Consider the following 55513-nt stretch of genomic DNA (forward strand, 5'->3'; position numbering starts at 1 on the left):
TCGATCTGCTCCTCGCTGTAGGGGTCGCCGAGGAAGCGCAGCACGCGCATGCGCTGGGCGATGTCCTCGCCGTCGAGCTCGGCTTCGGCCAGCCAGGGATAGGCCGGCATATTCGAGTCCGGCACCAGCGACTGCGGGTCGAGCAGATGCTGGCGCTGCCATGCATCGGTGTACTTGCCGCCGACGCGGGCGAGATCGGGGCCCGTGCGCTTGCTGCCCCACTGGAAGGGGCGGTCGTAGACGGACTCGCCGGCCTCGGAGAAGGGACCGTAGCGCTGCACCTCGGCGCGCAGGCGCCGGATCTGCTGGGAATGGCAGGCGTAGCAGCCTTCGCGCACGTAGATGTCGCGGCCGGCAAGCTCCAGCGGCTCGTAGGGCTCGACGCCGGGCGAGGGCTCGACCGTGCTCGCCTGGTAGAACAGCGGCACGATCTCGGCCAGCCCGCCCAGCGTCAGCGCCACGGCCATGAGCACGCCAAAGAGGCCGAGATGCTTCTCGATCTTCTCGAAATACTGATACGGCCGGGACATCAGCGCACCTCCCCGATCGGCTGCGGCACCGGCTCGGGAATCGGTACCGGTATCGGTGAAATCAAGCGGGCGCGAGCGGCGGCGGCGGTGTGCCACAGGTTCCAGGCCATGACGATCATGCCGCCCATGACCAGCAACCCACCGACGAAGCGCAGGAAGTACATCGGGTAGATCGCCCGTAGCGTGTCCATGAAGCTGTAGAGCAGCGTGCCGTCCTCAGCGGTGGCGAACCACTTCAGGCCGGTACCGATGCCCGCCACCCACATCGCCGCGATGTAGATCAGCAGGCCGATGACGTGCATCCAGAAGTGCAGATTCATGGCGGCCACTGAGTGCATCGGCCGGCCGAGGGCGCGCGGCGCCATGGCGTAGATCGAGCCGATGGTGATCATCGCCACCCAGCCGATGGCCCCGGAGTGCACGTGGGCGACGGTCCAGTCGGTGTAGTGGCTGAGGGCATTGGCGCTGCGAATCGCCAGCATCGAGCCCTCGAAGGTGGAGGCGGCGTAGAAGACCAGCGACACCACCATGAACTTCACCGCCGGATCGGTGCGCAGCTTGTCCCAGACGCCATTGAAGGTCAGCAGGCCATTGGCTGCCGAGCCCCAACTGGGGATCAGCAGGATCAGCGAAAAGACCATGCCCACCGTCTGCACCCAGTCCGGCAACGAGGTGTAGATGAGGTGATGCGAACCGGCCCACATATAGACCGAGATCAGCGCCCAGAAATTGACGATGGAGAAGCGGTAGCTCCACAGCGGCTGCCCCGCCGCGCGCGGGACGAAGTAGTACATCATCCCGAGGAAGCCGGCGGTCAGGAAGAAGGCCACGGCGTTGTGGCCGTACCACCACTGCACCATGGCGTCGACCGCGCCGGAGTACACCGGATAGGACTTGGTCAGCGATACCGGAATGGCGAGGTTGTTGACGACGTGCAGCAACGCCACGGCGACGATGAAGGCCGCGTAGTACCAGTTCGCCACATAGATGTGGCGGATGCGACGGCGCGCCAGCGTGCCGAAGAAGACGGCCCCGAAGGAGATCCAGACCACCGCGATGAGGATGTCGATGGGCCATTCCGGCTCGGCGTACTCCTTGCTCTGAGTAATGCCGAAGGGGATGGTCGCCAGCGCCAGAAACACCGCCAACTGCCAGCCCCAGAAGGTGAAGTGCGCCAGACGTTCGAAGGCCAGGCGCGCATGGCAGGTGCGCTGCACGACGTAGTAGCAGGTACCCATCAAGGCCGAACCGCCGAAGGCGAAGATGATGGCGAAGGTGTGATTGGGCCGGATGCGGCTGAAGGTGAGCCAGGCCGTATCGAAGTTCAGCACCGGCCAGACCATCTGTGCGGCCGCCAGCACGCCGAGCGCAGTGCCGACGATGGCCCAGACCGCGGCTGCCAGCAGGAACAACCGCACGACCTGATCGTTGTAGGTCTCGCCCGTCGACATGCTGGAACTCCCCTTTAACAGCCCGGCCCGCGAAGCCCCGCAGCTTACAGAGGGGCGGCCCGGCATTTATTGATTGAGATCAAGTCTGCCGCCATGAAATCCCCCTGTCGATAGCGATGGTTCCTGAAACCGCAGGCACCACGCTCGCCGCAGTTGCAGCCCGAGCGGCTAAGATCGGCATTCGCCCCGCGCCCTTGTCCCGCCATGCCGCAGCTCACTCACACCATCCTTCGCCTGTGTGTCACCGCCCTTGTGACAACGCTCGCCGCATGCGGATCCGACGATACTGCGCGCGGGCCCGCGTTGATGGTTCACGATGTCGCTGCCCCGGAAGGCGCAGCTGGCGAGCAGCGCAGCCTGCGCTTCGTGGCCAGCCTGTCCGAGGCAGCCGAAACACCGGTGCGCATCCGCTGGTCGACCGCTGACGGTGACGCGGTGGCCGGCGAGCACTTCATCGCCGACAGCGGCAAAGCGGTCATCGCCGCCGGCGAGCGCCATACCGAGATCCCCGTCACCCTGATCGGCAACGATGCCGAAGAAGCGGCGCGGCGCTTCAGGCTTAGGCTCGACGCAGTCGAAGGCGCACGCGCCTTCCGCTCGGAGGCCGTCGGTACTATCGCCAACGACGACACCAACTGCCTTGGCGAAGTGCCTACCGGCGACAACCCCTGGCTGGCGCGCAGCCCGATCAGCTTCGCGCACCGCGGCGGCGTCCGCGAGTTCCCGGAGAACACCCTCTACGCCTACCACCAGGCCGCCGCAGCGGGCTCCGATGTGCTGGAGATGGACGTCTACCAGACCGCCGACGACGAGCTGGTGGTCCTGCACGACCTGACCGTGGATCGGACCACCGACGGCAGCGGCGATGTCGGCGACTTCACGCTGGCCGAGCTCAAGGCGATGGACGCCGCTTACTGGTTCGTCCCCGGCGAGGGCACCACGCGCGACGCGGATGCGGCCGACTACGTCTACCGCGGCATCGCCACAGGCGACAAGCCACCGCCGCCCGGCTTCACGGCCAACGATTTCCGCATCCCGACGCTGGACGAGGCGCTAGCGCGCTTCCCCGACGAGTTGATCAACGTCGAACTCAAGCCGGACACCGACGACACCGGCAGCTACGAGGGCAATGTCGCCCGGCTACTGCGCGACTTCGGGCGCTTCGACGACGTCATGGTCGCCTCCTTCGTCGACACCGCCGCGGCGCTCTTCAAGCTGCAGGGCGCCTGCATTTCCACCTCGGTGCCACTGGTGGAAGCCGCCGCCGTCACGCTGGCCTCGAAGGGTCCGCTGCCGATGGCACCGGTGCCCGGGCACCAGGCCTTTCAGGTGCCGATGGACACCAGCAGCGTCAGCCAGATTCCCGATGCGCTGCAAATCGAAGTCGTCACCCAGGATTTCATCGACGACGCGCACGCCGTCGGCCTGGCCGTGCATGTCTGGACCATCGACGACTGCCCGACGATGGTCGAGCTACTGGAGATGGGGGTGGACGGCATCATGACCGACCGCCCCTTGCGCCTGCAGCAGGTGCTCGACCAGCCCGAGGGCGAATGGTCCTGCGACGGCGTGGAATGACACCGTAACGACGGCGGCTTTCTACGGCGGCCGTTCAGCCGGCCGGTGTTAGCGTGCGTCATCTGCTCACCAAGAGGTTCCCGATATGCGCTACACCGCCATTGCCTCCATCGCCGCCGGCCTGCTATTGCTCGGCGCCTGCTCTTCCGACGAGCAGCCGCAGAGCAGCGGGCAGCAGTCCTCGGGCTCCGACAACAAGACCAGCCTCAGCGTCGATACCGACAGCGGCTCGGTGTCCTACAAGGATTCCGACGGCGGTTCCAGCACCTCGATCTCCGTGGGCGACGGCGACAAGGACAAGAAGGACTGATTCTCGCCGCGCTTAGGCACTTCAGCCCGGCAGCAACAGGCTGGCGCCGGTCGTACGCCGCGCTTCCAGATCGCGATGTGCCTGCGCAGCTTCGCGCAGTGGATAACGCTGCCCGATCTCCGGCGCAAGCACTCCCGCCATAACAGCCTCGAACACGGCGACAGCGCCGGCTTCCAGGCTGCTCCGGTCTGCGATGTAATCCATCACGCTCGGTCGCGTAAAGAACAGTGAGCCGCGCGTGGCAAGCTCCGAAGGCGCGAAGGGCGGCACCGCCCCAGAAGCGTTGCCGAAGCTGACCATCATGCCCAGCGGCGCCAGGCTGTCCAGCGAGGTCTCGAAGGTGGCGGCGCCGACGCCGTCGTAGACCACGTCCGCACCGCGGCCCTCCGTGAGCGACCGCATCGCCTCGGCCACCGGCTCTTCGTCATAGCGAATCACCGCCTCGCAGCCCGCAGCCCGCGCGTGCTCTGCCTTGGCGGCAGAGCCGACCGTTCCGATGACGCGCGCGCCCAAGTGCCGCGCCCAAGCGCAAAGCAAGCTGCCGACCCCACCGGCCGCGGCGTGCACCAGCACGATATGGCCGGCGCGCACGGGAAAGGTGCGGAAGAGCAGCGCATGCGCGGTCAGTCCCTTGAGCATGAGCGCGGCCGCTGCCTCGTCGTCGACGCCGTCCGGCAGCCGCAGCACCCGATCCGCCGGCATGACGCGCTCCTCGGCATAGGCACCGATGGGGGCGCTGGCGTAGGCCACGCGGTCTCCCTGCGCCAGGCCGGTCACATCGGGTCCGACGGCCGTCACCATGCCGGCGGCCTCCAGGCCAAGGCCACTGGGCAGCGGCAGCGGATACAGGCCGGAGCGATGATAGACATCGATGTAATTCAGCCCGACCGCGGTATGCCGGATACCGACTTCGCCGGCGCCTGGCTCGGCCGACGACTCGTCGACCCAGTCGATCACCTCCGGCCCGCCCGTGCTCTCGATACGGCAGCGCAACGCCATCGTCATGTCTCCTCGCCGAATTCCGGGTATCAGGCTAACCGCATCGCTGCGACAAGCGCGCCGAGACGCAGCTGCGAGCGGCTGAAGCGCACCCGAGAAGCCGTTAGGCTGTGACGAGTTTTTCGGCCTGCACCCCGAGGAGGACATCCATGCCCGCGAATCACGAGTTCACCCGCCCTGACGGCAAGACGGCACCCGCCTACTATGTGGCACCGGAACCCGGCGCGAGCGCGCCCGGCGTCGTGGTCATCCAGGAATGGTGGGGCATCAACGACCAGATCGAGCGCGTGGCCAATCGCCTTGCCGAGGCCGGCTACCGTGCGCTTGTCCCCGATCTCTATCGCGGCGCCAAGGCGCTGGATGCCGCCGAGGCCGAGCACAAGATGACCGGCCTGGACTTCGGCGACGCGGCAACGCAGGACGTACGCGGCGCCGTGCAGCATCTGAAGCGGAACGGTGGAAAGGTCGCGACCATGGGCTTCTGCATGGGCGGAGTACTGTCGCTGCTCGGCGCGATGCACGCCCCGGAGCTGGATGCTGCCATCGCCTGGTACGGCCTGCCCCCGGACGAAGCCGGAGACCCCGGAGAGATCAAAGTTCCGGTTCAGGGCCACTACGGCAATCAGGACCAGATGTTCCCGCCCGAAACCGTCAATGATTTCGAGGGCAAGCTGAAGGCTGCAAACGTTCGCTACGAGCTCTACCGCTACGATGCACCGCACGCCTTCAGCAACGAAGATTGGGATTACTACGACGCCGAGGCCGCGAAGCTGGCCTGGCAGCGCAGCCTGGATTTCCTCGACAAGCACCTGCGTTAGCCCAACGGGGCGGCCGGCACCGCCGCCGGCCGCCCAGCGCGCGGGCTGTTCAGAGCACCGCGCGCGCGATGATCTCCTTCATGATCTCGGAAGTACCGCCGTAGATCCGCTGCACGCGCGCGTCAACGTAGTGGCGCGACACTGGGTACTCGCGCATATAGCCGTAACCGCCGAAGAGCTGCAGGCAGCCATCAGCCACGCGGCACTGCATCTCGGTAGTAGCGTACTTGGCCATGGCGGCAGTAGGCACGTCGAAGCTGCCTGCGTCGAAGCTGCGCTTGCACTGCTCGGAGAAGGCCTTGGTCACGTCGAGATCGGTCTTCATGCGCGCGATTTCGAAGCGCGTGTTCTGCTGTGCAGACAACGGCTTGCCGAAGGCCTTGCGCTCCTGGACATAGTTGATGGTCAGATCCAGGCAACCCTCGGCGGCCGCAACCGCGCCCACGGCCAGGATCAGGCGCTCGCGCGGCAGCTCGTCCATGAGGTGGCCGAAGCCGCCGCCGACACGACCGAGAACGGCCGAGGCCGGTACGCGCACATCCTGGTAGAAGAGTTCGGAGGTATCCCCGGCGTGCTGGCCGATCTTCTCCAGGTTGCGACCGCGCGCGAAGCCCTCGGCATCACCGTCGACCAGGAAGAGCGTCGTGCCCTTGGCGCCGGCATTGGGGTCGGTCTTGGTGAAGGTGACGATGACGTCGGCGTGCTGGCCATTGGTGATGAAGGTCTTCTGGCCGCTGATGCGATAGCCGTCGCCATCGGCCTCGGCGCGCGTGCGCGCACCCTGCAGGTCCGAGCCGGCGCCGGGCTCGGTCATGGCGATGGCGCCGACGCATTCGCCCGCAGCCATCTTCGGCAGGTAGTGCTGCTTCTGTTCCTCGCTGCCCAGGTGCAGGATGTAGGGTGCGACGATGTCGGAATGCACGGAGAGGTTGCCGGCGATGGCCGTGAAGCCGGCGCGCGAGGCCTCCTCGACAACCGCACAGGAAAAGGAGAAAGGTGCCCCGGCGCCGCCGTACTCCTCCGGCATATCGACGCAGAGCAGGCCGTTTTCGCCCATCTTGCGCCAGATCTCGCGCGGCAGAATCTCGTCGCGCTCCCACTGATCGTAGTGCGGCGCGACCTCCGCCTCCAGGAAGCGCTTGACGTTGTCGCGAAAGAGTTCCAGCTCGTTATCCATGATGCTTGTGCTCCATCTTGCGCCAGCGGCGCTGTTTTTCCGGCCGCGGAAGATAGCAGGCGACGCCTCGGCGCGCGCTACGCTCTGGTAGGGTGCCTCTTTCGGTTCTCGGAAGGGACTCCACCGTGTGGGACGAAATCGCCCTCGCTGGCGCGGGAACTTACGCGCTGGCGGCCATGACCTATGTCTTCGCTTTACGCGGCGAAGTGCAGTACGACTCGCTGAAGCAGTATCTGCGCAAGGGCTGGCCCATCATCGCGCCGATGAACTGCCTGCTCTATGCCGTCTCGCAGCGCCGGGCGCGCGGCGCCATCCTCGACGTCGCCGACTTCCCCGAGCTGGCCCCATTGCGCGACAACTGGGAGACCATCCGCGAGGAGGCCCTGGCCCTGCATCGCGCCGAGCACCTGGAAGCCACCAGCCGGCCGGACTCCGCCGCCTATTACGACATCGGTTTTCGCACCTTCTACAAGTACGGCTGGCGCAAGTTCTACCTCAACTGGTACGGCCGCACGCAGCCTTCCGCCGAGCGCCTCTGCCCGAAGACCGTGGCGCTTATCAGGGAGTTGCCCAGCGTCAACGGTGCGATGTTCTCCATGCTGCCCGTGGGCGGCCAGCTCACGCGCCACTCCGACCCGGCTGCGTGTTCTCTGCGCTATCACCTCGGGCTCAGTACCCCGAATAACGACGCCTGCTTCATCAATATCGACGGCCGCGATTACAGCTGGCGCGACGGCCAGGCGCTGATCTTCGACGAGACCCATCTGCACTTCGCACGCAACGATGCCGGCAGCGACCGACTCATCCTGATGTGCGACATCGACCGTCCGGTCTCCTTGATCGGCTGGCCGATCAACGCCTTCTATCGCTGGCTCATGGGCGCCACGCTGGTGCCGAACATGGCCGGCGACCGGCGCGGCATGGCCAATCGCATCTTCGCGGGTATCGCGCCGCAGCTGCAGCGCGCCAAGGCGCTCAAGCGGACGAATCGCAGCGCTTATCGTCTGCTCAAGTACACGATCAACGGCACGCTTCTGCTGCTGGTGGCGCTGATCGCCTGGGGCCTGCTGCAGCTGTTCAGCGGCGTACTCGGCCTGGGCTGAGCGACGCCGCTAAAGCGATTCGTCCTGCATGCCGTCGTAGACCACGCCCGATGGCGCGCTCTCGATCGGCGCGCTCCAACCCTGGCCGCCGCCATTCGCCTTGAGCGCATCGGCCGACACGACCGGCGCCTCGCGCAGATTGCGGGGGGCCTCGGCCACCGCCGACTCCGGCTGCTGGCGACGCTGCAGATCGTTACGCATGGTGGCGGTCGCGATCTGCTGCAAGCGCTGGCTGTCCACCGATTCGGCGGACAACGCGTACATGCGGCCATCCTCGCGCCAGTAGACGATCTCGCGGCCACCGCGCTGCATCCGATGCAGCTCGGGTCGGCCGGCGTCCGCCTGCTCGGCCACGAAAAGGCGCACGGTCTGCCCGCGCTGGTCCTCGTAGCGCGCCTCGGTGGCCGTGTGCCCACCGGCGCGCACGGTGCGACGCTCGGTCAGCGCGAATCCGGCCAGATTGAGGCTGGGCAGGCGTCCCGACGGGCTATCGACAGCAGCGCCCACCGCGACCGCCCCACCGGCGGCGGCGGGCAAGGCGTCAGCGGAGAGTTGCGAAATCTCGCTCGCGAAGCGGTCCAGATCGGCGTCGTCGGAGCCACCGGGGGCAACCGCTACACTCAGCGCAGTAGCCACCGCCAGCCCCGCAACCGAAGCCGCCACCGCGAAGCGGCGCCGGCCGAGTTGCTTACGCGCGCGCCGCTCGCGCAGCGCCTGCGGATGCAGATGCGGCGGCACCGACTCGGCCAGCGCCGGCGCGTAGCGCGCCCGGATGGCTTCGTTCTGCCGCTGCCAGGCCGCGACACGTGCGGCATCGACCGGATGCGCGGCAAGATGCGCGCGCAACGCGGCAGCGCGCTCGCTGTCGGCGGCGATGCGACCATCGGCAAACGCCATCAGGTCGCGCTCATCGACGGGAGGGCCGTGCTCTGTATCGGGGGTATGGTTGTGATGACTCATTTCACTCTCCTGAGCGGAGGCTGCTCGGCCTCGGCTTCGGGGGACGGCGCATCCTGCAACTGGCGAAGCTGCTCGCGGCCGCGAGCCAGCCGAGAACGCAGCGTGCCGACGGGAACGCGCAGCACCCACGCAGCCTCTTCGTAGCTGAGATCCTCGACCGCCATCAGGACGATGGCCTCGCGCTGCGCGGCGGGCAGGGTCTGCAGGCCGCGCATGGTGTCGCGGATCTCCAGCTGCGACGGGCCAACATTGCCGCGGTCCGGCGGCTCGGCGACGGCCTCCAGCGGCACCGCGGCGTCGTGATGGCGGTTGTCACGGCGACCGTTCAGGTACTGCCGGTACAACATGCGGAAGAGCCAGCTGCGCAGCCGTGCCTTCCCGCGCCAGAGCCGCCACTTGCGCATGGCGCGCTCGAGGCAGTCCTGCACGAGGTCGTCGGCCTCCGCCGGGTGCCCCGCCAACGTGCGCGCATAGCGTCGCAGGTGCGGAATCTCCGCTGCCAGCATCCAGTCGAATTCGTCGCGTGCGGCCAAGTGCCTGTCCTTGCCGGAAATTGTGCATCTACTGGAACAAACACGAGAAAGAATCTCCAGTTCCATGGAACCGGGTACCAGGCGGCCGTGTGTTTCCAGCGTGGTCACCAATACCACGGACACTCAAAGCGTCAAGGAGTCGTAACCATGAAGCAGATCAACGCCAGCCGTTTCCTCGCCCCGGTCGCACTTGCCATCGCACTCGGTGCTTCCGGCACCGCTGTCGCGCAGAACCAGGGCGGCAGTGCCCAGGGCGGCATGCAGCAGCAGGCCCCGGATATCGACGTCAGCGACGAGCAGGTCGAATCCTTCGCCGAAGCGCAGAGCCGCGTCGCGGAGATCGGCGAGAAGTGGACGCCGCGCATGCAGGAAGCCGAGTCTTCCGAGGATGTGCAGAAGGCGCGCGAGCAGGCGCAGCAGGAGATGGTGATCGCCGTCGAGAACGCCGGTCTCTCCGTACAGGAGTACAACCAGATCGCTCGTGCCGCCCAGGCCGACGAGGAGCTGCGCGAGAAGATCCAGGAGGCGCAATAAGCGCTCTGGCCGACGAGCGGGGCTTGCTCCCCGCTCCGTCGTGAAAAGCGCGCGTACCCGCCGGGTGCGCGCGCTTTTTCATGGGCGGCGCCCTGCCCTCAGCGCGCCTCGCCGACAGCGCGCAGCATGGCGCGCGCCTTGTTCATCGTCTCGACCCACTCGGCATTCGGATCGGAGTCAGCCACCACGCCGGCGCCGGACTGCACGTGCACCTGACCGCCGGCGATGACGGCCGTGCGGATGGCGATGGCCATGTCGAGATTGCCGCTGCCGCCGATGTAGCCGACCGCGCCGCCGTAGACGCCCCGGCGCACCGGCTCCAGCTCCTCGATGATCTCCATGGCGCGCACCTTGGGCGCACCGGACAGGGTCCCGGTCGGGAAGGCGGCCATCAGCGCGTCCAGCGCATGGGTGCCCGGTGGCAGCCGGCCGACGACATTCGAGACGATGTGCATGACGTGGCTGTAGCGCTCGATGCGCATGCGCTCGGTCAGCTTGACACTGCCGGTCTCGCAGACGCGGCCGACGTCGTTGCGGCCGAGGTCGATCAGCATCAGATGCTCGGCAACTTCCTTGGGATCGGCGAGCAGCTCCTCGGCCAGACGGATGTCCTCCTCCTCGGTAGCGCCGCGCGGCCGCGTGCCGGCCAAGGGGCGCACGTGCATCTCGCTGTCCTCGACGCGCACCAGGATCTCCGGGCTGCTGCCGACGACGTGGTGATCGTCGAGATTCAGGCAGTAGAGATAGGGCGAGGGGTTCAGGCGACGGATGGCACGGTACAGCGCCAGCGGCTCGGCCGTGAAGGGTGCCGACAGCCGTTGCGAGGGCACCACCTGCATGACGTCGCCAGCGCGGATGTATTCGCGGATGCGCTCGACCACGTCGCAGAAGGCCTCGCGCGACATGCCGGAGACGAAGTCGGGCTCGGGCGCCTCCGGATCGGGCATCTGGTAGTCGGCGGCTGCCGGCTTCGCCAGTTCGGTCTGCCAGCCGTCCAGCCGTGTCTCGGCTTCGGCACGCGCAGCCGCGTCGCCGGCTGGGCAATGCGTGACCAGATACATCAACCCACGCAGATTGTCGAAGATCACCAGATCCTCGCTCTTCATCAGCAGAGCCTCGGGCAGCTCCAGTGGGTCCTCGTTGGCACAGGCCACGCGCGGCTCGATGTAGCGCACCGCGTCGTATCCGATGTAGCCGACCCAGCCGCCGTCGAAGCGCGGCAGGCGCGGATCCGGGGTCACGGAATCGTCCGCCACGGCGTCGCGCAGCCAGGCCATGGGGGCCTCCGGGTGCAGCTCCTCGACCAGTTCGCCGTCGATATGGCGCGTGATGCGCCCCTCGCGCAGGCGTAGGATCTCGCGCGCCGGCAGGCCGATGAAGGAGTAGCGGCCCCAGCGCTCGCCGCCCTGCATCGACTCGAAAAGATAGCTGAAGGCAGTGTTGGCCAGGCGCCGGTAGACGCCCACCGGCGTATCCAGGTCGGCCGGCAGCGTGCGCACCACACTCTCGCGCCGCGCCGCCATCACACGCTCTGGCTGCGCGCGATGGCCTCGCGCATGGCGGCGATGGTGCCGGCGTAGTCGGGCTTGCCGAAGATGGCCGAGCCGGCGACGAAGGTGTCGGCGCCGGCGGCGGCGATGGCCCCGATATTCTCGACCTTGACGCCGCCATCAATCTCCAGGCGGATGTCGTGGCCAGAGGCATCGATGCGCTGGCGCGCGGCGCGCAGCTTGTCCAGCGCCGTGGCGATGAAGCTCTGTCCGCCGAAGCCCGGGTTCACCGACATCAGCAGCAGCATGTCGATCTTGTCCATCACCCAGTCGGTCACCTCCAGCGGCGTCGCCGGGTTCAGCACCAGCCCGGCCTTGCAGCCGGCGTCGCGGATCGCCTGAAGGCTGCGATCGACGTGGCGCGTGGCCTCGGGGTGGAAGGTGATGATGCTGGCCCCGGCTTTCGCGAATTCCTGCGCCAGCGCATCCACCGGCTCGACCATCAGATGCACATCGATGGGCGCGGTGATGCCGAAGTCGCGCAGCGCCTTGCAGATGACCGGGCCGAAGGTGAGATTCGGCACGTAGTGGTTGTCCATGACGTCGAAGTGAACGATGTCCGCGCCGGCGTCGAGCACGCTGCGGACTTCTTCGCCCAGACGGGCCATGTCGGCGGAGAGAATGCTTGGCGCGATCAGCGCCGGTTTCGGGGAGGCGTTCATGGGCGCGGATTGTGCCTGCCGGCGTCGCGATCGGCCACTGCGCGCCCGCTCCGGGCACAATGCGCCGTTACCGATACCCGAATTCGAGGTTCCCCGCATGACCGAGGCCGCCGAGGCACTCTCCGCCGCCGAGCTCGAGAGCCTGCCGCTGATCCAGCAGGGCAAGGTGCGCGACATCTACGCCTGGGACGACGATCACCTGCTGATCGTCACCACGGACCGGATCTCGGCTTTCGACGTGGTGCTGTCGCAGCCGATTCCGGGCAAGGGCGAAGTGCTCAACCGCATGAGCCGCTTCTGGATGCAGCGCTTCGCGGACAGCATCCCGAACCATCTCAGCGGCATCGATCCGGCGAGCCAGCTCAGCCCCGATGAAGCAGCGCGCATCGGTGATCGCGGCGTAGTCGCGCGCCGCCTGCGCGCGCTACCCGTGGAGGCCGTGGTGCGCGGCTTCCTCGCCGGTAGCGGTTGGCAGGAGTATCAACAGCGCGGCACGGTCTGCGATGTCGCTCTGCCCACATCGCTGCACCAGGCCGAGAAGCTGCCCGAGCCCATCTTCACGCCGGCCACCAAGGCCGCCATCGGCGACCACGACGAGAACATCAGCTTCGAGCGCATGGTGGCAATCGTAGGCAAGGACCACGCCGCGCGCATCCGCGACATCAGCATCTGGCTCTACAAGCAGGCCGCCGCCTATGCCGCGCAGCGCGGCATCATCATCGCCGACACCAAGTTCGAGTTCGGCCTCGACGCTGACGACCGCCTCGTGCTCATCGACGAAGTCCTGACCCCCGATTCGTCGCGCTTCTGGCCCGAAGCGGAGTACCGCGTCGGTATCAGTCCGCCCTCCTTCGACAAGCAGTACGTCCGCGACTATCTATCCACGCTGGAGTGGGGCCGCAGCCCCCCGGGGCCAGACCTGCCTGACGAGGTTGTGGCGAATACCGCCTCGCGCTACCGCGAGGCGGCGCAACGCCTGATGGGCGGCGTCGGCGACTGAGGCGCGCGCCGCGCTATCCTCCAGGCATCGGGGGTGCCGGCCAGCCCGCGCCCTGTCCAAGGAGGAGCCAGCATGCAGATCCGCATCGAAATCGACGTCAAGCCCGAGGAGCTCCGCCGCTTCCTCGGCCTGCCCGACGTCGCCGGCCTGCAGGAGGACATCATCGCCTACCTGCGCGACAAGGTCGGCGACGCCAACGAAAACTTCCGCCCGGGCGAGTTCGTGCGCACCAACTTCGACACCCTGCGCAACAGCAAGGCCTGGCGACGGCTACTGGACGGCGTCGAGGCAGTCGAGGCCGAGGAGCGCGAGCAGGCGCGCAAGGCCGCGGCAGCCGGCGCCAAGACCGGTGCCAAGAAGAGCGCGCGCAAGCGCAGCAGCGCCAGCAAGTCGACCCGCTCCAGCTCATCCGGCAACAAGTCCGGCGACGGCAGCTGATCCCGGCGCCGGCTCCACAAACAAGAAGGGACGCGCCTTGCGACGCGTCCCTTGCTGTGGCCCACCGCAACGGCGGGCCGGGGTGCAGCTTGTGCGAGCCGCTTAGGCGCTGGTGGCCTTGCTGGCAGCCTTGCGCGCGGTCGTGCTGGCCTTGCGAGCCGTCTTGCGCGCGGCGCCAGTGGCCTTGCGCGCCGTCTTCTTGGCAGCGGCAACCTTCGACTTCTTGCCGTTGATGCGAGCCAGCGCATCCTCGTAGGCTTTGCGCAGCACCTTGGCCAGCTCATCACCAGCCTTGGTGGTCAGCTCGACCGAGCTGTTGAAGGCGTCGACGAAGACACTACGGCCCTGCGGCAGGTACTCGATGGGGTTCGAGGCCACAGCCTTCAGGCCGTCGTTGCGGACGCGCGAGACGCTGGACTTGCCGCTCTCGAAGAGTTCGCGAGCAGCGTCGGTCTGCTTCTCGACGATGTTCTGCACGGTCGGGACAACAATCTTGTTGGCCTTCTTGACGGTATCGACGGAAAGCTCAGCCACGCCCTGGGCGCGGTTGCTAACATCCTCGACGCGGGTTTTGACGTCATTGACGACAGATTCGATGTTCATGGTGAAACTCCTGCAGTATCGCGATGATGGAAATGAGAACCGGGCCAAAATGCGCGGCGCTGCATGAACGCTTCGTCGTGTTGCGCTGCAGCATTTTGTGCAATGCACAATAGAAGAGCATCGCCCAACTGTCAATACCTCGGGGAGCCCCCTTCTGATGCAGAATCGACTGGCGACCGTCCGCACTTGGCTGTGGCGCCGAGATCACGGCAGTTTCGGCGTGGTGCTGGCCGCCACGGTCGCCCGCTACGCGGTGATGCTGGCGCGAGACATTGCCGACGGGCATCTGTCGCTGCGCGCGATGAGCCTGGTCTACACCACGCTGCTGTCGCTGGTACCCCTGTTGGCGCTGGGCTTTTCCATGTTCAAGGCCCTGGGTGTACACAACGCCCTGGAACCTGCGCTGCGACAGTTCCTCGCCCCGCTCGGCGAGCGCGCGGACGAGCTGGTGATCAACATCCTGAACTTCGTCGAGAACATCGACGTCGGCGTTCTCGGATCGGTCGGCGTCGGCCTGCTGCTCTACGCCGCCGTGTCGCTGATCCAGAAGGTAGAGTCCAGCTTCAACTGGATCTGGCACATCAAGCGCCCGCGCTCGCTGGGCGCGCGTTTCTCCGAGTATCTGTCCGTGCTCATCGTCGGCCCCTTCGCGGTCTTCCTCTCCGTGGGCATCACCGCGACGGCACTCAACAGCACTATCGTCCAGACCATCGCCCAAGTGGAGCCTTTCGGCGCGGTCGTCTTCGGCCTGGCCAAGCTGATCCCCTACCTGTTGATCGTCGGCGTCTTCAGCTTTCTCTACGCCTTCATCCCGAACACGCGCGTGCCTCTGCGTGCTGCGCTGAGCGGCGGCCTCTTTGCCGGCGTGCTGTGGCAGTCGGCAAGCATGGCCTTTGCCACTTTCGTGGCCTCGGCGGGCAATTACAACGCCATCTACTCGGGCTTCGCGATCCTGATCTTCCTACTGATTTGGCTTTACGTCGGCTGGCTGATCCTGATGCTGGGTTGCCGGCTCAGCTTCTACATTGCCCACCCCGAGTACATCCGCCGGGATCCGAACGAGCCTCCCACCGCGCCGCGTGATGTCGAGCGCATCGGGCTGGCTCTGGTCCGGGAGGTGGCACATCGGCACGTGGCGGGCACCACGCCCGCAACGCGCGGCGAGCTGGCACGCCTGCTGCTCACCCCTTCCGAGCGCGTCGACCCCATCGTCGACCGCCTGATCGCGGCCGGTGTGCTGGCTGAAACGGGTGAGCAACCGGTGCGCATCCTGCCGGCGCGTGCTCCGGAAAGCCTCAGTCTCGGCGCGCTCTGGCAAATCCTGCGTCGCAATGGTGACGAACCAACAACGGCCAATGCCGCACCGGGGAGCAGCCTACTGGCCGCACAGACAACCGTCAGCAGCGCCGAATCCGCCTTTACCGACGACGAGGGCAACATCAGCCTGCGCGAATGGCTGCAGGATCCACCTTCAAGCCGGTAGTCTTCAGCAGCGCACGACCGCGCGTCGCACTCCATCCCTGAGGAACACCGCCCGTGGAAGCCATCTGGTTGCGCCACTATCCCGAAGGCGTGCCGCATCAGATCGATACCGGCAGCTATGCCTCCCTTGTCGATCTCTTCGAGCGTGCCGCGCTGACATATCGCGACCGCGTTGCTTTCGAGAGCCTCGGCGGCAGCCTGAGCTTCGCCGAAGTCGACCGACTGAGCCTGGATTTCGCCTCCTATCTGCAGAATATCCTCGGCCTGCCCAAGGGCAGCCGCGTGGCATTGATGATGCCCAATCTTCTGACCACCCCGGTGGCGATGATCGGCGCGCTGCGCGCGGGCATGGCGGTGGTCAACCTCAATCCGATGGGGGCCCAGCGCGAGATCGCGGAACAGATCAGCGACTCCGGCGCGCGCGTCGTGCTGATAGCGGAACCCTTTGCGCACACCCTGTCGCAGCTGCGCGGGCAACTCGACCTCGAGCGCGTGATCGTCACCTCGCTCGGTGATCTGCTGCCGACCGCACGCCGCGTCGCAATCAACGCCGGCGCGCGCCACCTGCGCAGGACAATTCCGGAGTGGAAACTCCCCGGTCACGTCACACTGAACCAAGCCCTGGCCCAGGGCCGCCGCCAGCCGGCCAACCGCAGCGTGCTCACCCACGGCGACATGGCCTTCCTGCAGTACACGGGTGGCACGACCGGCGCGCCGATGGGAGTGATACTGACCCACGGCAACATGGTGGCCAACGTGCTGCAAGCGCGCGCCTGGATCATGCCGTGGATCGAGGAGGGGCACGAACGCATCGTCACGGCACTACCTCTGCATCATGCCTTCGCGCTGACGGCCAACTTCCTCGTCTTCTTCAGCATCGGCGCCGCCAATCTGCTGATCGCCGACCCGAGCAATTTCGCGGGCCTGACACGCGCCATGGCACGCGCGCCCTTCTCTGCATTTACCGGCGTGAACACCTTGTTCAACCGCCTGCTCAACACACCCGGATTCGGCGATATCGACTTCTCGCAGCTCAAGGTTACGCTGGGTGGCGGCGCCGCCATCCAGCCAGCCGTCGCCGAGCGCTGGCGCGCCATCACCGGTCGGCCGCTGACCGAAGCCTACGGGCTGACCGAAGCCGCACCGGCGGTCAGCATGAATCCGCTCAGCGCACCCGAGTTCAACGGCAGCATCGGGCTGCCGCTGCCCTCGACCGAGATCTCCATCCGCGACCAGGCCGGCGAGGAAACGGGTCTGGGCGTTCCGGGCGAACTCTGCGTGCGCGGACCACAGATCACACCCGGCTACTGGCAGCAGGAGGAAGCCACACGCGCGGCCTTCACCGAGGACGGCTATCTGCGCACCGGCGACGTCGCGACCGTCGACGAGCGCGGCTTCATCACCCTCGTCGAGCGTCGCAGGGACATCATCATCGTCTCCGGATTCAATGTTTATCCGAGCGAAGTCGAAGCCGTGGTCGCCCAGGCCGACGGCGTGCTCGAGTGCGCCTGCGTCGGTGTGCCCGATGAGCGCACCGGCGAGGCCGTCAAGCTCTTCGTCGTACGTGTCGACGAAGGGTTGGAAGAGACGCAGCTGCGTGCCTACTGCCGCGAGCGCCTGAGTCGCTACAAGCTGCCGCGCGAGATCGTCTTCGTCGAGGAACTGCCCAAATCGCAGGTCGGCAAGATTCTGCGCCGGGCGCTGCGCGAGCGGGCCTGACAGCGCGGGCGCGCGTGAACACGCGAGTGGGCGACTTTCCGCTCCGAGAGCCGTATGTTATCTTGTATCACTAACGACCGGCCCACCTCGCCCCCCCCCCCATGCGTTCCGAATCCTCCGCCTTACCCGACGCCCCGCTGGACCGCTTCGCCATCGCCTTCTCCGGCGTGTGCGCGGTGCATTGCGTACTGATCGTGGCGGCGGTGACCACCATCCCGCTGTGGGGGCTGGGCTGGCTGACTGCCCCGCACTTCCACGAGTGGTTCCTGGCGCTCGCGGTGCTGCCAAGCTCGCTGGCACTGTGGAGCGGCTACCGTCGGCACGGGCGGATCGAGGTCATCATCGGCGGCCTCGGCGCGCTGGGATTGATGACTCTGGCCATCGCACTGCATGAGACGGGACTGGCCTCGGCCAGCGGCGAGAGCGTGCTGACGCTGTCAGGCGCTGCCCTGCTGGCAGCGACGCACTGGCGCAACCTGCGCAAGCGCGACGGCGCGCACTGCGCGCATCACTGAGTCGGGCAACCCTCAGTCGCGCGAAGGGGTCTCTTCGTCCTGCAGGGCGATGTTCATTTCCAGCAGGTCCACACCCTGGTCGTGCTGCACGCGAACATTGACCGCGTCGTCGGCAACCTGCGTGTAGCGCCGCACCACCGCCAGCAAATCCTCGCGCAGCCGCGGCAGCCAGTCCGGACCATTACCGCGCCCTTCGCGCTGGTGCATAACCACCAGCTTGAGCCGGTCGCGCGCAACATTCGCTGAGTTCTTGCGCTCGTTGCGGAAGAGTTTGAGCCAGTCCATTGCCATGCTCCTAGCCACCGAAGAGCCTGCCGAGGAAGCCCTTCTTCTCGGACTGCATGAAGCGATGCGGACGTTCCTCGCCGAGGAAGCGCGCCACCATGTCCTCGTAGGCGCCGCCGGCATCGGTGCTGGTGTCGGCGACCACCGGCACACCCTGGTTCGAAGAGTTCAGCACGGCCTGCGATTCGGGAATCAGCCCGAGCAGCGGAATGGCGAGAATGTCGCGGACATCCTCCACCGACAGCATCTCGCCCTTGTCGACGCGCGCCGAGTTGTAGCGCGTCAGCACGAGGTGCTCCTTGATCCGCCCGCCCTGCTCGACCTTGCGCGTCTTCGAGGCCAGCAGCCCCAGCACACGGTCGGAATCGCGCACCGAGGAGACTTCCGGGTTGGTCACCACCAGCGCCTCGTCGGCGAAATACATCGCCATGTGCGCGCCGTGCTCGATACCGGCCGGCGAATCGCAGACGATGTAATCGAAGTCCTGCGACAGCGTGTCGAGCACCTTCTCGACACCTTCGGTAGTCAGCGCTTCCTTGTCGCGCGTCTGGCTGGCGGCAAGTATGGCGAGGTTGTCGTAGCGCTTGTCGCGGATCAGGGCCTGGCGCAGCGTGGCCTCGCCCTGGATGACGTTGACGAAGTCGAAGACCACGCGCCGCTCGACGCCCATGATGAGATCGAGATTGCGCAGGCCGACGTCGAAATCGACGACGGCGGTCTTGTAGCCGCGCACGGCCAGACCGGTGGCGAAGGAGGCGCTGGTGGTCGTCTTGCCGACGCCCCCCTTGCCCGAGGTCACGACGATGATCTGTGCCAAGGCTGAAGGACTCCCCGAAGCTGAGAATGCGAATGACGCGCCATGATAGCGGCGCGCCCGCCTGCCGTGTGCTGAATGCGCGCCGCCGCCCGGCAAGCGGGCCGGCGCACGCTCAGTCCAGCGCGGCGAACTGCAGGTCATCGCCCTCCAGCCACACCTGCACGGCCTGGCCGCGCAGCTCGGGCCGCATCTTCTCGGCAACGTCGTAGACCCCCGCACAGGCCACCAGCTCGGCTTCGAAGCGGCGGCAGAAGATGCGCGCCTCGGCTTCGCCGCGCGCGCCGGCGATGGCGCGACCGCGCAGCGCGCCGTAGATGTGCACATGCCCATCGGCGATGACCTCGGCGCCGGCCCCCACCGTGCCCAGAACAACCAGATCGGCGCCCTCGGCGTAGATCTGCTGACCGGATCGCACCTGCGAGTGCACCAGACGGGTGCGCGCACCGCCACCAGCGGGTGCCGGCTGTGGCGCGGGCGCCGACTCGTCGGCGGGAGCGGCCTCCTTGCGCGCCGACGGCCGGCCGGCCATCAGCGCCTCCTCGGAAAGCACCGCCAGTCCGCTGGCCGCCGCGGTGGGGGCAAGCTTGCCGTCGGCCACGCCCAGCACCGACAGGCCGTGCTCGCGCGCAACCTCCAGCAGGCTGCTGCAGGCGGTGTGGTGCGCGGCGTCGAGGACGATGGGCATGGCGCGCATCATCTCCGGCAGCGCTTCGGCCCAGGCGCGGAACTCGGCCACCGTTTCGGAGGCGCCGCGTGCGGCCAGGCGCACGCGCGTGACGGGCAGCATCATCCCCTTGACGTCGGTGGCGCTGCTGTTGGCGGTGTCGTTCACGATATCGGCGGCTATGGCGAAGAGGCGCGCATTATTGCGCATGGGCCCATTACCATCAGTGTGGCGCGTATCCTGCTTAAGGAACGCATAAATAAACGGGAGCCTCTCATCGGCGATCTGCGCATCCAGCTCGAGCACGACACCTGCTACCGCTACGACCGGTCCGTCGTGCTGTCGCCGCAGCGCATTCGCCTGCGCCCGGCCCCGCACAACCGCACCGAGCTGGGCGATTACCGCATGCAGGTAGCACCCGCTACGCACCGACTGGACTGGCAGCAGGACGCCTTCGGCAACCATGTCGCACGTGTGCTATTCGACGGCCCGGTCACCGAATTCGCCATCTCCGTGGCGCTGACCGCCGTACCGCGGCCGGTGAATCCCTTCCAGTTCCTGGTGGACCCCGAGGCCGAGCGCTACCCCTTCGCCTACGGGCCGCTCGAAGCCGAAGCGCTCGCGCCCGCACGCGCCACCGATGAGGCCGGCCCGGCGCTGCAGAAGCTCATCGCCGAATGCGGCGGCGCTCAGGACAGCTCGGTAGCCTTTCTGGCCGAGGCCACGGCACGCCTGCGCTCGGTCGTGGCCTATCAGCACCGCGACGAGGCCGGTGTGCTGGACCCGGAGGAGACGCTGCGCAGCGGCGAGGGCTCCTGCCGCGACTCGGCCTGGCTGCTCGTCCAGCTTCTGCGCCACCTCGGCCTGGCGGCGCGCTTCGTGTCGGGCTATCAGGTCAGCGTCCCGTCCGAAGGCCCCGACATTGGCGAGCTGCACGCCTGGGCGGAGGTCTATCTGCCCGGCGCGGGCTGGATCGGCCTCGATCCCAGCACCGGCCTCTTCGCCGGCGAGGGCTACATCCCCCTGGCGGCAGCCACGCGGCCCGAGCTGGCTGCCCCCGTCAGCGGCACGGTTTCTGCCTGCGGCATGACCCTCGACCACAACATCCGCATCCTGCGGCTCGGCCCCGCCGACGCCGTGCCCGATGTCCTTCCGGAGCGCGCTTCGTGACGCAAGACCCCAAGCCCAGCGACCGCCGCATCGACTGGCGGCACTATCGCTCCGACACCTACGATGAGCTCATCGGCAGCGACGGCCGGCCGCGTGCGGCGGCGCGCGCTCTAACCGACTACCTGCAGAGCCTGACGCCGGCCGATCTGGCCGACCGGCGGCTTGCGGCGGAAGTCGCCATCAAGGCGCTGGGCGTGACCTTCACGGTCTACAGCGACGGCGAGAATGTCGACCGCGCCTTTCCCTTCGACATCATCCCGCGCACCATCGCGCGCGCCGAATGGCAGCGCACCGAGGCAGGCCTGACGCAGCGCGTGACCGCGCTCAATCACTTCATTGCCGACATCTACGGCCCGCGCCACATCATCCGCGACGGCGTCTTCCCGGAAGAACTGCTGGCCGAGTCCGCCAACTTCCGGCCGCAGTGCGTAGGCGTGCGACCGCCCGGCGACATCTGGGCGCATATCTGCGGCTCGGATCTGGTGCGCGACGCCGACGGCACCATCTATGTGCTGGAAGACAATCTGCGCGTGCCCTCCGGGGTCTCCTACATGCTGGAGAACCGGATGGTCATCAAGCGCGTCTTCCCGGAAATCTTCGAGTCCAGCCGCATCCTGCCGGTGGACGACTACCCGGCACAGCTCTACGACACGCTGGCGGCACTGTCACCGCGGCCAGCCGATCAACCGGTCATCGGCCTGCTGACGCCGGGCATCTTCAACAGCGCCTACTTCGAGCACTGCTATCTGGCACTGCAGATGGGCATCGAGCTGGTCGAGGGCAGCGACCTCTTCGTCGCCGACGACGACTGCTGCTACATGCGCACCATCCACGGCCCGCAGCGCGTGGATGTGCTGTATCGGCGCATCGACGATCTCTTCATCGATCCGGAAGCCTTCAAGCCCGACTCCATGCTGGGCGTGCGCGGCCTGATGCGCGCCTGGCGCGCCGGCAATCTGGCGCTGGCCAACGCGCCCGGCGCGGGCGTGGCCGACGACAAGGTCGTCTACGCCTTCGTGCCGGAGATGATCCGCTACTACCTCGATCAGGACCCGATCCTGCCCAACGTGCCCAGCTGGCTCTGCATGCGCGACGCCGATCGCAGCCATGTGCTGGCCAACCTCGACAAGCTGGTCGTCAAACCGGCCAACGAGTCCGGCGGCTACGGCATGCTGATCGGCCCGCGCGCCACGCAGGCCGAGCGCGAGGCCTTCGCCGAGCGCATCAAGGCGAATCCGCGCAACTACATGGCGCAGCCGACGCTGGCCATCTCGACCGCACCCACGCTCACCGATGACGGCATCGAGCCGCGGCATCTGGATCTGCGCCCCTTCATCCTGGCGCGCGAGAAGCCCTACGTGACCACCGGCGGGCTGACGCGCGTGGCGATGACACGCGGCTCGCTGGTGGTGAATTCCTCCCAGGGCGGCGGCGCCAAGGACACCTGGGTGGTGGACACCGACGAGGAGACGCGCTGATGCTGTCGCGCACCGCCGAGAACATCTACTGGTTCGGCCGCTATCTGCAGCGTGCCGAGAACACTGCCCGGCTGGTCAATGTGCAGGCTCAGCTGTCGCTGGACCTGCCGCCGCGCGTGCCGCTGTCCTGGGGCTCGCTGATCGAGATTCTCAGCGCCGGCCCCGACTTCGCCGCCCGCGGCGAGCAGCCCGGCGAATCGGAGGTGGCGCGCTTTCTGGTCGCCGACGAGCGCTTCGGCGGCTCCATTCGGCGCACGCTGGGCATGGCGCGCGAGAACCTGCGCAGCACGCGCGAGACGCTGCCCAGCGAGAGCTGGGAGAAGCTCAACGAGCTCTACGCCCTGGTCGAGGCGCGCGGCGAATCGGCCGCCTACCGGCGCATCCGCAACGACCTGCTGCGCAAAGTCATCGAGGATTGCCTGACCATCGTCGGCATGCTCATCAGCAACATGAGCCGCGGCACGGCCTTCCAATTCCTGCGCCTTGGCATGGCGCTGGAGCAGGCCGACATGACGACACGCATCGTCGACGCGCGCTCCGGCGGCATGGTCGCCGACGGCGAGACCGACGAACTGGCGCCCTTTCGCGCAGTGCAGTGGATGAGCGTGCTGAAGTCCCTGCACGCCTATCAGATGTACCGGCGCCAGCAGCGCACGCGCGTGACCGGCCCGCGGGCTCTTGCCTTTCTGCTGCACGACCCGACTTTCCCGCGCAGCGTCAGCTTCTGCCTCTGGTCGATGCAGCAGACGCTACCGCGTCTTCCCGAGCACGCCGGGCTGCGGCAAGCACTGGACGAAGCGGTACAGCTGGTGGCCAGCGCCGATGTCCGCGCCCTGCTGTCGGACGATCAGCCCAACTCGCTGGGGGATATGCTCGACGCGATCCAGATCACGCTCGGCGCCGTGCACAACGCCATCGACGCCAGCTTCTTCCAGCCACCAGAAGAGGTCGTCAGGGAAACCTCGTAGCGCCTCGCCACCCCCGGCGTCCGGCATGCCGGGCCTCGGCAGTACGCCGCGTCTATTGCGAGGCTCGGCTAGCGCAGCCGCAGCACATTGCCCTCGTCAGGATGCCCGCTGCCCCGCTCCTTGCCGGATTCCCAATCGAAGCGCGGCAGCTCGGCGAAGACCGCTTCCAGCTTGCGCGCCCAGGACTCCTTCAGCGCCTGGTAGAAGGGGGTATCGAGGTCCAGACGCATGCGATGACTGATATCGAAGCTGTCGGCCGGCACGATGGCCAGGTCCAGCGGCGGACCCACCGATAGATTCGAGCGCATGGTGGAATCCAGCGATACCAGCGCGCAGCGTGCGGCGTCCTCCAGCGAGGTCTGCGGGCGGATGATGCGGTCCAGAATCGGCTTGCCGTACTTGTGCTCGCCAATCTGCAGAAAGGGGGTCTCCGGCGACACCGAAATGCAGTTGCCCAGCGGATAGATCAGGTAGAGCTGTGGCTCCTCGCCGTGCACCTGTCCGCCGAGTATGAAGGTCGTCTCGATGCCGGTCGTCCCTTTGGTCTCGCCGGCGGCCACCTGCTTCTGCGCGCGCTGCGACAGCGCGCCGATGTATTCGGCAACTTCGTAAACGGTCGGCGGCGTGCGCAGTGAGGGCTCGGCCTCCGCCTGAAGATCGCGCTTGATGGCGGTAATCACGGCCTGCGTCGTCGCCAGATTGCCCGCCGACATCAGCACGAAGACACGCTCGCCCGGAAAGACGAAGCTGTGCAGCTTGTTGTAGGTGCGGACATCATCGACGCCGGCGCTGGTGCGCGTATCCGCGGCGAAGACGAGACCGTCGTTCACCTTGATGCCGATGCAGTAAGTCATTGCGAAGGCGCGGGCGCCCTCCGATCGAACAGAAGGCCATTGTATGCCCCTGGAGCCGCCGGCAGGCAGCCGGGCCGTGTCATCATTTCCGGCCGACAGGCCGCACGGAGATCCGCATGTCCCCCATCGAGATGTATTACGACGTTGCCAGCCCCTACGCCTATCTGGCACTGACGCAGATCGAGGCTCTGGCCGCCCGCCATCAACGCGAGCTCGTCTACAAGCCGATGTTGCTGGGCAAGGTCTTCGAGGCTACCGGCAACCGCATGCCCGCCGCCGTTCCGGCCAAGGGCAAGTACATGATGGGGGATCTGCAACGCTGGGCGGCGTTCTACGGCGTGCCCTTTCGCTTCCCCAGTGTCTTTCCGGTCAACAGCAAGACTGCCCAGCGCATCGCCGCCATCCTGCCCGCGGAACAGGTCGGCGACTGGGCACGCGCAGCCGCGCACGCCTACTGGGCGGACAATCTAGACATCGGTGCGCCCGAGGGCCTGCAACCGGCCTTCGACACGCTGGGCTGGGACCCGGCACCGCTGCTCGCCGAGTCCGAATCGGGCGCTGCCAAGACCCGCCTGCGCGAACTGACCGAGGAGGCGGTCGCCCGCGGCGTCTTCGGCGCACCCAGCTTCTTCGTCGGCGACGCCATGTTCTGGGGCTGCGACCGCCTCGGCCTGCTCGAGCACCACCTGTCGAACGCACGCGCCGCGTGAGCGCGCAGACGCTGCAGGCGCGCGGCCTGCGCTTCGCCGTGCACCGCTGGGGCGAAGATGGCGCACCGGCGCTGGTGCTACTGCACGGATGGGGCGATTCGGGCGCCAGCTTCGCACCGCTGGCCGAGCGCTGGGCCAGGCATGCGCCGGTGGCCGCACCTGACATGCGCGGCTTCGGCGGCAGCGATCACCTGGCCTCCGGCGACTACTACTTCTCCGACTACATCCCCGACCTCGACGCGCTGCTGGCACAGCTCTCGCCGCAGGCGCCGGTGGCGCTGGTCGGCCACAGCATGGGCGCGCAGATCGCCAGCCTCTACGCCGGCATCCGCCCGGAGCGGGTGGCGCAGCTGGTGATCCTGGACGGATTGCATCTGCCCGACAGCGACCCCGCGGACGCCCCCAAGCGCTACCGGCGCTGGCTCGCCCAGCTCGCCGCACCGACCGAGGCGCGCGCCTACGAAAGCTTCGACGCGCTGGCCGAGCGCGTTCGCCACCAGCACCCCGCACTGAGCGAAGCCGACGCACTGCGCATCGCCCACGCATGGGGCCACGCCGAGGGCGAGGGCGTGGTGCTGCGCATGGACCCGCGCCACCGCATCCGCGGCCCGCTGCTCTATCGCGCCGCCGAGTCGAAGGCCATCTGGCGCGAGATCACCGCGCCGACGCTCTTCGTCGACGGCGCGCGCTCGCCCTTTCCAGAGGCCGTCGACGCCGAGGAGCGCGCGGCCCGCCGCGCCTGCTTCGCGCGCCATGAGGTCGTGACGCTGCCAGAGGCCGGCCATATGCTGCACTTCGATGCCCCCGAGGCCACGGCCGAGACCGTGGAAAGCTGGCTGCGCACGCAGGGCTGGCCGGCGCCAGAAGCAGCAGCCGCCATCGGCTAAGCTTGCGCCCTCAATTTCGCCCACGGAAGCCTGCATGAAAGTGCTCGTCATCGGCGGCGGCGGCCGCGAACACGCGCTGGCCTGGAAACTCGCGCAGTCGCCGCGCTGCACCGAAGTCCTGGTCGCACCGGGCAACGCCGGCACCGCGCGCGAGCCAAGCTGCCGGAACGTCGCGGTGAGCGCCGAAGACATCGAGGGATTGCTGGCGCTGGCGCAGGACGAAGGCGTTGGATTCACCGTGGTCGGCCCCGAAGCCCCCCTGGCCGCCGGCGTTGTCGACGCCTTCAGCACCGCCGGGTTGCGCTGCTTCGGACCGCAGCGCGCCGCGGCGCAGCTGGAGGCTTCCAAGGCCTTCAGCAAGGATTTCCTCGCCCGCCACGGCATCCCCACCGCCGACTACGCTAGCTTCACCGAGGCCGAAGCCGCATGCGCCTGGATCAACGCGCGTGGCGCGCCCATCGTCGTCAAGGCCGATGGCCTGGCCGCCGGCAAGGGGGTTGTGGTAGCGCCGGACATCGCCACCGCCCACGAAGCCGTGCGTGACATGCTGGCGCTGGACGGCGCGCGCGTGGTCGTCGAGGAATTCCTCGACGGCGAGGAGGCCAGCTACATCGTCGTCGCCGACGGCCAGGATTTCGTCGCCTTCCCCAGCGCGCAGGACCACAAGCGTATCGGCGACGGCGATACCGGGCCCAATACCGGTGGCATGGGCGCCTACTCGCCGGCTCCGGTGGTGACCGATGCGGTCGAGCAGCGCGTTCGCAGCCAGGTCATCGCCGCCACCCTCGCGGGCCTGGCCGCCGACGGTATCGCCTTCACCGGCTTTCTCTACGCCGGCCTGATGATCGACGGCGAGGGGCAGCCCAAGGTGCTGGAGTTCAATGTGCGCATGGGCGACCCCGAGACCCAGCCGCTGCTGATGCGGCTGCGCTCGGACCTGCTCGATCTGCTCGAAGCCGCCGTCGATCATCGGCTGGGCGCCGTCACTCCGGAATGGGACAAGCAGGCGACGCTGGGCATCGTACTGGCCGCAGAGGGCTATCCCGCCTCTGCCACCAAGGGCGCTGCTATCGAGGGCCTGGAGGCGGCCGAGGAGAACGGCTGCAAGGTCTTCCAAGCCGGCACGCGCGCGGACGACGACGGCAATGTCCTGGTCGACGGCGGCCGGGTGCTCTGCGTCTGCGCGGCGGGCGCGGACATCGCCGCCGCCCAGAAGCAGGCCTACGCCGGCGCCGAGCGCATTGCATGGCCCGGCATGCAGATGCGCCGCGATATCGGCTGGCGGGCCATCGCACGCGGCTGAGCGCGATTCAGCCGACTGCCGGCATATCGAGCAGGGCCACGGCGAAGGAGAAATAAATCAGCACGCCGCAGGCGTCCGCGATGGAAGTCACCAGCGGACCGCTGGCCGCAGCCGGATCGAGGCGAAAACGCGACAGGATGAAGGGCAGCGACATGCCGATAAGGCTGCCCATGATCACCACCGTGAACATCGTCACCGACACCACCAGCGCGATATCGCTGCCGGCCCGGAACCAGCCGATGCCGGAGATTGCCAGGGCCATGGTCACCCCCAGCAGGCCGGCGACCAGGAACTCGCGCCCGAGAAGCCGTCCCCAGTCGCGCAGATGCACATCACCGGTGGCCATGGAGCGCACCATCATGGTGGCGGCCTGCGAGCCGGCATTGCCGGCGCTGGCGATGAGCAGCGGCAGGAAGAAGAGCAGCGCCAGATGCTCGGCGATGGTGGCCTCGAAATAGGCGATGCCCGCGCCCGAGAAGAGGTTGCCGAAGACCAGCACCACCAGCCAGAAGACGCGCGAGCGGTAGAGCGCGCGGATGGAGGCGTTGCGCAGGCTGAGCGGCACCTCGCCCGAGGAGCCGCCGGCCTTGAGGAAGTCCTCGGTGGCCTCGGCCTCGGCGACGTCGTGGGCGTCGTCGTAGGTGACGATACCGATCAGCTTGTCCGCCTCGTCGGTAACCGGCAGCGCGATGAGGTCGTAGCGCGCGATGAGCTTGGCGGCCTCCTCGGCGGGGGCGTCGGCGCGCGCCGAGATGACGTCGGTGACCATGATCTGCTCGACGCGTGCGTGCGCCGGCGCCACGATCAGGTCGCGCAGCGACACCGTACCCAGCAGCCGGCGCGTTTCGTCGACGACGAAGGACTGGTAAATGGTCTCCTTGTCCGGCGCCACGCGCCGCAGCCGCTCGATGGCCTCGCGCGCGGTGAGCTGCGGCGTCAGCGTGGCGTAGTCGGAAGTGATGACCGCGCCGATCGTGCCTTCCTCGTAGGAAGCCAGCCGACGGATATCCTCGCGCTCGACCTGCGCCATGGCAGGCAGGAACTTCTCCTGCGTCTCCTCGTCGAGCTGATTGAAGACGTCGACGCGCTCGTCGGCCGACATGTGGAAGAAGAGCGCGGTCAGCTCGGGACGGTTGAAATAGCCGATGACTTCGACCTGGCGCTCGAGCTCGAAATAGCCGAAAAGCTCGGCGCGCGCCTCGGCCGGGACCTGCAGCAGCAGCGCGCGCACCTCGGCCGGCTCGAAACCATCCAGCGCTTCGGCAACGTCGGCGTTGTGGTTCTGCTTGACGATCTGCGCGAAGGCGCGATCTTCATCGCCGCCCAGCGCTTCCCGAATCGGGAAGGTCAGCTCTTCTCGTTCCATGATTCCGCCTCGTTGTAATGCCTCGTCCGGCATGCGGCCCGGACGCTGGAGACGGAATCGACGCGGTCGACCCTTCAGGCCCGGATGGCCGTCAGCTTGCTAGATCGACTGTATGGGTCCATTGATGGGAGACAGGCTTTCGAGTGATGCCGTCAACGCCATGGAAGGCGTTCCGGGCGCGCGTAGTCTAGCGGCCGGCGGATCGAAGTCAACCGCCCCGGGAAGGCTGCGGGAATGTGTCGGACCGCGGTCCCGCCGGCGGCGCGAAATGCGTGCCGCCGGCGGATCACTGCGACCTAATTGCGCTTCATCGCGTCGAAGAACTGGGAATTGGTCTTCGTCTGCTTCATGCGGTCGAAGAGCAGCTCCATGGCCGCGATGTCGTCCATGTCGTGGACGGCCTTGCGCAGCAGCCAGATCTTCTGGAGATCGCTCGGGTCGATCATCAGCTCCTCGCGGCGAGTGCCGGAGCGGTTGATGTTGACGGCCGGATAGACCCGCTTCTCGGCCAGACGGCGCTCGAGATGGATCTCCATATTGCCGGTGCCCTTGAACTCCTCGTAGATCACCTCGTCCATCTTGGAGCCGGTGTCGACCAGCGCCGTGGCAATGATGGTCAGGCTACCGCCCTCTTCGACATTGCGCGCGGCACCGAAGAAGCGCTTGGGTTTCTGCAGGGCGTTGGCGTCGACGCCACCGGTCAGCACCTTGCCGGAGCTCGGCGCCACGGTGTTGTAGGCGCGCGCCAGGCGGGTGATGGAGTCGAGCAGGATGACGACGTCGCGCTTCTGCTCGACCAGACGCTTGGCCTTCTCCAGCACCATCTCGGCGACCTGCGTGTGCCGCGACGGCGCTTCATCGAAGGTCGAGGCGACGACTTCGCCGCGCACGGTGCGCTGCATGTCGGTGACCTCTTCGGGGCGCTCGTCGATGAGCAGCACGATGAGGTAGACGTCCGGATAATTCGACATCAGCGACTGCGCGATGTTCTGCAGCAGCATCGTCTTGCCGGCCTTGGGCGGCGAGACGATCAATCCGCGCTGACCCTTGCCGCAGGGCGAGATCAGGTCGAGGATGCGGGCGGTGATGTCCTCGGTCGTGCCATTGCCACGCTCAAGCTGGAAACGCTCGTCCGGGAAAAGCGGCGTCAGATTCTCGAAGTTGACCTTCTGACGCGTCTTTTCAGGTGCCTCGAAGTTGACCTCATTGACCTTCAGCAGCGCGAAGTAGCGCTCGCTCTCCTTGGGCGCGCGTACGCGACCGGTCACCGTGTCACCGGTGCGCAGGCCGAAACGCTTGACCTGGCTGGCCGAGACGTAGACATCGTCCGGACCGGCCAGATAGGAGGCGTCGGGTGAACGCAGGAAGCCGTAGCCCTCCTGCATCAGCTCGAGCACGCCGGTGTCGTAGATCTGCGCCTCGCGGTCGCCGGCAGCGCGCACAAGGGCGGTAATCAACTCCGGCTTGCGACTGCGCGAGACGTTGTCGATGCCTTGAGCGGTGGCCAGTTCCATGAGCTGGGTGGCCGTCATGGCCTTCAGCTCTGCAATGCTGACCCGTTCCCCATTATCGCCATCGGCTTCCGGCTCATTGGCTGCCGCGGCGATCTCGGCTTCCAGTTCCTCGTCGGAGGGAAGGCCCGCCGGTGATGGACTGCCGTTGGGGTTCTTGTTCCGCGGCCGACGGCGCGGGCGAGACCGCTTGGGTCCAGGCTGATTAGATGTGTTGCTCAACGAAAGCTGCCAGTTGTGCCTTGCCGACGGCGCCGGTCTGCGTTGCAGCCGCTTCGCCGTTCTTGAAGAGGATGAGAGTGGGAATGCCACGCACGGAGAAACGCTGCGCGATCTCCTGATTGTCGTCGACATTCAGCTTGACGATCTTGAGCTGATCCTGTTTTTCGTCCGCGATCTGCTCGAGCACCGGGGCAATCATGCGGCAGGGGCCGCACCATTCCGCCCAGAAATCGACCAGCACGGGCTTGTCCGATTGCAGGACTTCCGTGTCGAAGCTGTCCGCCGATACGGCGGTAACGTTCTCGCTCATGAGGGATGCTCCTTGTAAAAAGGAAAAAAATGAGCATGCTGTCCGCGCCGCGCACGACCCTCGTCTAGGGCAGGCGGTTATGTGGCAACGGTGGGGAAAGACTGCGCTGGAATCGCGCGGCAAACGCGTCGCGCCGGCAGCCTTTGACTACATTGAATCTGAGCCTGCGACGTTTTGCAAGCCCGCCGATCCGGAATCGGCGCACGACATGCACGCGGAGTATGCTTGCGATAGCTCCAATCGATCCAAAACCGCTCATGTCCGCACCTTCCGACAAGGCGCAGACCGCCTTCGCGCAACTGCCGCTGACCGACATCCTGCAGCGCAACATAGCCGCGCTGGGCTTCTCGCACTGCACGCCCATCCAGGCCAAGGCGTTGCCGCTGGCGCTGGAAGGCCGCGACATCGCCGGCCAGGCGCAGACCGGTACCGGCAAGACTGTCGCCTTCCTGCTGGCCACCTTCGACCATCTGCTGCGCACCGAGCCGACTGGCCCCGACGGCCAACCTCGCGCAGTGATCGTCGCGCCAACGCGCGAGCTGGTCATCCAGATCCACGCCGACGCGGAGCCACTGGCCCGGGAGACTGGCCTGCGGCTGGGACTGGTCTACGGCGGCACGGGTTACGATTCACAGCGCGAGCAGGTTGCCGCCGGCGTCGACGTGCTGATCGGCACCCCCGGCCGGCTCATCGACTACTTCAAGCAGAAGATCTTCACGCTCAAGCATGTGCAGGTCGCGGTGCTCGACGAAGCCGACCGCATGTTCGACCTCGGCTTCATCAGCGACATCCGCTTCATCCTGCGCCGCTGCCCGGAGCCGACCCAGCGCCGCAACTATCTGTTCTCGGCGACGCTGTCTCACCGCGTGCTCGAGCTGGCCTACGAGCACATGAACAACCCGACCAAGGTGGAGATCGAGCCCGAGCAGGTCACTGCTGATCGCGTGCGCCAGTCCCTGGTGCACGTCGGCAACGAGGACAAGCTGCCCATGCTGGTCGGCGTCCTCCGGCACACCGGTGCCACGCGCACGATGATCTTCGTCAACACCAAGCGCGCCGCCGACATCGTCGAGCGCACGCTCCGGGGCAACGACATCGAGGCGCGCACGCTCTCCGGCGACGTGCCACAGAAGAAACGCGAGCAGCTGCTCGCGCGCTTCCGCAGCGGCGAGCTGGCGGTGCTGGTAGCCACCGACGTGGCCGCGCGCGGTCTGCACATTGAGGGCGTCTCGCACGTCATCAACTACGACCTGCCGCAAGACGCCGAGGACTACGTGCACCGCATCGGCCGCACCGCCCGCGCCGGCGCCGAAGGCGATGCCATTTCTCTGTGCTGCGAGGAATGGGTCTACTCCCTGCCCGAGATCGAGGCCTACGCCGGCATCAAGATCCCGCAACTACCCGACGCCGACAGCTGGATGGCGCAGGACATGAAACCGCCGCTGCCGCGACCGCCGCGCGCCGAAGGCGAGCAGCGCGGCGGCGGCGGCCGACGGCGCAGCGGCGCGGGCGGCCGCGGGCAGCGCGGGAGCGCCCGGCGCTGAGCCCGCGCGCGCCGAACTCCCGGGGCGATTGACTACTTATGCTAATCATTCCCATTTAGTTTTGCTATGCTCTCTGCATCCTCGGCCGACTGAAAGCCGGGCCCCGCGATTGCCACAAGGGAGATGCATGCAGTGAGATACACGACCTCAGCCGCCTTCGTAGCGGCGACCATGACGCTTTCAGGCCAAGCGCTCGCCGACGAGGCCACCCGCCTAGGCGACGTCTCGGTGATCGGGTCCAAGGAAGCAGCCACCGAATTGCCCGGCTCGGCCAGCTATATCGACCGCCAGGACATCACTCGCCAAGGCTACGACGACATCAACCGCATCCTGCGCGAAACGCCCGGCGTCTACGTTCGCGAGGAAGACGGCTACGGGCTCTTCCCCAACATCAGCATCCGCGGCGCGGATCCGGGACGCAGCTCCAAGGTCACGATCATGGAGGACGGCGTGCTGATGGCGCCTGCCCCTTATGCTGCGCCCGCGGCTTATTACTCGCCAACTGTTGGGCGCATGTCCGGGGTTGAGGTTGTCAAGGGCTCTAGCCAAGTGCGCTTCGGACCGCGCACCACCGGCGGCATCATCAACTATCTCTCCACACCGATCCCGCAAACGCGCTCGGGCTACCTTCGCAGCGCCTTCGGTACAGACAGCGAGTTCCGCAACCAGCTCTGGTTCGGTGACAGCGTCGAAGGCGCCGCCGGCGAATTCGGATATCTGGTCGAGCTTTATCACCGCCAGACGGACGGCTTCAAGGAAATGCAGGGCCCCGCCAGCGATCTCGGCCCGGACGCCGGCGACACCGGCTTCCGGCGCGTAGAGCCGATGATCAAGCTGGCTTGGGCGCCGGATACCGCACTCGACCAACGCCTGGAACTGACCTATGGGCGCTCCGAGCTTGATGCCGACGAGACTTATCTCGGCATAACTACCGCCGACTTCGCTCGCAATCCGAACCTTCGCTATGCCGCATCCCAGTTCGACAATATCCGCACCCAGCAAGAGCGCGCCATCCTGCGCTACTCGTTAGCACCGACCGAAGCGTTGTCGTTGGATGCCAAGCTCTATCGCACGGACTTTGCCCGCAACTGGGACAAGATCCGCCAGGTCAACGGCAACAGCCTGAGCGCCGCACTGGCGCAGGGCGGGAACGATCTCGCCACTCTACGCGGCGAGCAGGCCGGCACCTGGGGCTACCGCGACAACAACCGCGAGTACTACGCCCAGGGCGCCGAATTTAGCGCCGAGCTGGACTACGCCACCGGCGACATCGGCCACACCCTTCGTGTCGGAGTGCGTCGACACGAGGACGAGGTGTTCCGCTTTCAGCGCAACAAGACCTACAACGTCAACGCCCAGGGGCAGGTCGTATCGCTCGACCTCAACCCGCCCGGCTCGCAGGACAACCGCAAGCAGCAGGCCGAGGCCACGGCCGTCTACGCCGAGAATGCGGTGCGCATCGGCGCGCTGACGCTGACACCGGGCGTGCGCTTCGAGCAGATCGACTGGACCGTGCAGGACTTCCGCGGCGCCACTCCGGATATCAGTGAAGGCGACGAGGGCTACGTCACCGGAGGCCTCGGCTTCAACTACGCACTCGGCGCTGGCAGCGCTCTCTTCGGCGGTGTCTACCAAGGCTTCTCGCCTCCCTCGCCGGGCGACGGCATTGCCGGCGAGGATGCCGAGGAAAGCGTTTCCGTGGAGCTTGGCGGCCGCTTCCGCACAGCGGGCGGGATAGCGCAGGAGCTGGTGCTCTTCGGCACGCTCTTCGACAACCTGCTGGTACCGGACAACGCCGGCGCCTCCGGCACGGCCGACAACACGGCTTCGGTGGGCGAGGTCGAGACCTACGGTCTGGAATACGCACTGAACTACGACCCAGGCCGCCAGCTGGGCTGGCGCTTCGGCACACCGCTCTCCCTGGCCGCGACCTACACCAGCGCCGAGATCGCGAACGACTCCAACGCCGCCGGCGACCCGGAATCGATCTTCAGCGGCGGCCGCGACGGGGCCGAGCTGCCCTATATCCCTGACTTCCAGATCAGCGCCACGGCCGGAGTGGAGGGTGCACGCTGGTCACTGAGCTTGCGTGCCCTCTATGTCGATGAGGCCTTCGCCACTGCCCTGAACACCGAGGAGGAGGTAATTCTTGGGGGAGATGCCAACAACCCACAAGTCGTACCGGATGCACGCGGTGGAAAGATCGACAGCCAGTTCGTCATCGACCTGACGGCGCGCTACGCGCTCACTGAACGGGTCAGCGTCTTCGCCAACGCCTTCAACCTGCTGGACCGCGAATACATCGCCTCGCGGCTGCCAGAAGGCCCACGGCCGGGCGCGCCGCAGACCTTCCTCGCCGGCATCGAGGCGAACTTCTACTAGGCGCAGACCACAGCGCTGGCTTAGACGGACCCGTCTCCCCCGGAGGCGGGTCCTTTGCTTTGGACGGCAGTAAACAACTCATCAAGTGTACGTACGGTCGGAAAGCCGTCATGCGTGCGCGGCGGTTGGCTGCGGTCCGGCCAGGCAGCAGCTACCACGTGAGCGATCCCGAAATCACGCGCCGCTTCCAGCACGGGCATCGAGTCATCCACGAAGAGTGCGGCATCTGGCTCGAAGGGGTGCCGCCCGTGCAGCCGCTGCCAAAAGGCGGGCTGCTCCTTGGGTGCGCGCAAGGAATGGGAACTGACGATGCGCTCGAAGTAGTCGGCGATGGGCGCGCGCTCGAGCTTGATGGCCAGCGTCTCGGGGTGCGCGTTGGTCACCAGCCAGAGCCGCTTGCGGTCTTCGCACAGCCGCTCCAGCACCGCGGTAGTCTCGGGCAGAAGCTGCACGCCGTGCGCGACCTCGCGCTTGAGTGCCGCCACATCCAGCCCGGTCTGCCGGCTCCAGAAGTCGGTGCAGTACCAGTCGAGGCTGCCGCGCGTGCGCGCAAAGATGGGCTGCAGCTCGGCCATCGCCTCGGCCGCGGTCAGGCCGCGTGCCGCGCCGAAGCGCTGCGGCAACAGCTGTGTCCAGAAATGGGTATCGAAGGCGAGATCGAGCAGCGTGCCGTCCATGTCGAGCAGCACTTCCTCCACGTCCCGCCAGGGCATTGGCTCGGCCATCCCCCTATCATACGGGCTGTTCCACAAGAGCTAACCCATGATCAGCGAGCAGCTTCTGCACGCCGTCCAGGACATCGCCCGCGATGCCGGCAACGCCATTCTTTCCGTCTATCACACCGACTTCCAGGTCGAAGACAAGGCCGACAAGTCGCCGCTGACCGAGGCTGATCTGACGGCACACCGCATCATTGGCGCCGGCCTGCGCGCGCTGGAACCGAGTCTGCCCATCCTCTCCGAGGAAGGCAGCGACGCCGAAGCCGAGGACCGGCGCAGCTGGTCGCACTTCTGGCTGGTCGACCCGCTCGACGGCACCAAGGAGTTCGTCAACCGCAACGGCGAGTTCACGGTGAACATCGCGCTGATCGAGGACGGCGAGCCGGTACTGGGCGTCGTGCACGCCCCGGCTCTGGGCACGAGCTACATCGCCGCGCGCGGCATCGGCGCCTTTCGCGAGGACAGCGAGGGTCGGCGCCCGATCGCCACGCGCAGCGCTCCCGAGCGACCGGCCTTCGTCGTCAGCCGCTCGCATCGCGACGAGGCGCTGGAGGCACTGCTCGCGCGCCTGCCCGAGCACGAGGCGGTGAGCACCGGCAGCTCGTTGAAGTTCTGCCTGGTGGCGGAGGGCGTTGCCGATCTCTATCCGCGCACCGGCCCGACCAGCGAATGGGATACCGGCGCCGGACAATGCGTCGCCGAGATTGCCGGCGCGCGGGTACTGCGCCTGCCCGACCTCGGACCGATGCGCTACAACGAGCGCGACACGCTGCTCAATCCGGGTTTCGTCGTCATCGGCGATCCCGCCGCAGCCTGGGCGGATCAACTGGGCGGATGAGCGTCAGCGGCGACGCGCGGCCGATCGGCATCTTCGATTCCGGCATCGGCGGGTTGTCGGTCTGGCGCGAGATCGCCGCACAGCTGCCCGCCGAGCCCTGCATCTACGTCGCCGACCAGGCGAAAGTGCCCTACGGCCCGCGGCCGGCCGCCGAGATCCTGACGCTGGCGCTGCGCGTGGTCGACTGGCTGCGCGCGCGTGACTGCAAGCTGATCGTCGTCGCCTGCAACTCGGCCTCGGCCGCTGCCCTGCAGCATCTGCGCCGCGCGCACCCGGAGCTGCCCTTTGTCGGCATGGAACCGGCCATCAAGCCGGCTGCGGCGCTGTCCCGGTGCCGCATCGCGGGCGTGCTCGCGACGCCGGCCACGCTGACCGGCGAGCTCTATCGCTCGACGGTGGCCCGCCACGCCCAGGACATGCGCATCATCGCCGAGGGCTGCCCCGGGCTGGTCGACGCCATCGAGGCCTGCGCCGACGACGACGCGCTGCGCGCACAGCTCGACGGCTTCGTCGCGCCCGCGCGCGATGCCGGTGCCGATGTCATGGTCATGGCCTGCACCCACTATCCGCTTGTGCAGCACCTCATCGCACCACTGTGCGGCGCACAAATGCAGCTCATCGACCCGGCACCTGCAGTGGCGCGTCAGACCGGCCGGCTGCTCGACGCACACGCGATGCGCGCACCGGCTGGCGGACCGGTAGGCTCCCGATTTTTCACGACGGGCACCGATGGGAACCGCATGACACGCGCGGCGCGCCACTGGCTCGGCCACGATCTCGACGTGAGGCTGCTACCGGAAGGCGAACTCAGCTCAGCGCGAAGCGCGCATTGACCTCGGCGAAGTCGCGCGCCTGCGGATGGGCATCGGCCGGCTCCGCGCTGGTATCGCGCAACAGCTGGCAGGTCTGCATATCGGCGGCGGCGGCGGCGTCCAGCTCCGCGCCGATATCGGAGAGAAAGAGAATCTCCGAGCCCGCCAGACCGATCTGGCTGCAGATCGCCGCATAGGAAGCGACCTCCTTCTTGCCCCCTACTCGGGTATCGAAGAAGTCGGAGAAATAGCCGCAGAGATCGCCCGCCACGGAGTGGCCGAAGATCAGCTTCTGCGCCGCCACCGAACCCGAGGAATAGACGTAGAGCGCCAATCCACGCGTGTGCCAGGCGTGCAGCCACTCGGGGGTATCCGGATAGACGTGACCGTGCAGGCGGCCCTCGGCGTAGCCCTGCTGCCAGATCATGCCCTGGATGGCCTTCAGCGACGTCGCCTTGCGGTCGGCATCCATCCAGGCCAGGAGTTCCGCGGCCACCGCGTCGGGCTCCGGCGCGCAGCCGGCCTCCTCCGCAACCGCCTGCATGTGCGCCAGCACCTCGGGCTCCTCGGTATGCGCGCGCAGAAAGGCGTACATCCGCTCGCGAGCGTAAGGGAAGAGGGTGTCGTGAACGAAGGCGATCGAACTCGTGGTGCCCTCAATGTCCGTAAGGATGGCTCGAATCATGTGCGCTCCGGCGCTGGCTTCGGGTTGCCTTTGCCCGACGCTGGCTGCCCCCAGGGGGCGCGTATGCCTTGACCGTTGCTCAAGCGGCCGCTTCGATGTCATCCATGCGCGGAAAGCGCTCGGCGATATCGCTACCGGTGAAGTTGGCGACCCATCCTTCGGGCGTAGTGAACAGGCGGATGGCCTTGAGATGGGGCTCCGCGCCCATGTCGAACCAGTGCGTCATGCCGGCCGGCACCGAGATCAGATCGCCGCGGGTGCAGTACACGGCAAAGACGCGTCCATTCACGCGCAGGTAGAACAGCCCCTCGCCCTCCACGAAGAAACGCACCTCGAAATCGTCATGCGTGTGCTCGTGCAGGAACTTGTCGCGCAGCGCCTGCTTCTGCGGGTGGTCGGCCGTCAGCGCGATGACATCCATCGTGCGGAAACCGAAGCGCTTCATCAGGCCGTCAATGGGCTCGCGGTAGGCCTCGATGATCTCGTCCTGCGACGAATCGGCGTCCAACGGCTGGGTCGCTTCCCAGCGCTCGTAGAGCACGCCGATGCTGTCCAGCTCGCGCTGGATGGCCTGCGGATCCCGCAGCGTGCGCTCGGCGCGGTGTGGATTGTGTTCGGAAAAGATGGCAAGACTGGTCATGAACTGCGGTGTCTCCCCGGTTGGGACTGCCATTGGCAGTCGAACAGGAATTCGAGCGCTTCGACGCGATACCGGGCTTGCGGGACGTCCTGCCCCCAAGCGTAGAGGCCGTGGCCACGGATCAGGAATCCCTGGTGTCCGCAACCATCGGCGAAGGCCTGCTCTACGACCGCGGCCAGACGCGCAATGTTCTGGTCGTTGTCGAAAACCGGTATCGCGACGCTCGTTTTATGTGTGGTGATGCCTTCCAGAATCTTCAACAGCTCGTAATCCGCGAGCTGAATGTCGTCGAAAGCCCGCGACAGTAGCGTCGCGGGCACAGAATGTGTGTGCAGGACCGCACCGACCGCCGGGAAATGCCGGTAGACCGCGCAGTGCAGCAGAGTCTCGGCAGAGCTGGGGCGATGCGCTTGTTGCGGCGTGCCCTCGCCGTCCACGACCAGGAAGTCAGCTGGCGTTAATTCGCCCTTGTGGCAGCCGCTGGCCGTCATCAGGAAGCGGTCCGATCCGATGCGGGCCGAGAAATTGCCGCCGCTGGCCGGGACCCAACCGCGCTGATGCAGCAGATGGCCCGCGCTGATGAGCGCGTCGGTGATTGCAGCAACATCCACGTACAGCACCCTCCGATAGCAGCAGCGGTCAGCGGTGGCGAAGCCTAGGCGGGCCAGATTGCGATCTCAAGACCACGAGGTGTCATTTCGATGCCGGACCGCTCGTGCTTGACCGCTCCGGAACCATGCAAGGCAGCGCCGGGCCGCAGAACCTGCATTGGCGGTGATCAAGTCGGGGGATTTTGGACTGCGTGCGACTCTGCGATCGCATCGTGGTGTTGCCAAGCGCCCCGGAGGCCGACAACTCCATCCGGGTCAGTCCAGCGTTCCGGGAGCCTTGGCCGACAGCGCCGCTCCCTTCAATGCTTCGCCGCCAGGGGTGGGCACTTGCGACGCTAAGATCCCCACCGCTCGCAAAACTGTTCGCCACCTTGTGGGGCGCAGACTCGCAACGCTAGATCCCCAGCTTCGCTGGGGCCCAATTCGAGAACTCCGTACCCCTTCAACGCTTTGCCTCTAGGGGGTAGCCACTCGCGACGCTAAGATCCCCACCGCTCGCACAACTGTTTCGCCAACTTGTGGGGCGCAGACTCGCGACGCTAGATCCCCAGCTCCGCTGGGGCCCCTCCACGCTGCTCGCTGCGCTACTTAATCTTGGCTTCCTTGAAGGCGACGTGCTTGCGGACTACCGGGTCGTACTTGCGGAATTCAAACTTGTCCGGCGTGTTCTTCTTGTTCTTGGTCGTCGTGTAGAAGAAGCCGGTGCCGGCGGTGGACACCAGGCGGATCTTCTCGCGATCCTTCTTGGTCTTGGCGGCCATGGCTTAGACCTTCTCGCCGCGTGCGCGGATGTCGGACAGCACCGACTCGATGCCGCTCTTGTCGATCATGCGCATACCCTTGCTGGAAACGCGCAGCTTGACGAAGCGCTTCTCGGCTTCGACCCAGAAGCGATGCGTATGCAGATTGGGCAGGAAGCGCCGACGCGTGTGGTTGTTGGCGTGCGAGACGTTGTTGCCGACGATCGGACGCTTGCCGGTAACTTGGCAGACTCGGGACATGGAAACCTCGGATCAGGGCGGACCGGTGGGTCCGCTGACGAAAGAGCGCGGCTTTATAGCAGAAGCCCGGATTCCTGACAAGATTGCGCGCACTCAAAGCCAGCCGCGTTCAGCGAAACTGACGCAGTCATCGCCCACCACAAAGTGGTCCAGGACGCGGATCTCGACGGTGCGTAGCGCGGCGATCAGGCGCTCGGTCAGGTCGCGGTCGGCCGCCGAGGGCTCGGCCACGCCGCTGGGGTGGTTGTGCGCCAGGATGACCGCCGCGGCGTTGTGCGCCAGCGCGGTCTTGACGACTTCGCGCGGATAGACGGCCGCCGCGTCGATGGTGCCCCGGGCCAGCACCTCGAAAGCCAGCACACGGTGCCGGTTGTCGAGCAGCAGGAGACCGAAGAGCTCGCGCGGCTCGTCCCGAAGCCGTGCCTGCAGATAGCGCCGCGTCTGCAATGGGTCGGCCAGCGCATCACCGCGCTGCATTTCCTCAGCCATATGCCGCCGCGACAGCTCGACCACAGCCTGCAGCTGCGCGTATTTGGCGTCGCCCAGCCCGCGCGCGCTGGAGAAGCTGGCGCGGTCGGCAGCCAGCAAGCCGCGCAGCCCATTGAAACGCGCGATCAGCTCGCGCGCCAGATCCAAGGCCGAGGCGCCGGCCACCCCCGTGCGCAGAAACACCGCCAGCAGTTCGGCGTCGGACAGCTTTTCTGCACCCAGCGCCAGCAACTTCTCCCTCGGCCGCTCGCCTTCCGGCCAGTCGCGTATAGACATCCGACTCTCCCCCGACACCCTGACACCTAGGCTAGCGCGCCCCCGGGTGGCTTCTCCAGACCCGGCGCACGCTCGCGCTGCGCTACCATCGCGCCATGTCGCAGCCCAGTCTTGCCGGTCGTCGCATCCTGCTCGGGGTCAGCGGCGGCATCGCGGCCTACAAATCCGCCGAGCTCGTGCGTGGCCTGCGCGCAGCAGGCGCGCAGGTACAAGCCGTGCTGACCGCCGGCGGCGCGCGCTTCATCACGCCCGTGACGCTGCAGGCGCTGTCCGGCCATCCGGTGCGGCAGAGCCTCTGGGACGAGAATGCCGAGGCCGCCATGGGCCACATCGAGCTGGCGCGCTGGCCGGACGCCGTTGTCATCGCCCCGGCCTCGGCCAACGTCATGGCGCGGCTCGCGTCCGGCATGACCACGGACCTGCTGTCGACGCTCTGTCTGGCCAGCGACCGGCCGCTGCTGCTGGCGCCGGCCATGAACCGGCTGATGTGGGCGCATCCGGCGACGCAGGCCAATCTCGCCACACTGAAGCAGCGCGGCGCCACCGTGGTCGGCCCCGATGCCGGCGACCAGGCCTGCGGCGAAATCGGCGAAGGGCGCATGAGCGAGCCCACCGCGATCATCCAGGCCATCGGCCAGCTGCTCGGTGCCGGCAGCGGCCCGCTCGCCGGCCGGCACGCCGTCATCACAGCCGGGCCGACGCGCGAGGCCGTCGACCCGGTGCGCGTGCTGACCAACCGCTCCTCCGGCCGCATGGGCTTCGCGGTGGCGAGCGCGCTGGCGCGGGCCGGCGCGAATGTGACGCTGATCGCCGGGCCGGTGACCCTGGAGACACCGCCCGGCGTGACGCGCGTGGATGTGGAATCGGCCGCCGACATGGCCGAGGCCGCCAGCCGCCACGCCGCCGGCGCCGATCTCTTCGTCGGCTGCGCGGCCGTGGCCGACTACCGCCCGGCTGACACCCGCGCGCAGAAGATCAAGAAGCACGACGAGTCGCTGTCACTGGCGCTGGCGCGCACCGAGGACATCCTGCAGCGCCTGCGCGCCGAGCAACCTGAGCTGTTCATGGTCGGCTTCGCCGCCGAGACCGAAAACCTTGCCGACAACGCCCGCGACAAGCTCGAGCGCAAGGGCCTGCAGATGGTGGCCGGCAACCTCGTCGGCGACGGCCGCGCCTTCGACCGCGACGACAACACCCTCACCCTCTACACCGCCGCGGGCGAGCAGCCGCTGGGCAGCGGCGCCAAGACCGAGCTGGCCGAGCGTCTGGTCGCCGCCGTCGCCGAGGCCTACAACAAGCACAACAAGCCATGACCGAGATCGAAATCCGCGTGCTTGACGCGCGCGCCACCATTCCCGAGCCCGCCACCGCCGGATCGGCCGGCTGTGATCTGCGCGCGATTCTCGACGCACCGCTGACGCTGCCGCCCGGCACCACCGAGCTGCTGCACACCGGCCTGTCGATCCACATCAAGGACCCCGGCCTGGCGGCGATGATCCTGCCGCGCTCGGGGCTGGGTCACAAGCACGGCATCGTGCTGGGCAATCTCGTCGGGCTGATCGACTCCGACTACCAGGGCGAGCTGATGGTCTCCTGCTGGAACCGCGGCAACGCCGAATTCACCATCGAGCCGGGCGAGCGCGTCGCGCAGCTCGTCATCGTCCCCGTCGTGCAGGCGCATTTCCGCCAGGTCGAAGCCTTCGGCGACAGCCTGCGCGGCGACGGCGGCTTCGGATCCTCGGGGAGGCAGTGATGGCACTGAATGCCGATGCGGCCATGCAGGTCGCCCGCGTTCTCACCGAGGCGCTGCCCTACATCCGGCGCTTCGCCGGCGCCACGGTCGTGGTCAAGTACGGCGGCAACGCCATGGAGAACCCGCAGCAGGCGACCTCCTTCGCGCGCGACATCACGCTGATGAAGCTGGTCGGCATGCATCCCGTCGTCGTGCACGGCGGCGGCCCGCAGATCGGCCAGCATCTGGAGCGGCTGGGCATCGCCTCGCGCTTCGTCAACGGCCTACGCGTCACCGACGCCGAGACCATGGAGATCGTCGAGATGATGCTCGGCGGCCACGTCAACAAGGCGCTGGTCGCGGCCATCAATCAGCAGGGCGGCCGCGCCGTCGGGCTGACCGGCAAGGACGGCGGCCTGATCCGCGCGCGCAAGATGCCGAGCGAGGAGGACATCGGCCAGGTCGGGGAAGTCGAGGCCATCGATCCGGCCGTCATCACGCATCTGGAGGCCGGCGGTTTCATCCCGGTCATCGCGCCGGTAGGCGTGGGCGAGGACGGCGCGTCCTACAACATCAATGCCGACACCGTCGCCGGCAAGATCGCCTCCGTACTCAAGGCCGAGAAGCTGATGCTGCTGTCGAACATCCGCGGCGTGCTGAGCGCCGACGGCGAGCTGCTCACCGGCCTGAAGACCGAGGAAGTCGACCGGCTGATCGCCGACGGCACCATCCACGGCGGCATGCTGCCGAAGATCGCCTGTGCCCTGGATGCCGTGAAATCGGGCGTGCGCGCTGCGCACATCGTCGATGGCCGCGTCGAGCACGCCGTGCTGCTGGAACTGTTCACCGACGAGGGGGTCGGCACCCTGATCAAGCCCTGAGCGGGTGCTCACAAAACTACTGCGCTCGGCACCTTGGCTCTGTCCGGTGCTCAAGATGCTCATGTATTGATCAATACACCGCGCGCTCTGCGCTCCGGGCAAAGCCAATCTGCCTTCGCTCGCTACGTTTTGTGGGCACCCTTAAGGGGAGCAGCTTCAGTAGCCGGCCCCCTTCTCGGGGCCGTCGGCCAGATAGCCGTCGACCGTCTCGCGCACGAAGGCGGCGTCGGCCTCGGCCTCGAATTCGCGTTCCCCGTCAGCGATGGCCTGCGCGCGCCGGAACAACGGCCGGAACAGCCCGGCCTGATCGACGCGCGACTTGAGGTGAATGCGCCCGCGCTCGGCGAGCAGCTCATCCCAGTAGCCACGCACCAGCTTCCAGAATTCCGCGGTGGCCTGCCAGTAGGCGTCACCGTCGGAAAAGTCATAGTCGGTGATGCGCTCGTAGCGCGCGATGCCGTATTCCCTTGCCACGCGTTTCTCGATCTCGCCCAGCGCACCGACCACGACCTTCTCGTTGTGCTCCTCCTGCACCCAGCCGGTGGGCAGCACGACGTGCCGATTGGTGCCCACCAGCGCGTCGTAGTCGTCGCGTACCGAATACTCGCGCCGCGGCAGCGGCCGCCAGGTTTCGTCGCCCTTCCACGCCGAGAATTCCGGCTCGTGACGCCAGCGCCCCCAGGCCGCGTAGCGCGGCGAGTCGTCGACCTGCCAGACGGTCTGCAGCCAGCGACCCTCGCGCGCATCCTTGTCGACGGTCTCCCGCCGCCAGGTGTTGGCGCCGCGGTAAACGTGTGCGGCCTCGGCCTCGTAGCGCCAATCCTGACGCCAGTGCTTCTGCACGAAGGGTCCCTGCAGCTCGCCGTCGTCGTCGACGAAGGACATGACGAGGATGTGCTGCAGGGCGATATGCTCACCCTCGTCGGCGACTACGTAGACGTGCTCGGTGGCCCAGCTCTGGTAGGGCGCGGGCGGCTCGTAGCCGGCCTGATAGCCCACCACCTCCAGGAAATCGAAGCTGACGCGGTAGGGACCCGCCATGGCCAGAATGGCGCGCCGGTCGCGCTCGAAGGCCGACAGGTCCTCGGCCTGCAGGCGCCGGAAGTCGGCACTCGGCTCCTGCAGCAGATCGACCGGCGGCCCCTTCGTGCTGCCACCGCGCGGCTGCATGGCGTCATCCGCCTCGAAGGGCCAGGAGAAGGTGTAGCGGCCTCCGATTTCTCCACCGCTCGCATGTAGAACGAAGGTGGGCAGAAGGAGGGCAAACAGAGCCAGGCTGAACTTCGACTTCATGGACGATCACTCCCGGTGGAGGAAAGAGTGCATGGCATCGCGGTGACCTTCGCTTCCGGCACACCACCATCGACGCCAGGGCACTCGGTCAGGAGAAGGCAATCGCAACGCAGCGACACGATCCTGATCCTATCAGTAATGCGTCTCATTAACTAACATCCATCCTCTCTCTAACCTGCACCCCTCAACCCGCGCGAGTACCCTGTCAGCAACTGAAGCAGGGGCGCTGACCGGTCATGGATACACCAGCTCGCTACTCGGGACTTTCGATTCTCAATCACTGGATCGCGGCGATCCTCACCTTCATCATGCTCACCCTGGGACTGATGGCGGATAAGGCGCCAACAGATGCCATAGAGAACTACGTGATGGAGGTCCACATCGCGCTCGGCTTCTTCGTCCTGATCGTGGTGCTCTGGCGGGTGGGTTTCCGGATACTGCAGGGTTTTCCGCCAAAACCCGAGGCAGGCGTGCTTGAGCGGCGCGTGGGCGGCCTGGTCCACCGGCTACTGCTGATAGCGATACTCGTGCAGGTCGTATCCGGACCGCTCTACCTGTTCACCGAAGGCGAGGGAATGGACGTATTCGGCTGGTTCCAGTTCTACATCCCGCTGAGCAGTCTCTCGGCGATCCACGAGCCGGTCGAGGAAATTCACAAGATCACGGGCAACTGGATACTGCCGGCCCTGATCGGCATCCATTTCGTGGGCGCCCTCCACCACTACTTGGTCCGCCGGGGTAGCGCCACGGTTACCTGAGCCGAAGCCGAAGAAACGCCGCAGCAAGTGTACGGCAGTGATTTCCCTGTGATCTGAATCCAGAGAAGACTTGCGGTCGCTGCCTGATTGACAGCGCGCTGGAAAACGCTAGCCCTGCGGTAGCACGTAGAACAGCACGGCGAAGTAGTGCAGCACGCTGCCGGCGAGCACGAAGAGATGCCAGATGGCGTGGTGATAGCGCAGGCTCTCCATGGCGTAGAACACCACGCCGCCGGTATAGGCGAGCCCGCCGCCGACCAGCAGCCAGAGACCGGCAGGCGGCAGCGCTTCCAGCAGCGGTACGGCCGCAACCACGCCGCACCAACCCATGGCGATATAGATCAGCAGGGACAGCTTCTCGAAGCGGCCTGTGGTGAACAGCTTGAAGCCCACCCCGAGCGCAGCCAGGCTCCAGACGGTCGCGAACAGGGACCAGCCCCAGGGACCGGCCAGCGTAATCAGCGTGAAGGGGGTATAGGTGCCGGCGATCAGCAGATAGATCGAGGCGTGGTCGATCACGCGCAGCACCGATTTCGTCGCCGGCAACGGGATGCTGTGATAAAGCGTGCTTGCGGTGTAGAGCAGGATCAGCGTGCCGCCGAAGACGGCGCTGGCGACGATGTCCACTGTGCCGCCATTCAGCGCCGCGAAGGCGACCAGCACGCAGAGCCCGACGATGGAAGCCAGCACGCCCAGGCCATGCGTGACGCTGTGCGCGATCTCCTCGCCGAGGCTGTAGAGATTGCCCGCCGGGCCGGATTCCTCGGGAGGTTTCGTCATGGCCTCATATCTTGCACGAGGCATGCCCAGGCTGTGGCCCTCAAGCGGTCGCCGTGCCGTAGCGCGCCTGGTAGTCGCGCATCGCCGTCAGCGCCTCGGGCGCGATGCCGGCGTCGGCCAGATGCGTCATGACCTCGGCGACGGTCACCAGCGGCACGACGCGCAGGCCGAGTTCGGCTTCGGCCTCTTCCACCGCCGAGGCCACGCCGGCGCCGCGCTCCTGCCGGTCGAGGGCGATCATCGCCGCCACCGGCTCGGCACCGGCCTCGCGCAGCAGCGCCACCGACTGGCGCAACGCCGTGCCGGCGGTGAGCACGTCGTCGACGATGACGACGCGCTTGCCAGCCGGATCGGCACCCACCAGGGTGCCGCCTTCACCGTGATCCTTGGCTTCTTTGCGGTTGTAGGCATAGCCGAGATCGAGCCCCTGCCCGGCCAGCGCGGTGGCCATGGTCGCGGCCAGCGGGATGCCCTTGTAGGCCGGGCCAAAGAGCAGGTCAGCGTCCAGACCGGCGTCACGGTAGGCCGCGGCATAGGCCTCAGCCAGCCGCGCCATGGCGCCGCCACCGGCAATGGCGCCGATGTTGAAGAAATAGGGGCTGCTGCGACCGGATTTGAGCGCGAATTCGCCGAAGCGAAGCACGCCGGCATCCAGCGCCAGACGGATGAAATCGATCTGATAGGGCTTCATGAGGCCGTCGTCGCAAGAGAGTGGCTACACTGCCGGGCCGCCATTGTCGCGAAAAAGCTCCGTGCGCATCGTCACTCTCAACTGCAACGGCCTGCGCGCTGCCGCGCGCAAGGGATTCTTCGACTGGCTACCGGCCTCGGGTGCCGACGTCGTCTGCCTGCAGGAAACGCGCATCACGCGCGAGCAGCTCGACGCGCATCCGGATGCCCATCCGGACGGCTGGCGTGTGCTTCTCAATCCGGCCAGCCGGCCCGGCTACAGCGGCGTCGGCTTCTACCTCGCGCGCGAGCCCGACGCGATCTTCGATCAGCTCGGTGACGCCACCTTCGACGACGAGGGCCGCTATCTGGAGGCGCGCTACGGCAATCTCTCGGTGGTGAGCATGTACCTGCCCTCCGGCTCGGCGAAGTCCGAGCGCCAGGACGAGAAGATTCGCATCCTCGAATGGCTCACACCCATCCTGCGCGAGTGGCACGCCTCCGGACGCGAGTACATCGTCTGCGGCGACGTCAATATCGCGCATACCGAGCGCGACCTGAAGAACTGGCGCGGCAACCGCAAGAATTCGGGCTTCCTGCCGGAAGAGCGCGCCTGGCTCGACACCGTCTTCGACGAGCTGGGCTGGGTCGACACCTTCCGCTCCCTGCACCCGGAGGCCGAAGGCGAGGCCTACACCTGGTGGTCGCAGCGCGGTCAGGCCCGCGCCAAGAACGTGGGCTGGCGTATCGACTACCAAATCGCCACTCCCGGCGTGGCAAAGACGCTACAGGCCATGCATGTGCATACCGCCGACAACCTCTCCGACCATGCGCCGCTGATCGCCGACTACGACTGGCCGCCGGAGCCAGCGACTTGAGCGAAAGCGGCGCGCCGCATCGCGGCTGGCGCGCGGCGCTGGGTGTCTACGCGCACCCGCGCGTGGCGACGATGACGCTGCTCGGCTTCTCGGCCGGACTACCGCTGCTGCTGGTGGGCGGCACCTTCTCGGCCTGGCTGTCGGATCTGGGCGTCGCCCGCACGGCCATCGGCTTCCTGTCCTGGGTGGGGCTGGCGCACAGCCTGAAGATCTTCTGGGCGCCGCTGGTTGACCGCCTGTCGATCCCGCTGCTGACACGCTGGCTCGGCAAGCGCCGCGCCTGGATGCTGGCCGCGCAGCTGACCATCGCCGGCGCGCTGCTGGGCATCAGCCTCACCGATCCCACCGAGGCATTGGGCTGGGTGGCGGCCTGGGCCGTGCTCGCGGCCTTCGCTTCGGCCTCGCAGGATGTGGCGGTAGACGCCTACCGCATCGAGGCCGTCGGCGACGATCTGCAGGGCGCGATGGCAGCGACTTACGTCTTCGGCTATCGCGTGGCGTTACTCGCCGCCGGCGCGGGCGCGCTGCATCTGGCCGATATCGGCAGCTGGTCGGGAGCTTACGCTGGCATGGCGGTGCTGACGCTGGTCGGAATCGTCACCACGCTGGCCGTGCGTGAGCCGAAGGTCGCGCGAGACAGCGGCACCGAGGAAACGGAATCGCGCGTGCTCGCCTTCCTGGAGACGACGCGCAGCCGCGGCGCCTGGCGCGACCTGCAGGCGTGGTTCATCGGCGCGGTGGTCTGCCCCTTCGCCGAGTTCTTCACGCGCTGGCGCTGGCAGGCCGTTCTGCTGCTGCTGCTCATCGGCACTTTCCGCATCAGCGACATCTTCATGGGGGTGATGGCCAATCCCTTCTATCTGGAGCTGGGTTTCTCCAAGAGCGAGATCGCCAACGTCGCTGCCGCCTTCGGGCTGGCGGTGACGCTGGCCGGCGCCGCCGTCGGCGGGCTGCTGGTGGCACGCTTCGGCATTCCGCGCATGCTGGTGGCCACGGCGCTGTTGGCGCCGATCACGAACCTCGTCTTCGTCTGGCTGGCGGGCCTGGGCGCCGAGATCTACGGGCTGGTAGCGGCCATCGTCGCCGACAATCTTTCCGGCGGCATGGCGATCGCGGTCTTCATCGCCTTCCTGTCCTCGCTGACGCGCGCCGGTTATACGGCCACGCAGTACGCGCTGTTCAGCTCGCTGATGACCCTGCCCGGCCAGTTCGCCGGCGGCTTCTCGGGTTGGCTGGTGGACATCATCGGCTACGCCGGCATGTTCCTGACCTCGGCCGCGCTGGGCATCCCGGCCATCCTGCTGGCGCTGTGGTACTGGCGCGTCACGCTGACGGCTAAAGCCACGGATGAAGGCGCGCTTTAGCCACAGATTGCACAGATTCTCAAGATGGCTGTCTGTATGGCGGCGAGGAAATCGCCGCCTACAGAGCCCCTTAATAATCAGTACCCATCTGTGTAATCTGTGGCTCTAAAAGCGCCGCGTTACTTTGCAACGCTCAGTGGATGTTCTGATCCAGGCGATCGAGCGGGCTGTCCCAGCGACCGGCGCGCGGCACGTCGGCGACGCCGTCATCGACGTCCTCGCGCGTGCACCCCATGGCGTTGGTCCAGTCCTCGGGCGGCGCGATGGGCTGTGCTCGCAGCTCCATCCAAGCGTCGAAGTCGAATTCCTCCAACTCGCCGTCGAAGTGCTGGATCAGGACGACCTCGTTATCGACGTCGATACCGATGACCTCGATCGGGCCATGGCCCATGTCGTACCAGTGCCCGATTTCCAGCTCACGCATCCAGTCGGCCATGCTTGCCTCCCGTCGGCACCGAGGGCGATGCCGTTCAAGCTGCATGCTTCCGGTTATAGACCCGGTGCGCTTGGCTGACAAGACGGCCGCCCCCGGCACGCCGACAAGCGGCTGAATCGGCCGGAAATCGAGCCGAAAAGCCAGAATCCGCTTCAAGCGGATGGGCTTGCGTCCGGTACTGCCAAGCGAAAACGCCTCGAACCCCGCTCAGGGACAGGGATTCGGATAGCGCTGATGAATCGCCTCGATGCCCTTCAGCACCTTGCCGGACAGGCTGACATCGGCGCTGGCGATGTTGGTCCTGAGTTGCTCCATGCTGGTGGCGCCGATGATGTTGCTGACCACGAAACCGCGGCTGTTCACATAAGCCAGCGCCATCTGCGCCGGGTCCAGACCGTGGCTCTTCGCCAGCTCGACATAGTCGCGGGTGGCGGCCTCGGCGATCTCGCCGCTGTAGCGCGAAAAGCGTTCGAAGAGCGTCAGGCGCGCGCCATCGGGCTTCTGCCCGCCGAGGTACTTGCCCGACAGCACGCCGAAGGCCAGCGGCGAGTAGGCCAACAGACCGACGTCGCTACGATAGGCGAACTCGGCCAGGCCGATCTCGTAGCTGCGATTGAGCAGGCTGTAGGGGTTCTGTACCGACACCACCCGCGGCCAGTCGTGGCGCTCGGCCAGGCGCAGATACTCCGCCAACCCCCAGGGCGTCTCGTTGGAGATGCCGACGTAGCGCACCTTGCCGGCCTCGACCAGCTCGGCGAGCGCGCCCAGGGTCTCGTCGATCTCGGCGGCGTCCTCGTCGGTGCGGTGCTGATAGCCGAGCTTGCCGAAGAAATTGGTGGCACGGTCCGGCCAGTGCACCTGGTAGAGATCGATGAAGTCGGTCTGCAAACGTTGCAGGCTGTGCTCGCAGGCCTCGACGATCTGCTGCCGGGTCAGCCGCGGGCCGCCGCGGATCCAGTCCATGGCGGACTTGCCGGTGACCTTGGACGCCAGCACGACCTCCTCGCGCCGGCCGCTGCGCGCCAGCCAGTTGCCGACGATGCTTTCGGTGGCGCCCTGCGTCTCGGCTTTAGGGGGCACCGGATACATTTCGGCGACGTCTATGAAGTTGATGCCCTGATCCAGCGCGTAGTCGATCTGCTCGAAGGCTTCCGCCTCGCCGTTCTGCTCGCCCCAGGTCATGGTGCCGAGGCAGATATGACTGACTTCCAGATCGCTGTGGCCTAGTCGACGATATTCCACGAAGCTGCTCCCAATATGCGGGCGCGCCGGGCGGCCAGCTGCTCGACCGCCGGACGCAGAATGAGCTCGATAGCCAGGGGTTGCTGAGGCCCCGGCACGACGATGGTATCCGCCCGACTCATGAAGGCGCCGGGAATGCGCGACAGCCAGTCGCTGAAATCGGCGCGCGCGCGTCCCTGCGGCGCGAAGCGCACCACGATCACGCTCTCCTCGGCGCTGGGGATCTCGGGCGTCATGAAAGGATTGGCGACATCCACCAGCGGCACGCGCTGGAAGTTGATGTCGGTGCGCGAGAACTGCGGCGAGATGTAGTGCACATAGTCCGGCATGCGCCGGAGGATGGTGCGCGTGACCTCCTCCGGATCGTGGCCGCGCTCGCCGGTGTCGCGACGGATCTTCTGGATCCATTCCAGGTTGACGATGGGCGCCACGCCGATGAGCAGATCGACGTGCTGGGCAATGTCCAGCTCCTTGGTCACCACGCCACCGTGCAAACCCTCGTATACCAGCATGTCGGTATCCGGCGGCAGCGGCTCCCACGGCGTGAAGGTGCCCACGGCCTGCCCGGCGCTGATGGCTTCGGAGTCCGTATGCAGGTAGTGCCGGATCTGGCCGCTGCCGTCGCGGCCGTAGCTCGCGAACAGCGCCTCCAGCTTGTCGAGCAGATTGGCCTGCGGCCCGAAGTGCGAGAAATTCTCGCCGCGGATGCGCGCGCGCGACACGGCGGCGGCCATCTGATCGCGGTCGTAGGCGTGGAAGGCGTCGCCCTCGACGAAAGCCATGTTGATCCCGAGCTGGTGCGACACGCGCTCGAAAGCCTGCGTGAAGGTGCTGGTACCGGCGCCGCTTGAGCCGGTAACAGCGATGACCGGATGGCGCTCAGACACGGCGGAAATCCAGATCGAAGACGTCGTGCCCGCGCGCGATGCCGCGCTGCTCGAAATGCGTAGGTGGCCGCGAGTCGGGGCGCGGGGCGTAGCCATCGCCGGCGGCGTTGGCCAGTCCGGGCGCTTCGCCGCAAACCGCCAGCATATGCTCGGCGTAGTCCGCCCAGTCGGTCGCCAGCTGCAGACGCCCGCCGTGCATCAGCTTGCCGGTGAGCAGCGTCAGGAAATCGGGCCGGATCAGCCGGCGCTTGTGGTGGCGCTTCTTTGTCCAGGGGTCGGGAAACTCGATGATGCAAGTGTCTATGCTCTGCGCTGGCATGGCGGCAAGGAACTCCACGCCGTCACAGCGCGCCACGCGCAGATTGTCGACGCCTTCGGCCTCGGCGCGCCGCATCAGGCGCCCGACGCCCGGGCGGTGCACCTCGATGCCCAGGTAGTTGCGCTCGGGGTCGCGCTGGGCACGCCAGAGCGTGGCCTCGCCGTTGCCGAAGCCGATCTCGAGCACCAGGGGCGCCGGCCGCACAAAACGCGCCTGCACGTCACCGGCGCTGTCCAGCCCGACGCCGTATTGCGGCCACAGGCGCTCCAGCGCCTGCGCCTGCGCGGGGGTGATGCGGCCCTCGCGCAGCACGAAGCTGCGCACGCGCCGCGGATGCAGCACGGCGCTGGCCTCGGGCGCGTTCTGGCTCACCGCGACACGCCCTCCTCGGGCGAGGAGGCCGAGGCGAAGCGCCGGCGCGCCATGCGGCCGGCCAGGAAGGCCTCGCGGCCGGCTTCCACACCAAGCTTCATCGCACGCGCCATGCGCACCGGGTCGCGCGCCTCGGCGATGGCCGTGTTCATCAGCACCCCATGGCAGCCCAGCTCCATGGCGACGGCGGCGTCCGAAGCCGTGCCGACACCGGCGTCGACCAGGATCGGCACGGTGGCCTGCTCGATGATGGTCATCAGGTTGTAGCGGTTCTGGATGCCCAGGCCGGAGCCGATGGGCGCCGCAAGCGGCATCACCGCCACGCAGCCGGCCTCCTCCAGGCGCTTGCACATCACGGGATCGTCGCTGGTGTAGGCCATCACCTCGAAACCCTCGGCGACCAGCGTCTCGGCGGCGGCGAGCGTGGCCGGAACATCGGGATACAGCGTGGTGCGATCACCGATCACCTCCAGCTTCACCAGAGAATGACCATCAAGCAATTCGCGCGCCAATCGGCAGGTGCGCACAGCCTCGTCGGCCGTGTAGCAGCCCGCCGTGTTGGGCAGGATGGTGAAGACATCCGGCGGCAATGTGTCGAGCAGATTCGGCTCGTCGGGCGATTGGCCGATGTTCGTGCGGCGCAGCGCCACGGTAACGATCTCCGCGCCGGAGGCGTCGATTGCTGAGCGCGTCTGCTGCGCGTCGCGGTACTTGCCTGTGCCCACCAGCAGCCGCGAGCCGAAGCGGCGGCCGCCGACGATCAGCGGATCCTCGGGCTCGGCGGCGCCGCCACCGATGGCGCGCACGATCTCGAACTGATCGCCTTCGGCGACCCGGGTGGCCTCGTACTGCGTGCGCGGCAGGATGGCGCCGTTGTGCTCGACAACCACGCGCTGCTCGCCCTGGCCGAGCTCGTCGAGCAGCCTGGCGACGGAAATGCCCGCGCTCGCCTCGTGCGATTCGCCATTGAGCGTGATGGAAATCCTGCCTGCAGTCATCGATGCACCCGGGTTTCGGCCAGCCGGGCATGATAACCGAGCACCGCCAGCCGCCGGCAGCCCTTCCGCAGGCGGCCCTTGACGGGCCACCCCTTCGCGCGCTGCGCGCGAGTGGCTACGATCAGAGCGTTCGTGGGCGTAGCTCAATGGGCCGAAGGCATTGCCTTCGGCGGCTGGGCCAGGGATGGCCCAGCCCGGGTCACTTAATGAGCGCAGGAAGCGCGAATTTAGTGACTGCGGCCAAGCGGCACCGCGTTACAATCAGGCTGTATTGGCGGGTGTAGCTCAATGGGTCGATCGCGAAGCGATCGACGGGCGAGCCAGGAAGGCTCGGCCAGGGTCACTTGGCGAGGCCCGGATGGCCGAGCTTAGTGACCGCGGCGAAGCGGCACCGCGTTACAATCTGACGCGATAGGCGGGTGTAGCTCAATGGGCCGAAGGCATTGCCTTCGGCGGCTGGGCCAGGGATGGCCCAGCCTGGGTCACTTGATGAGCGCAGGAAGCGCGAACTTAGTGACTGCGGCCAAGCGGCACCGCGTTACAATCAAGCTGTGTTGGCGGGTGTAGCTCAATGGTAGAGCAGAAGCTTCCCAAGCGTGCGACGTGAGTCGCGAGGTAGCTGACCTATCAGCACGAGGCGAAAGCCGAAGACTGATGAAGCAGCCTTGAAGGGTTCTAAGCGAGGTCGCCTAGAACACATCAGCGGCGTAAGCCGTGCAGGAAATTGTTGGATGGCCATCGCCAGATGACCTGCCCAACCCGGTGTTCAGCCACCGGTAGCCTAGGAACGGTGCGGGACTGGTAACGGTCCGGTGCTAAGCGTTCTGACAACGTAACTCCCCACGGGGGCGCCTACCCCGCGAGGGGTTGGCGTGCATCGATTGGCGCAATCGATTCGGTGCTAGGCTGGGTTGCAGGGTTAACGCAAGTGAACCGTCGTTAAACGTCGTGAAGCTACATGGATCTGCGCCGTGCGTTCGATCCATTCACCGGAGCAGGCGGCTTGCTGCTTGCCACCGGGAGCGGTCGGTTGTGCTGTTGCTTGGTCGGCACACGCTGACATGAGTACCGCCGGCGAAAAGACGGAACCCTAACCACCCTGTTTCCTGTACGGAACACGGTAAGCCCAATGCGGTGTTCCCTTGGGAACAAGTCGTGTCGTAAGATACGATGCATCCGCAGTGGGTAAAGGATCGTGGAGAAAGCGAATGCCCGGCTGTAATGGTCGGGATACGGGGTTGAAATGATGACCCCCGCCGAAAGGCGTGCCCACTTCCACGTGGTGGCCTATCGCTAGATAGGTCTGTACCCACCTCCCTGAGGGGCGAATACACTTCCCCTCAGGGGCGCAGTGTGTCCGTCTCCTTCAGGGGTCTCGGGCGGGTGTAGCTCAATGGTAGAGCTTCTGGTTCCCAACCAGATGACGAGGGTTCGATTCCCTTCACCCGCTCCATGTCACCAAAGGAGGTTGATATGGACGCAGTGGATTCCGCTTGCGATGTCGCCTCCACCGAATGGCAATGCTGGTCCGATATTGACTGGGCTCAGTGTTTCCGCACGGTCAGGAGGTTACAGACTCGTATAGCGAAGGCGGCATCGGCCGGCGATTGGCGGAGTGCAAAACGGCTCCAACGGTTGCTGACCAACTCAACGGCAGGTAAGGCTGTAGCGGTCCGTCGAGTTACCGAGAACCGCGGTAAAGCGACGCCGGGCGTGGACAGGGAAACCTGGTCTACCCCTTCGTCAAAGTGGCAGGCAGTCAGTGCGCTCCGGCGCAATGGTTACCGGCCACAACCTCTGAGGCGTGTCCACATTCCCAAGAGCAACGGGAAGAAGCGTCCTCTGGGCATTCCGACGATGAAGGACCGAGCAATGCAAGCGCTGTACTGGCTTGCGCTCGACCCAGTCTCGGAAAGCACAGCGGATCTCAACTCGTACGGTTTTCGGCCCCATCGGTCCACAGCGGACGCGATTCAGCAATGCAAGACAGCGCTGAGTCGTGAATGCTCGCCGAAATGGGTTCTGGAAGCCGACATCAAGGGATGCTTCGACAACATCAGCCACGACTGGCTCATCCGCAACGTTCTTGTGGACAAGCAGATGCTCCGAAAGTGGCTGAAGGCGGGATTTGTCGAAAAGGGATGCCTCTTCCCCACCGAAGCTGGAACCCCACAGGGCGGGATCATCTCGCCCACGCTGGCCAATCTGACGCTGGACGGTCTGGAACCACTCCTCCGGGAGCGCTTCAAGTCTAGAAAGCTGAAAGTGCGGCTGGTCCGATACGCGGATGACTTCATCGTCACCGGTAGTTCGCGAGAGCTATTGGAGCGTGACGTCACCCCGGTCATCGAGTCCTTTCTGGCTGAGCGCGGCCTTACGCTCTCGAAGGAAAAGACCCGC

Annotated in this window: 58 protein-coding genes and 1 tRNA gene (2 of these 59 running past the window's edge); 28 read left to right on the forward strand and 31 right to left on the reverse strand. The window is 66.8% G+C overall.

The genetic code is table 11. The annotated features are described in order from the left end of the window. Together ccoO and ccoN are read right to left on the reverse strand one after the other, a co-directional pair. On the reverse strand, nucleotides 1-530 hold the 5' portion of the coding sequence (ccoO, locus tag U743_RS12715; RefSeq protein WP_043768774.1) for a cytochrome-c oxidase, cbb3-type subunit II. The gene continues 121 nt to the left of window position 1, outside the view; 530 of the gene's 651 nt are visible here — the first part of the coding sequence; its start codon is at nucleotides 528-530; the stop codon falls past the left edge of the window. Continuing rightward, entirely contained in the window at nucleotides 530-1981 is a 1452-nt protein-coding gene (ccoN, locus tag U743_RS12720) for a cytochrome-c oxidase, cbb3-type subunit I (RefSeq protein ID WP_043768775.1), read from the reverse strand. The genes ccoO and ccoN overlap by 1 nt, the downstream gene beginning before the upstream one ends. A gap of 306 nt (nucleotides 1982-2287) precedes the next feature. On the opposite strand from ccoN, the gene U743_RS12725 reads away from it, so the two are divergent. Together U743_RS12725 and U743_RS12730 are read left to right on the forward strand one after the other, a co-directional pair. Beyond that, nucleotides 2288-3559, forward strand: a complete 1272-nt coding sequence (locus U743_RS12725; RefSeq protein ID WP_052368119.1) for a glycerophosphodiester phosphodiesterase family protein — start codon at nucleotides 2288-2290, stop codon at nucleotides 3557-3559. A gap of 85 nt (nucleotides 3560-3644) precedes the next feature. Then, nucleotides 3645-3869, forward strand: coding sequence for a hypothetical protein (locus tag U743_RS12730; RefSeq protein WP_043768777.1), 225 nt, complete (start codon nucleotides 3645-3647; stop codon nucleotides 3867-3869). 21 nt (nucleotides 3870-3890) lie between these two features. Here the strand turns inward: U743_RS12730 and U743_RS12735 are convergent, their stop codons facing one another. After that, nucleotides 3891-4868 carry a quinone oxidoreductase family protein gene (locus U743_RS12735; RefSeq protein WP_043768779.1) on the reverse strand — a complete coding sequence of 326 codons (978 nt, stop codon included), beginning with the start codon at nucleotides 4866-4868 and terminating at the stop codon, nucleotides 3891-3893. 149 nt (nucleotides 4869-5017) lie between these two features. On the opposite strand from U743_RS12735, the gene U743_RS12740 reads away from it, so the two are divergent. Further along, on the forward strand, nucleotides 5018-5686 hold the full coding sequence (locus U743_RS12740; RefSeq protein ID WP_043768781.1) for a dienelactone hydrolase family protein: 669 nt from the start codon (nucleotides 5018-5020) through the stop codon (nucleotides 5684-5686). Nucleotides 5687-5735: 49 nt separating this feature from the next. Here U743_RS12740 and U743_RS12745 read toward each other — a convergent pair whose 3' ends face one another. Beyond that, on the reverse strand, nucleotides 5736-6863 hold the full coding sequence (locus U743_RS12745; protein ID WP_043768783.1) for an acyl-CoA dehydrogenase family protein: 1128 nt from the start codon (nucleotides 6861-6863) through the stop codon (nucleotides 5736-5738). Between the two features lie 125 nt (nucleotides 6864-6988). Between U743_RS12745 and U743_RS12750 the strand changes: the two genes are divergently transcribed. Beyond that, complete coding sequence (locus U743_RS12750; protein WP_198022026.1) at nucleotides 6989-7966, forward strand: aspartyl/asparaginyl beta-hydroxylase domain-containing protein; 978 nt, start codon at nucleotides 6989-6991, stop codon at nucleotides 7964-7966. A gap of 9 nt (nucleotides 7967-7975) precedes the next feature. On the opposite strand, the gene U743_RS12755 is transcribed toward U743_RS12750, so the two are convergent. Together U743_RS12755 and U743_RS12760 are read right to left on the reverse strand one after the other, a co-directional pair. Continuing rightward, a complete protein-coding gene (locus tag U743_RS12755) occupies nucleotides 7976-8926 on the reverse strand; it encodes an anti-sigma factor (protein ID WP_043768785.1) in 951 nt (316 codons plus the stop codon). Then, nucleotides 8923-9459, reverse strand: coding sequence for an RNA polymerase sigma factor (locus U743_RS12760; protein WP_052368120.1), 537 nt, complete (start codon nucleotides 9457-9459; stop codon nucleotides 8923-8925). The genes U743_RS12755 and U743_RS12760 overlap by 4 nt, the downstream gene beginning before the upstream one ends. Before the next feature lie 147 nt (nucleotides 9460-9606). Here U743_RS12760 and U743_RS12765 point away from each other — a divergent pair, with 147 nt between their 5' ends. Further along, a complete protein-coding gene (locus tag U743_RS12765) occupies nucleotides 9607-9993 on the forward strand; it encodes a DUF4168 domain-containing protein (protein WP_052368122.1) in 387 nt (128 codons plus the stop codon). Between the two features lie 98 nt (nucleotides 9994-10091). Here U743_RS12765 and trpE read toward each other — a convergent pair whose 3' ends face one another. Beyond that, the gene (gene trpE / locus U743_RS12770; protein WP_043768786.1) at nucleotides 10092-11516 is read right to left on the reverse strand and encodes an anthranilate synthase component I; all 1425 of its coding nucleotides are present in this window, start codon (nucleotides 11514-11516) and stop codon (nucleotides 10092-10094) included. Next, nucleotides 11516-12205 (reverse strand): ribulose-phosphate 3-epimerase, encoded by a 690-nt coding sequence (rpe, locus tag U743_RS12775; protein ID WP_043768788.1) that lies wholly within the window; start codon nucleotides 12203-12205, stop codon nucleotides 11516-11518. Before rpe ends, trpE begins: the two co-directional genes overlap by 1 nt. A 97-nt stretch (nucleotides 12206-12302) precedes the next feature. Here rpe and U743_RS12780 point away from each other — a divergent pair, with 97 nt between their 5' ends. After that, entirely contained in the window at nucleotides 12303-13205 is a 903-nt protein-coding gene (locus U743_RS12780) for a phosphoribosylaminoimidazolesuccinocarboxamide synthase (RefSeq protein WP_043772135.1), read from the forward strand. 72 nt (nucleotides 13206-13277) lie between these two features. Next, the gene (locus tag U743_RS12785) at nucleotides 13278-13643 is read left to right on the forward strand and encodes a DUF6489 family protein (protein ID WP_043768790.1); all 366 of its coding nucleotides are present in this window, start codon (nucleotides 13278-13280) and stop codon (nucleotides 13641-13643) included. Between the two features lie 102 nt (nucleotides 13644-13745). Here the strand turns inward: U743_RS12785 and U743_RS12790 are convergent, their stop codons facing one another. Then, a complete protein-coding gene (locus U743_RS12790; RefSeq protein ID WP_052368124.1) occupies nucleotides 13746-14246 on the reverse strand; it encodes a phasin family protein in 501 nt (166 codons plus the stop codon). 157 nt (nucleotides 14247-14403) lie between these two features. Between U743_RS12790 and U743_RS12795 the strand changes: the two genes are divergently transcribed. The 3 genes from U743_RS12795 (at nucleotide 14404) to U743_RS12805 (ending at nucleotide 17962) form a co-directional block, all read left to right on the forward strand. Then, entirely contained in the window at nucleotides 14404-15729 is a 1326-nt protein-coding gene (locus U743_RS12795) for a YihY/virulence factor BrkB family protein (RefSeq protein WP_043768792.1), read from the forward strand. Nucleotides 15730-15782: 53 nt separating this feature from the next. Then, a complete protein-coding gene (locus U743_RS12800; RefSeq protein WP_043768794.1) occupies nucleotides 15783-17447 on the forward strand; it encodes an AMP-binding protein in 1665 nt (554 codons plus the stop codon). A gap of 101 nt (nucleotides 17448-17548) precedes the next feature. Next, complete coding sequence (locus U743_RS12805) at nucleotides 17549-17962, forward strand: MerC domain-containing protein (protein ID WP_052368126.1); 414 nt, start codon at nucleotides 17549-17551, stop codon at nucleotides 17960-17962. Between the two features lie 12 nt (nucleotides 17963-17974). Here U743_RS12805 and minE read toward each other — a convergent pair whose 3' ends face one another. From minE to minC, 3 genes are all read right to left on the reverse strand, one after another. After that, nucleotides 17975-18247, reverse strand: a complete 273-nt coding sequence (gene minE, locus U743_RS12810; RefSeq protein ID WP_043768795.1) for a cell division topological specificity factor MinE — start codon at nucleotides 18245-18247, stop codon at nucleotides 17975-17977. 10 nt (nucleotides 18248-18257) lie between these two features. Further along, on the reverse strand, nucleotides 18258-19064 hold the full coding sequence (minD, locus tag U743_RS12815) for a septum site-determining protein MinD (protein WP_043768797.1): 807 nt from the start codon (nucleotides 19062-19064) through the stop codon (nucleotides 18258-18260). Between the two features lie 112 nt (nucleotides 19065-19176). Beyond that, entirely contained in the window at nucleotides 19177-19938 is a 762-nt protein-coding gene (minC, locus tag U743_RS12820) for a septum site-determining protein MinC (RefSeq protein WP_198022027.1), read from the reverse strand. Between the two features lie 18 nt (nucleotides 19939-19956). Here minC and U743_RS18830 point away from each other — a divergent pair, with 18 nt between their 5' ends. Genes U743_RS18830 through U743_RS12835 form a run of 3 tightly spaced genes read left to right on the forward strand, consistent with a single transcriptional unit; the run spans nucleotide 19957 to nucleotide 23344 of the window. Continuing rightward, nucleotides 19957-20898: a transglutaminase family protein gene (locus tag U743_RS18830; protein ID WP_052368128.1), complete on the forward strand. Its 942-nt coding sequence runs from the start codon at nucleotides 19957-19959 to the stop codon at nucleotides 20896-20898. A gap of 29 nt (nucleotides 20899-20927) precedes the next feature. Next, nucleotides 20928-22376 (forward strand): circularly permuted type 2 ATP-grasp protein, encoded by a 1449-nt coding sequence (locus U743_RS12830; protein WP_043772147.1) that lies wholly within the window; start codon nucleotides 20928-20930, stop codon nucleotides 22374-22376. Next, entirely contained in the window at nucleotides 22376-23344 is a 969-nt protein-coding gene (locus U743_RS12835; RefSeq protein ID WP_043768798.1) for an alpha-E domain-containing protein, read from the forward strand. Before U743_RS12830 ends, U743_RS12835 begins: the two co-directional genes overlap by 1 nt. Nucleotides 23345-23412: 68 nt before the next feature. Here the strand turns inward: U743_RS12835 and U743_RS12840 are convergent, their stop codons facing one another. Further along, entirely contained in the window at nucleotides 23413-24198 is a 786-nt protein-coding gene (locus tag U743_RS12840; RefSeq protein WP_052368129.1) for a proteasome-type protease, read from the reverse strand. 116 nt (nucleotides 24199-24314) lie between these two features. Between U743_RS12840 and U743_RS12845 the strand changes: the two genes are divergently transcribed. The 3 genes from U743_RS12845 to purD are packed head-to-tail and all read left to right on the forward strand — an operon-like array spanning nucleotide 24315 to nucleotide 27098. Beyond that, entirely contained in the window at nucleotides 24315-24908 is a 594-nt protein-coding gene (locus U743_RS12845; protein ID WP_043768800.1) for a 2-hydroxychromene-2-carboxylate isomerase, read from the forward strand. Next, nucleotides 24905-25795: an alpha/beta fold hydrolase gene (locus tag U743_RS12850; protein WP_052368131.1), complete on the forward strand. Its 891-nt coding sequence runs from the start codon at nucleotides 24905-24907 to the stop codon at nucleotides 25793-25795. The genes U743_RS12845 and U743_RS12850 overlap by 4 nt, the downstream gene beginning before the upstream one ends. Nucleotides 25796-25829: 34 nt before the next feature. Further along, a complete protein-coding gene (gene purD / locus U743_RS12855; protein ID WP_043768802.1) occupies nucleotides 25830-27098 on the forward strand; it encodes a phosphoribosylamine--glycine ligase in 1269 nt (422 codons plus the stop codon). A 7-nt stretch (nucleotides 27099-27105) separates the two neighbouring features. Here the strand turns inward: purD and mgtE are convergent, their stop codons facing one another. From mgtE to trxA, 3 genes are all read right to left on the reverse strand, one after another. Next, on the reverse strand, nucleotides 27106-28464 hold the full coding sequence (gene mgtE / locus U743_RS12860) for a magnesium transporter (RefSeq protein WP_043768804.1): 1359 nt from the start codon (nucleotides 28462-28464) through the stop codon (nucleotides 27106-27108). Between the two features lie 296 nt (nucleotides 28465-28760). Beyond that, nucleotides 28761-30071 carry a transcription termination factor Rho gene (rho, locus tag U743_RS12865; RefSeq protein WP_408607403.1) on the reverse strand — a complete coding sequence of 437 codons (1311 nt, stop codon included), beginning with the start codon at nucleotides 30069-30071 and terminating at the stop codon, nucleotides 28761-28763. A 109-nt stretch (nucleotides 30072-30180) separates the two neighbouring features. Further along, nucleotides 30181-30507: a thioredoxin TrxA gene (trxA, locus tag U743_RS12870; RefSeq protein WP_043768808.1), complete on the reverse strand. Its 327-nt coding sequence runs from the start codon at nucleotides 30505-30507 to the stop codon at nucleotides 30181-30183. A 257-nt stretch (nucleotides 30508-30764) separates the two neighbouring features. On the opposite strand from trxA, the gene U743_RS12875 reads away from it, so the two are divergent. Continuing rightward, complete coding sequence (locus U743_RS12875; protein WP_043768809.1) at nucleotides 30765-32051, forward strand: DEAD/DEAH box helicase; 1287 nt, start codon at nucleotides 30765-30767, stop codon at nucleotides 32049-32051. Nucleotides 32052-32183: 132 nt separating this feature from the next. After that, a complete protein-coding gene (locus U743_RS12880; protein WP_198022028.1) occupies nucleotides 32184-34433 on the forward strand; it encodes a TonB-dependent receptor family protein in 2250 nt (749 codons plus the stop codon). A 20-nt stretch (nucleotides 34434-34453) separates the two neighbouring features. Here U743_RS12880 and yrfG read toward each other — a convergent pair whose 3' ends face one another. Next, a complete protein-coding gene (gene yrfG, locus U743_RS12885) occupies nucleotides 34454-35146 on the reverse strand; it encodes a GMP/IMP nucleotidase (protein ID WP_232226782.1) in 693 nt (230 codons plus the stop codon). A 49-nt stretch (nucleotides 35147-35195) separates the two neighbouring features. Between yrfG and cysQ the strand changes: the two genes are divergently transcribed. Next, a complete protein-coding gene (gene cysQ / locus U743_RS12890; protein ID WP_043768813.1) occupies nucleotides 35196-35990 on the forward strand; it encodes a 3'(2'),5'-bisphosphate nucleotidase CysQ in 795 nt (264 codons plus the stop codon). Then, entirely contained in the window at nucleotides 35987-36823 is an 837-nt protein-coding gene (gene murI, locus U743_RS12895) for a glutamate racemase (RefSeq protein WP_043768815.1), read from the forward strand. The genes cysQ and murI overlap by 4 nt, the downstream gene beginning before the upstream one ends. Here the strand turns inward: murI and mtnC are convergent. The 6 genes from mtnC to radC form a co-directional block, all read right to left on the reverse strand. Continuing rightward, nucleotides 36798-37487, reverse strand: a complete 690-nt coding sequence (gene mtnC, locus U743_RS12900) for an acireductone synthase (RefSeq protein ID WP_043768817.1) — start codon at nucleotides 37485-37487, stop codon at nucleotides 36798-36800. The two genes, murI and mtnC, sit on opposite strands and share 26 nt — an antisense overlap. Nucleotides 37488-37566: 79 nt before the next feature. Continuing rightward, nucleotides 37567-38127 (reverse strand): 1,2-dihydroxy-3-keto-5-methylthiopentene dioxygenase, encoded by a 561-nt coding sequence (locus U743_RS12905; protein WP_043768819.1) that lies wholly within the window; start codon nucleotides 38125-38127, stop codon nucleotides 37567-37569. Next, nucleotides 38124-38738: a methylthioribulose 1-phosphate dehydratase gene (locus tag U743_RS12910; protein WP_232226783.1), complete on the reverse strand. Its 615-nt coding sequence runs from the start codon at nucleotides 38736-38738 to the stop codon at nucleotides 38124-38126. The genes U743_RS12905 and U743_RS12910 overlap by 4 nt, the downstream gene beginning before the upstream one ends. A gap of 584 nt (nucleotides 38739-39322) precedes the next feature. Further along, entirely contained in the window at nucleotides 39323-39499 is a 177-nt protein-coding gene (gene rpmG, locus U743_RS12915) for a 50S ribosomal protein L33 (protein ID WP_043768821.1), read from the reverse strand. Nucleotides 39500-39502: 3 nt separating this feature from the next. Then, complete coding sequence (gene rpmB, locus U743_RS12920; RefSeq protein WP_043768823.1) at nucleotides 39503-39739, reverse strand: 50S ribosomal protein L28; 237 nt, start codon at nucleotides 39737-39739, stop codon at nucleotides 39503-39505. A gap of 93 nt (nucleotides 39740-39832) precedes the next feature. After that, nucleotides 39833-40504 (reverse strand): RadC family protein, encoded by a 672-nt coding sequence (radC, locus tag U743_RS12925; protein WP_043768825.1) that lies wholly within the window; start codon nucleotides 40502-40504, stop codon nucleotides 39833-39835. Between the two features lie 95 nt (nucleotides 40505-40599). Here radC and coaBC point away from each other — a divergent pair, with 95 nt between their 5' ends. From coaBC to argB, 3 genes are read left to right on the forward strand one after another with little or no spacing between them, the layout of a single operon-like run. After that, on the forward strand, nucleotides 40600-41817 hold the full coding sequence (gene coaBC / locus U743_RS12930; protein WP_043768828.1) for a bifunctional phosphopantothenoylcysteine decarboxylase/phosphopantothenate--cysteine ligase CoaBC: 1218 nt from the start codon (nucleotides 40600-40602) through the stop codon (nucleotides 41815-41817). Next, entirely contained in the window at nucleotides 41814-42257 is a 444-nt protein-coding gene (gene dut / locus U743_RS12935) for a dUTP diphosphatase (protein ID WP_043768829.1), read from the forward strand. The genes coaBC and dut overlap by 4 nt, the downstream gene beginning before the upstream one ends. Then, nucleotides 42257-43117: an acetylglutamate kinase gene (argB, locus tag U743_RS12940; RefSeq protein WP_043768832.1), complete on the forward strand. Its 861-nt coding sequence runs from the start codon at nucleotides 42257-42259 to the stop codon at nucleotides 43115-43117. The genes dut and argB overlap by 1 nt, the downstream gene beginning before the upstream one ends. A 156-nt stretch (nucleotides 43118-43273) precedes the next feature. Here argB and U743_RS12945 read toward each other — a convergent pair whose 3' ends face one another. After that, nucleotides 43274-44410 carry a DUF6607 family protein gene (locus U743_RS12945; protein WP_198022029.1) on the reverse strand — a complete coding sequence of 379 codons (1137 nt, stop codon included), beginning with the start codon at nucleotides 44408-44410 and terminating at the stop codon, nucleotides 43274-43276. Between the two features lie 236 nt (nucleotides 44411-44646). Here U743_RS12945 and U743_RS12950 point away from each other — a divergent pair, with 236 nt between their 5' ends. Continuing rightward, nucleotides 44647-45168, forward strand: coding sequence for a cytochrome b (locus U743_RS12950; protein ID WP_043768833.1), 522 nt, complete (start codon nucleotides 44647-44649; stop codon nucleotides 45166-45168). Nucleotides 45169-45276: 108 nt separating this feature from the next. Here the strand turns inward: U743_RS12950 and trhA are convergent, their stop codons facing one another. Together trhA and pyrE are read right to left on the reverse strand one after the other, a co-directional pair. Next, on the reverse strand, nucleotides 45277-45948 hold the full coding sequence (gene trhA / locus U743_RS12955) for a PAQR family membrane homeostasis protein TrhA (RefSeq protein ID WP_043768835.1): 672 nt from the start codon (nucleotides 45946-45948) through the stop codon (nucleotides 45277-45279). A gap of 40 nt (nucleotides 45949-45988) precedes the next feature. Then, complete coding sequence (gene pyrE / locus U743_RS12960; RefSeq protein WP_043768837.1) at nucleotides 45989-46639, reverse strand: orotate phosphoribosyltransferase; 651 nt, start codon at nucleotides 46637-46639, stop codon at nucleotides 45989-45991. A gap of 61 nt (nucleotides 46640-46700) precedes the next feature. Here pyrE and U743_RS12965 point away from each other — a divergent pair, with 61 nt between their 5' ends. Both U743_RS12965 and U743_RS12970 read left to right on the forward strand, forming a co-directional pair. After that, nucleotides 46701-47495 (forward strand): exodeoxyribonuclease III, encoded by a 795-nt coding sequence (locus tag U743_RS12965; protein WP_043768838.1) that lies wholly within the window; start codon nucleotides 46701-46703, stop codon nucleotides 47493-47495. Further along, nucleotides 47492-48859 (forward strand): AmpG family muropeptide MFS transporter, encoded by a 1368-nt coding sequence (locus tag U743_RS12970; RefSeq protein ID WP_198022031.1) that lies wholly within the window; start codon nucleotides 47492-47494, stop codon nucleotides 48857-48859. Before U743_RS12965 ends, U743_RS12970 begins: the two co-directional genes overlap by 4 nt. Before the next feature lie 133 nt (nucleotides 48860-48992). Here U743_RS12970 and U743_RS12975 read toward each other — a convergent pair whose 3' ends face one another. The 5 genes from U743_RS12975 to thiS form a co-directional block, all read right to left on the reverse strand. Further along, nucleotides 48993-49295 carry a DUF6763 family protein gene (locus U743_RS12975; protein ID WP_043768840.1) on the reverse strand — a complete coding sequence of 101 codons (303 nt, stop codon included), beginning with the start codon at nucleotides 49293-49295 and terminating at the stop codon, nucleotides 48993-48995. A gap of 207 nt (nucleotides 49296-49502) precedes the next feature. Then, complete coding sequence (locus U743_RS12980; protein WP_043768842.1) at nucleotides 49503-50537, reverse strand: NADP(H)-dependent aldo-keto reductase; 1035 nt, start codon at nucleotides 50535-50537, stop codon at nucleotides 49503-49505. Then, nucleotides 50519-51424: a phosphoribulokinase gene (locus U743_RS12985; RefSeq protein ID WP_043768843.1), complete on the reverse strand. Its 906-nt coding sequence runs from the start codon at nucleotides 51422-51424 to the stop codon at nucleotides 50519-50521. The genes U743_RS12980 and U743_RS12985 overlap by 19 nt, the downstream gene beginning before the upstream one ends. Continuing rightward, nucleotides 51417-52115: a tRNA (guanosine(46)-N7)-methyltransferase TrmB gene (gene trmB, locus U743_RS12990; protein WP_198022032.1), complete on the reverse strand. Its 699-nt coding sequence runs from the start codon at nucleotides 52113-52115 to the stop codon at nucleotides 51417-51419. Before trmB ends, U743_RS12985 begins: the two co-directional genes overlap by 8 nt. Continuing rightward, on the reverse strand, nucleotides 52112-53098 hold the full coding sequence (gene thiS / locus U743_RS12995; RefSeq protein ID WP_043772166.1) for a sulfur carrier protein ThiS: 987 nt from the start codon (nucleotides 53096-53098) through the stop codon (nucleotides 52112-52114). Before thiS ends, trmB begins: the two co-directional genes overlap by 4 nt. Nucleotides 53099-54492: 1394 nt before the next feature. Between thiS and U743_RS13000 the strand changes: the two genes are divergently transcribed. Together U743_RS13000 and ltrA are read left to right on the forward strand one after the other, a co-directional pair. Beyond that, nucleotides 54493-54566: transfer RNA gene (locus U743_RS13000), tRNA-Gly, on the forward strand. Between the two features lie 20 nt (nucleotides 54567-54586). Continuing rightward, a protein-coding gene (gene ltrA / locus U743_RS13005; protein WP_052368134.1) for a group II intron reverse transcriptase/maturase crosses the window boundary here: on the forward strand, nucleotides 54587-55513 show its 5' portion. Its footprint extends 771 nt past the window's final position; only the first 927 of its 1698 coding nucleotides appear in the window; its start codon is at nucleotides 54587-54589; its stop codon lies beyond the right edge, outside the window.

The organism is Algiphilus aromaticivorans DG1253 (genome assembly GCF_000733765.1).
Taxonomy (GTDB): Bacteria; Pseudomonadota; Gammaproteobacteria; order Nevskiales; family Nevskiaceae; genus Algiphilus; species Algiphilus aromaticivorans.

Excerpts from the sequence above, each read along its gene's own strand:
- ccoN (WP_043768775.1), bottom strand. The coding sequence starts at position 1,981 with ATGTCGACGGGCGAGACCTACAACGATCAGGTCGTGCGGTTGTTCCTG.
- U743_RS12725 (WP_052368119.1), top strand. The coding sequence starts at position 2,288 with ATGGTTCACGATGTCGCTGCCCCGGAAGGCGCAGCTGGCGAGCAGCGC.
- U743_RS12730 (WP_043768777.1), top strand. The coding sequence starts at position 3,645 with ATGCGCTACACCGCCATTGCCTCCATCGCCGCCGGCCTGCTATTGCTC.
- U743_RS12735 (WP_043768779.1), bottom strand. The coding sequence starts at position 4,868 with ATGGCGTTGCGCTGCCGTATCGAGAGCACGGGCGGGCCGGAGGTGATC.
- U743_RS12740 (WP_043768781.1), top strand. The coding sequence starts at position 5,018 with ATGCCCGCGAATCACGAGTTCACCCGCCCTGACGGCAAGACGGCACCC.
- U743_RS12745 (WP_043768783.1), bottom strand. The coding sequence starts at position 6,863 with ATGGATAACGAGCTGGAACTCTTTCGCGACAACGTCAAGCGCTTCCTG.
- U743_RS12755 (WP_043768785.1), bottom strand. The coding sequence starts at position 8,926 with ATGAGTCATCACAACCATACCCCCGATACAGAGCACGGCCCTCCCGTC.
- U743_RS12765 (WP_052368122.1), top strand. The coding sequence starts at position 9,607 with ATGAAGCAGATCAACGCCAGCCGTTTCCTCGCCCCGGTCGCACTTGCC.
- trpE (WP_043768786.1), bottom strand. The coding sequence starts at position 11,516 with ATGGCGGCGCGGCGCGAGAGTGTGGTGCGCACGCTGCCGGCCGACCTG.
- rpe (WP_043768788.1), bottom strand. The coding sequence starts at position 12,205 with ATGAACGCCTCCCCGAAACCGGCGCTGATCGCGCCAAGCATTCTCTCC.
- U743_RS12780 (WP_043772135.1), top strand. The coding sequence starts at position 12,303 with ATGACCGAGGCCGCCGAGGCACTCTCCGCCGCCGAGCTCGAGAGCCTG.
- U743_RS12785 (WP_043768790.1), top strand. The coding sequence starts at position 13,278 with ATGCAGATCCGCATCGAAATCGACGTCAAGCCCGAGGAGCTCCGCCGC.
- U743_RS12790 (WP_052368124.1), bottom strand. The coding sequence starts at position 14,246 with ATGAACATCGAATCTGTCGTCAATGACGTCAAAACCCGCGTCGAGGAT.
- U743_RS12795 (WP_043768792.1), top strand. The coding sequence starts at position 14,404 with ATGCAGAATCGACTGGCGACCGTCCGCACTTGGCTGTGGCGCCGAGAT.
- U743_RS12805 (WP_052368126.1), top strand. The coding sequence starts at position 17,549 with ATGCGTTCCGAATCCTCCGCCTTACCCGACGCCCCGCTGGACCGCTTC.
- minE (WP_043768795.1), bottom strand. The coding sequence starts at position 18,247 with ATGGACTGGCTCAAACTCTTCCGCAACGAGCGCAAGAACTCAGCGAAT.
- minC (WP_198022027.1), bottom strand. The coding sequence starts at position 19,938 with ATGCGCAATAATGCGCGCCTCTTCGCCATAGCCGCCGATATCGTGAAC.
- U743_RS12835 (WP_043768798.1), top strand. The coding sequence starts at position 22,376 with ATGCTGTCGCGCACCGCCGAGAACATCTACTGGTTCGGCCGCTATCTG.
- U743_RS12840 (WP_052368129.1), bottom strand. The coding sequence starts at position 24,198 with ATGACTTACTGCATCGGCATCAAGGTGAACGACGGTCTCGTCTTCGCC.
- U743_RS12845 (WP_043768800.1), top strand. The coding sequence starts at position 24,315 with ATGTCCCCCATCGAGATGTATTACGACGTTGCCAGCCCCTACGCCTAT.
- purD (WP_043768802.1), top strand. The coding sequence starts at position 25,830 with ATGAAAGTGCTCGTCATCGGCGGCGGCGGCCGCGAACACGCGCTGGCC.
- mgtE (WP_043768804.1), bottom strand. The coding sequence starts at position 28,464 with ATGGAACGAGAAGAGCTGACCTTCCCGATTCGGGAAGCGCTGGGCGGC.
- trxA (WP_043768808.1), bottom strand. The coding sequence starts at position 30,507 with ATGAGCGAGAACGTTACCGCCGTATCGGCGGACAGCTTCGACACGGAA.
- U743_RS12875 (WP_043768809.1), top strand. The coding sequence starts at position 30,765 with ATGTCCGCACCTTCCGACAAGGCGCAGACCGCCTTCGCGCAACTGCCG.
- yrfG (WP_232226782.1), bottom strand. The coding sequence starts at position 35,146 with ATGCCCTGGCGGGACGTGGAGGAAGTGCTGCTCGACATGGACGGCACG.
- cysQ (WP_043768813.1), top strand. The coding sequence starts at position 35,196 with ATGATCAGCGAGCAGCTTCTGCACGCCGTCCAGGACATCGCCCGCGAT.
- murI (WP_043768815.1), top strand. The coding sequence starts at position 35,987 with ATGAGCGTCAGCGGCGACGCGCGGCCGATCGGCATCTTCGATTCCGGC.
- mtnC (WP_043768817.1), bottom strand. The coding sequence starts at position 37,487 with ATGATTCGAGCCATCCTTACGGACATTGAGGGCACCACGAGTTCGATC.
- U743_RS12905 (WP_043768819.1), bottom strand. The coding sequence starts at position 38,127 with ATGACCAGTCTTGCCATCTTTTCCGAACACAATCCACACCGCGCCGAG.
- rpmG (WP_043768821.1), bottom strand. The coding sequence starts at position 39,499 with ATGGCCGCCAAGACCAAGAAGGATCGCGAGAAGATCCGCCTGGTGTCC.
- rpmB (WP_043768823.1), bottom strand. The coding sequence starts at position 39,739 with ATGTCCCGAGTCTGCCAAGTTACCGGCAAGCGTCCGATCGTCGGCAAC.
- radC (WP_043768825.1), bottom strand. The coding sequence starts at position 40,504 with ATGTCTATACGCGACTGGCCGGAAGGCGAGCGGCCGAGGGAGAAGTTG.
- coaBC (WP_043768828.1), top strand. The coding sequence starts at position 40,600 with ATGTCGCAGCCCAGTCTTGCCGGTCGTCGCATCCTGCTCGGGGTCAGC.
- dut (WP_043768829.1), top strand. The coding sequence starts at position 41,814 with ATGACCGAGATCGAAATCCGCGTGCTTGACGCGCGCGCCACCATTCCC.
- argB (WP_043768832.1), top strand. The coding sequence starts at position 42,257 with ATGGCACTGAATGCCGATGCGGCCATGCAGGTCGCCCGCGTTCTCACC.
- U743_RS12945 (WP_198022029.1), bottom strand. The coding sequence starts at position 44,410 with ATGAAGTCGAAGTTCAGCCTGGCTCTGTTTGCCCTCCTTCTGCCCACC.
- U743_RS12950 (WP_043768833.1), top strand. The coding sequence starts at position 44,647 with ATGGATACACCAGCTCGCTACTCGGGACTTTCGATTCTCAATCACTGG.
- trhA (WP_043768835.1), bottom strand. The coding sequence starts at position 45,948 with ATGACGAAACCTCCCGAGGAATCCGGCCCGGCGGGCAATCTCTACAGC.
- pyrE (WP_043768837.1), bottom strand. The coding sequence starts at position 46,639 with ATGAAGCCCTATCAGATCGATTTCATCCGTCTGGCGCTGGATGCCGGC.
- U743_RS12975 (WP_043768840.1), bottom strand. The coding sequence starts at position 49,295 with ATGGCCGACTGGATGCGTGAGCTGGAAATCGGGCACTGGTACGACATG.